Annotated in this window: 40 protein-coding genes, 2 tRNA genes and 3 rRNA genes; 29 read left to right on the plus strand and 16 right to left on the minus strand. The window is 42.0% G+C overall.

The window, feature by feature from the left end:
• Window positions 1–191 precede the first annotated feature (191 nt).
• From rplS to rpsP, 4 genes are read right to left on the minus strand one after another with little or no spacing between them, the layout of a single operon-like run.
• Window positions 192–617, minus strand: a complete 426-nt coding sequence (gene rplS, locus C4S39_RS12255; protein WP_103967268.1) for a 50S ribosomal protein L19 — start codon at window positions 615–617, stop codon at window positions 192–194.
• Between the two features lie 13 nt (window positions 618–630).
• Window positions 631–1,410: a tRNA (guanosine(37)-N1)-methyltransferase TrmD gene (gene trmD / locus C4S39_RS12260; RefSeq protein WP_103967269.1), complete on the minus strand. Its 780-nt coding sequence runs from the start codon at window positions 1,408–1,410 to the stop codon at window positions 631–633.
• A 10-nt stretch (window positions 1,411–1,420) separates the two neighbouring features.
• Window positions 1,421–1,924, minus strand: coding sequence for a ribosome maturation factor RimM (gene rimM / locus C4S39_RS12265; RefSeq protein WP_103967270.1), 504 nt, complete (start codon window positions 1,922–1,924; stop codon window positions 1,421–1,423).
• A gap of 33 nt (window positions 1,925–1,957) precedes the next feature.
• Window positions 1,958–2,224 (minus strand): 30S ribosomal protein S16, encoded by a 267-nt coding sequence (rpsP, locus tag C4S39_RS12270; RefSeq protein ID WP_103967271.1) that lies wholly within the window; start codon window positions 2,222–2,224, stop codon window positions 1,958–1,960.
• A 229-nt stretch (window positions 2,225–2,453) separates the two neighbouring features.
• Here rpsP and C4S39_RS12275 point away from each other — a divergent pair, with 229 nt between their 5' ends.
• The 13 genes from C4S39_RS12275 to C4S39_RS12335 all read left to right on the plus strand — a co-directional run bounded on the left by C4S39_RS12275 (window position 2,454) and on the right by C4S39_RS12335 (window position 14,937).
• Window positions 2,454–3,743 carry a (Fe-S)-binding protein gene (locus C4S39_RS12275; protein ID WP_258039438.1) on the plus strand — a complete coding sequence of 430 codons (1,290 nt, stop codon included), beginning with the start codon at window positions 2,454–2,456 and terminating at the stop codon, window positions 3,741–3,743.
• A gap of 90 nt (window positions 3,744–3,833) precedes the next feature.
• Window positions 3,834–4,460, plus strand: coding sequence for a 2-polyprenyl-3-methyl-6-methoxy-1,4-benzoquinone monooxygenase (gene coq7 / locus C4S39_RS12280; protein ID WP_103967273.1), 627 nt, complete (start codon window positions 3,834–3,836; stop codon window positions 4,458–4,460).
• 74 nt (window positions 4,461–4,534) lie between these two features.
• Entirely contained in the window at window positions 4,535–5,098 is a 564-nt protein-coding gene (locus tag C4S39_RS12285) for a YqgE/AlgH family protein (RefSeq protein WP_103967274.1), read from the plus strand.
• A gap of 12 nt (window positions 5,099–5,110) precedes the next feature.
• Entirely contained in the window at window positions 5,111–5,596 is a 486-nt protein-coding gene (ruvX, locus tag C4S39_RS12290) for a Holliday junction resolvase RuvX (protein ID WP_103967275.1), read from the plus strand.
• Window positions 5,577–6,083: a bifunctional pyr operon transcriptional regulator/uracil phosphoribosyltransferase PyrR gene (pyrR, locus tag C4S39_RS12295; RefSeq protein ID WP_103967276.1), complete on the plus strand. Its 507-nt coding sequence runs from the start codon at window positions 5,577–5,579 to the stop codon at window positions 6,081–6,083. The genes ruvX and pyrR overlap by 20 nt, the downstream gene beginning before the upstream one ends.
• Complete coding sequence (locus C4S39_RS12300) at window positions 6,080–7,033, plus strand: aspartate carbamoyltransferase catalytic subunit (RefSeq protein ID WP_103967277.1); 954 nt, start codon at window positions 6,080–6,082, stop codon at window positions 7,031–7,033. The genes pyrR and C4S39_RS12300 overlap by 4 nt, the downstream gene beginning before the upstream one ends.
• 15 nt (window positions 7,034–7,048) lie before the next feature.
• Window positions 7,049–8,323 (plus strand): dihydroorotase, encoded by a 1,275-nt coding sequence (locus C4S39_RS12305; RefSeq protein WP_103967278.1) that lies wholly within the window; start codon window positions 7,049–7,051, stop codon window positions 8,321–8,323.
• Between the two features lie 67 nt (window positions 8,324–8,390).
• Complete coding sequence (locus C4S39_RS12310; RefSeq protein ID WP_103967279.1) at window positions 8,391–10,484, plus strand: M3 family metallopeptidase; 2,094 nt, start codon at window positions 8,391–8,393, stop codon at window positions 10,482–10,484.
• Between the two features lie 229 nt (window positions 10,485–10,713).
• Window positions 10,714–11,478, plus strand: a complete 765-nt coding sequence (locus tag C4S39_RS12315) for an MlaA family lipoprotein (protein WP_103967280.1) — start codon at window positions 10,714–10,716, stop codon at window positions 11,476–11,478.
• Between the two features lie 369 nt (window positions 11,479–11,847).
• On the plus strand, window positions 11,848–13,002 hold the full coding sequence (locus C4S39_RS12320) for an NAD(P)/FAD-dependent oxidoreductase (protein ID WP_103967281.1): 1,155 nt from the start codon (window positions 11,848–11,850) through the stop codon (window positions 13,000–13,002).
• Window positions 13,003–13,081: 79 nt separating this feature from the next.
• Window positions 13,082–13,684 (plus strand): septation protein A, encoded by a 603-nt coding sequence (locus tag C4S39_RS12325; RefSeq protein WP_103967282.1) that lies wholly within the window; start codon window positions 13,082–13,084, stop codon window positions 13,682–13,684.
• Window positions 13,685–13,686: 2 nt separating this feature from the next.
• Complete coding sequence (locus C4S39_RS12330; RefSeq protein ID WP_103967305.1) at window positions 13,687–13,989, plus strand: YciI family protein; 303 nt, start codon at window positions 13,687–13,689, stop codon at window positions 13,987–13,989.
• A gap of 153 nt (window positions 13,990–14,142) precedes the next feature.
• Complete coding sequence (locus tag C4S39_RS12335; protein WP_103967283.1) at window positions 14,143–14,937, plus strand: peptidylprolyl isomerase; 795 nt, start codon at window positions 14,143–14,145, stop codon at window positions 14,935–14,937.
• Between the two features lie 29 nt (window positions 14,938–14,966).
• On the opposite strand, the gene alr is transcribed toward C4S39_RS12335, so the two are convergent.
• The gene (gene alr / locus C4S39_RS12340) at window positions 14,967–16,049 is read right to left on the minus strand and encodes an alanine racemase (RefSeq protein ID WP_103967284.1); all 1,083 of its coding nucleotides are present in this window, start codon (window positions 16,047–16,049) and stop codon (window positions 14,967–14,969) included.
• Window positions 16,050–16,268: 219 nt separating this feature from the next.
• Here alr and lplT point away from each other — a divergent pair, with 219 nt between their 5' ends.
• The gene (gene lplT / locus C4S39_RS12345) at window positions 16,269–17,543 is read left to right on the plus strand and encodes a lysophospholipid transporter LplT (protein ID WP_103967285.1); all 1,275 of its coding nucleotides are present in this window, start codon (window positions 16,269–16,271) and stop codon (window positions 17,541–17,543) included.
• A 12-nt stretch (window positions 17,544–17,555) separates the two neighbouring features.
• On the opposite strand, the gene C4S39_RS12350 is transcribed toward lplT, so the two are convergent.
• The 6 genes from C4S39_RS12350 to ispD all read right to left on the minus strand — a co-directional run bounded on the left by C4S39_RS12350 (window position 17,556) and on the right by ispD (window position 21,259).
• Window positions 17,556–18,317, minus strand: coding sequence for a uracil-DNA glycosylase (locus tag C4S39_RS12350; protein WP_103967286.1), 762 nt, complete (start codon window positions 18,315–18,317; stop codon window positions 17,556–17,558).
• The gene (gene rimI / locus C4S39_RS12355; RefSeq protein WP_103967287.1) at window positions 18,314–18,784 is read right to left on the minus strand and encodes a ribosomal protein S18-alanine N-acetyltransferase; all 471 of its coding nucleotides are present in this window, start codon (window positions 18,782–18,784) and stop codon (window positions 18,314–18,316) included. Before rimI ends, C4S39_RS12350 begins: the two co-directional genes overlap by 4 nt.
• Complete coding sequence (gene tsaB / locus C4S39_RS12360) at window positions 18,768–19,442, minus strand: tRNA (adenosine(37)-N6)-threonylcarbamoyltransferase complex dimerization subunit type 1 TsaB (protein ID WP_103967288.1); 675 nt, start codon at window positions 19,440–19,442, stop codon at window positions 18,768–18,770. The genes rimI and tsaB overlap by 17 nt, the downstream gene beginning before the upstream one ends.
• A gap of 79 nt (window positions 19,443–19,521) precedes the next feature.
• A complete protein-coding gene (gene thpR, locus C4S39_RS12365; RefSeq protein ID WP_258039433.1) occupies window positions 19,522–20,097 on the minus strand; it encodes an RNA 2',3'-cyclic phosphodiesterase in 576 nt (191 codons plus the stop codon).
• Window positions 20,064–20,549 carry a 2-C-methyl-D-erythritol 2,4-cyclodiphosphate synthase gene (gene ispF / locus C4S39_RS12370; RefSeq protein WP_103967307.1) on the minus strand — a complete coding sequence of 162 codons (486 nt, stop codon included), beginning with the start codon at window positions 20,547–20,549 and terminating at the stop codon, window positions 20,064–20,066. Before ispF ends, thpR begins: the two co-directional genes overlap by 34 nt.
• Window positions 20,550–20,554: 5 nt before the next feature.
• Complete coding sequence (gene ispD, locus C4S39_RS12375; protein WP_103967289.1) at window positions 20,555–21,259, minus strand: 2-C-methyl-D-erythritol 4-phosphate cytidylyltransferase; 705 nt, start codon at window positions 21,257–21,259, stop codon at window positions 20,555–20,557.
• A gap of 215 nt (window positions 21,260–21,474) precedes the next feature.
• Here ispD and prfB point away from each other — a divergent pair.
• The 7 genes from prfB to C4S39_RS12410 all read left to right on the plus strand — a co-directional run bounded on the left by prfB (window position 21,475) and on the right by C4S39_RS12410 (window position 29,344).
• A protein-coding gene (gene prfB, locus C4S39_RS12380) for a peptide chain release factor 2 (protein ID WP_146059770.1) occupies window positions 21,475–22,582 on the plus strand; the annotation gives its coding sequence in 2 pieces (ribosomal slippage) (window positions 21,475–21,555 and window positions 21,557–22,582; 1,107 coding nt in all).
• A gap of 336 nt (window positions 22,583–22,918) precedes the next feature.
• Window positions 22,919–24,456, plus strand: a 16S ribosomal RNA gene (locus tag C4S39_RS12385).
• Window positions 24,457–24,576: 120 nt separating this feature from the next.
• Window positions 24,577–24,653 (plus strand) — tRNA-Ile (locus C4S39_RS12390).
• A 10-nt stretch (window positions 24,654–24,663) separates the two neighbouring features.
• Window positions 24,664–24,739, plus strand: a tRNA-Ala gene (locus tag C4S39_RS12395).
• 239 nt (window positions 24,740–24,978) lie between these two features.
• Window positions 24,979–27,907: ribosomal RNA gene (locus C4S39_RS12400) — 23S ribosomal RNA — on the plus strand.
• A gap of 108 nt (window positions 27,908–28,015) precedes the next feature.
• Window positions 28,016–28,128, plus strand: a 5S ribosomal RNA gene (gene rrf, locus C4S39_RS12405).
• Together the 16S, 23S and 5S rRNA genes with 2 tRNA genes alongside form the textbook arrangement of a ribosomal RNA operon.
• A gap of 271 nt (window positions 28,129–28,399) precedes the next feature.
• Window positions 28,400–29,344 carry a S49 family peptidase gene (locus tag C4S39_RS12410; protein WP_103967291.1) on the plus strand — a complete coding sequence of 315 codons (945 nt, stop codon included), beginning with the start codon at window positions 28,400–28,402 and terminating at the stop codon, window positions 29,342–29,344.
• Between the two features lie 92 nt (window positions 29,345–29,436).
• On the opposite strand, the gene rfbD is transcribed toward C4S39_RS12410, so the two are convergent.
• The 4 genes from rfbD to C4S39_RS12430 all read right to left on the minus strand — a co-directional run bounded on the left by rfbD (window position 29,437) and on the right by C4S39_RS12430 (window position 33,777).
• Entirely contained in the window at window positions 29,437–30,342 is a 906-nt protein-coding gene (gene rfbD, locus C4S39_RS12415; protein WP_103967292.1) for a dTDP-4-dehydrorhamnose reductase, read from the minus strand.
• Window positions 30,342–31,397: a dTDP-glucose 4,6-dehydratase gene (gene rfbB / locus C4S39_RS12420; protein WP_103967293.1), complete on the minus strand. Its 1,056-nt coding sequence runs from the start codon at window positions 31,395–31,397 to the stop codon at window positions 30,342–30,344. The genes rfbD and rfbB overlap by 1 nt, the downstream gene beginning before the upstream one ends.
• 90 nt (window positions 31,398–31,487) lie before the next feature.
• Window positions 31,488–32,840 carry a tRNA lysidine(34) synthetase TilS gene (tilS, locus tag C4S39_RS12425; protein ID WP_103967294.1) on the minus strand — a complete coding sequence of 451 codons (1,353 nt, stop codon included), beginning with the start codon at window positions 32,838–32,840 and terminating at the stop codon, window positions 31,488–31,490.
• On the minus strand, window positions 32,809–33,777 hold the full coding sequence (locus tag C4S39_RS12430) for an acetyl-CoA carboxylase carboxyltransferase subunit alpha (RefSeq protein WP_103967295.1): 969 nt from the start codon (window positions 33,775–33,777) through the stop codon (window positions 32,809–32,811). The genes tilS and C4S39_RS12430 overlap by 32 nt, the downstream gene beginning before the upstream one ends.
• A 281-nt stretch (window positions 33,778–34,058) precedes the next feature.
• Between C4S39_RS12430 and msrB (C4S39_RS12435) the strand changes: the two genes are divergently transcribed.
• The 5 genes from msrB (C4S39_RS12435) to C4S39_RS12455 all read left to right on the plus strand — a co-directional run bounded on the left by msrB (C4S39_RS12435) (window position 34,059) and on the right by C4S39_RS12455 (window position 40,147).
• The gene (gene msrB / locus C4S39_RS12435) at window positions 34,059–34,583 is read left to right on the plus strand and encodes a peptide-methionine (R)-S-oxide reductase MsrB (RefSeq protein WP_103967296.1); all 525 of its coding nucleotides are present in this window, start codon (window positions 34,059–34,061) and stop codon (window positions 34,581–34,583) included.
• Window positions 34,584–34,701: 118 nt separating this feature from the next.
• Window positions 34,702–35,244, plus strand: a complete 543-nt coding sequence (gene msrA / locus C4S39_RS12440; protein ID WP_258039434.1) for a peptide-methionine (S)-S-oxide reductase MsrA — start codon at window positions 34,702–34,704, stop codon at window positions 35,242–35,244.
• On the plus strand, window positions 35,204–36,370 hold the full coding sequence (locus C4S39_RS12445; RefSeq protein WP_258039439.1) for a cupin domain-containing protein: 1,167 nt from the start codon (window positions 35,204–35,206) through the stop codon (window positions 36,368–36,370). Before msrA ends, C4S39_RS12445 begins: the two co-directional genes overlap by 41 nt.
• Window positions 36,371–36,688: 318 nt before the next feature.
• The gene (locus C4S39_RS12450; protein ID WP_103967299.1) at window positions 36,689–38,455 is read left to right on the plus strand and encodes a hypothetical protein; all 1,767 of its coding nucleotides are present in this window, start codon (window positions 36,689–36,691) and stop codon (window positions 38,453–38,455) included.
• Between the two features lie 156 nt (window positions 38,456–38,611).
• Complete coding sequence (locus C4S39_RS12455; RefSeq protein ID WP_103967300.1) at window positions 38,612–40,147, plus strand: M10 family metallopeptidase; 1,536 nt, start codon at window positions 38,612–38,614, stop codon at window positions 40,145–40,147.
• 136 nt (window positions 40,148–40,283) lie between these two features.
• Here C4S39_RS12455 and C4S39_RS12460 read toward each other — a convergent pair whose 3' ends face one another.
• Complete coding sequence (locus tag C4S39_RS12460) at window positions 40,284–41,453, minus strand: class I SAM-dependent RNA methyltransferase (protein WP_258039435.1); 1,170 nt, start codon at window positions 41,451–41,453, stop codon at window positions 40,284–40,286.
• Window positions 41,454–41,483: 30 nt separating this feature from the next.
• Between C4S39_RS12460 and msrB (C4S39_RS12465) the strand changes: the two genes are divergently transcribed.
• The 3 genes from msrB (C4S39_RS12465) (at window position 41,484) to C4S39_RS12475 (ending at window position 43,705) form a co-directional block, all read left to right on the plus strand.
• A complete protein-coding gene (gene msrB, locus C4S39_RS12465) occupies window positions 41,484–41,951 on the plus strand; it encodes a peptide-methionine (R)-S-oxide reductase MsrB (protein WP_103967302.1) in 468 nt (155 codons plus the stop codon).
• An 8-nt stretch (window positions 41,952–41,959) separates the two neighbouring features.
• The gene (nhaC, locus tag C4S39_RS12470; RefSeq protein ID WP_103967303.1) at window positions 41,960–43,375 is read left to right on the plus strand and encodes a Na+/H+ antiporter NhaC; all 1,416 of its coding nucleotides are present in this window, start codon (window positions 41,960–41,962) and stop codon (window positions 43,373–43,375) included.
• A gap of 111 nt (window positions 43,376–43,486) precedes the next feature.
• Window positions 43,487–43,705, plus strand: coding sequence for a hypothetical protein (locus C4S39_RS12475; protein ID WP_103967304.1), 219 nt, complete (start codon window positions 43,487–43,489; stop codon window positions 43,703–43,705).
• Window positions 43,706–43,932 lie beyond the last annotated feature (227 nt).

The raw sequence follows: 43,932 nt of genomic DNA on the forward strand, positions 1-43,932 counted from the left end.
CAGCGCCATTTTAACATCTTCGGTCGCTATGATCACTAACATACAGTGCATTTATAACTAATATCAAATGCTTAAGGGTTTTTCAGAATCGACTAAGTAATAATGCATAATTAAGGCAAGCGAAGGCTTGAATTGCAATTACCGTACACTAATGCAGCACATAATGTACGGATTTTCGATATTATCCGCACTCACTCTGTCGTGATGGCATCCGGTTCTGACTGCGCAGTTTGCTTTAGATTCTTGTTGTTAGCAGTGGCGCGGGCAGGTAGCTTTTCGCGGATACGGGCGGATTTTCCGGCACGATCCCTGAGGTAATAAAGTTTTGCACGGCAAACTGCGCCCCTGCGTTTAATTTCAATACTTGCTATTAGTGGAGAGTAGGTCTGGAAGGTGCGTTCCACGCCCTCTCCGCTTGAAATTTTGCGAACAGTGAATGCTGAATTTAGTCCGCGGTTTCTTTTGGCTATTACGACACCTTCATAGGCCTGTACACGTTTGCGCTCCCCTTCGACAACATTTACGTTGACAATTACGGTATCTCCGGGGGAGAAGTCGGGTACATCTTTGTTCAGGCGCTTCATTTCTTCCGCTTCTAATTGCTCAATCAAGTTCATGTTTTTCTCCTATTTACTGATTCTGCCTGGATTTGCAGGATTGTTTAAATTCTTCTAAAAGTTTTTCTTCTTCTAATGTCATGCCATGGGCAAATTTTAAATTAAATAAATCGGGCCTTTTAAGCCATGTTCTACCAAGTGCTTGCTGAAAACGCCAGCGACGGATTTTTGCATGGTTACCTGACATCAATATTTCGGGTACATGATTGCCTTTGTAAATTTCTGGGCGAGTATAGTGTGGGTAATCTAACAAGCCTTCTGCAAATGAATCCTGATTTGCAGATTCAGGATCACCTAACGTTCCTGGAATTTGCCTGACAATACAATCTATTAGTATCATCGCAGCCAACTCTCCACCAGAAACAACATAATCTCCAACAGAAATTTCTACATCTACCTGACGGTTGATCAAGCGCTCATCAATGCCTTCATAGCGTCCGCAGAGTAATACTAAACCTGGTAGCTTGCTCAGTTGTGTGACCATTTCATGGTCAAGCCGACTCCCTTGAGGTGTTAGGTAGACAACTGTAGGTTTGTCAATACCCAATGCATTTTGTCTTGCTCGCGCCCGAATGATAGCGTCATCTAGGGGCTGGGCCATCATGACCATTCCAGGTCCGCCTCCGTAGGAGCTATCATCCACTGTGCGATAATGGTCGTGAGTAAAGTTCCGCGGATTCCATGTGTTGAGACTGAAAATGCCGTTCCTATTTGCTTTGCCTGTAATGCCATATTGTGTAATGGCATCGAACATTTCTGGAAACAATGTAATGAGATCGAATTCAAATGACATGGTCTGTGCCTTAATAATCCCAATCCCAGTCCACTATGATTTGAGCATTTTTCAAATCTACTTTCACGATATACTGCGAAATGCAAGGTATAAGAATTTCTTTTTTTTCTTGGTCTATCCTTATAATGCGTAAAACATCGTTCGCACCCGTTTCGAATAAACCGACGACCGTACCCAGCTTCTCTCCTTTTAAATTAAGGACCTCAGCATTAATTAAATCAGTCCAGTAATAACCATCAATCCCGTTCTCTGGCAAATCAGGTAACCAATCGCGTGGGATTGCTATTTGTATTCCTTTGAGTTTTGTTGCTTGTGTGCGATCAGAATATTCTTTTAGCTTTACTAATAAAGCGGTACCATAGATATGGCCATTAGCCACATGTACTTTTTGCCACTCAGAATTTTCATTGCCCAACCACCATTGTGAATATTCCATCAATCCATCTAAATGCTCTGTGTAAGGATTGATTTTTATCCAGCCATGAACTCCATATGGGCCGATAATATGACCCATTACTATCATTCGTGCAATTTCGGTTTAGCTACTTTAACCGTTTACTGGAACTTCTTTTTTAGTTGCGAATTGTTTGATCAAGCGGGCTACAGTTGATGATAATTGCGCGCCTTGGGATTGCCAGTAAGCAACTCGTTCCAATTGAACTCGAAGCGCTTCCTCGCCACCCGTCGCTCTTGGATTGTAAAAACCGATACGCTCTATGAATCGACCATCACGCGCATATTGGGAGTTTGCTACAACCATGTTAAAAAAAGGACGCTTCCTTGCACCACCCCGCGCTAACCTGATAATGACCATAATTTTATATCTGCCTTTAAAACTTTAAACTAAAATTGGTTGATAATGTTAATTTTTAAATTAGAAATACATGCCAGCCCAACGGACGAACTAATTAACATTTAATTTTACATGAAATTTAATGAACGTGACAAGAGATAATATAATCATCTTGTTGAAGCCGTTAACTATTAATAGCAATTGGGATAAGCGTGTTAAAACTTAATCTTGTGGAATTAATAAATTGAATTTGCCTTCCAGCCCCTCTTTAAGAGATTTTGTTAACAGTGAATCAAATCAGTGTGTTTCATGCGGCTTGTGTTTGCCGCATTGTCCTACTTATCGCCTGCTGAAATCCGAAGCAGACTCTCCACGTGGACGAATCAATTTGATGAACGGGTTTGTTAATGGGCGAATTCCATTGAATGTACGATTCATTCAACATATGGATCGTTGTTTGACTTGCAGAGCCTGTGAAGTTGTTTGTCCTAATAATGTGGCTTATGGAAATTTGATCGATAGTATGCGTGCATTGATTGCTGATCAACCCAAGTCTGTTGACTCGCCGCGAAAGCTCTTTGTGATAAATTTATTGAAAAAACAATTACTCAATAAACCTGCACGACTGGATCGCTTGCGTGGATTGTTTTATTTTGTGCAGAAAAATAGTTGGTTACGCCGGATAAGAGAATTAAGCAATTTGGGTAATAATAACCTTGTGCGGTTTGTCGCGCAGCTTCCATTGATTAAATTTCCGCACATGGGAGTGATTGGCGAAAAACACGGCAGGAGTAATTTTTGGAAGGAAATCTACCCTGCGATAAACAAAAAGCGTGGCGAGGTTGGGTTGTTTTTAGGCTGTGTGGCACGTTTAACAGATGTGGCGACGTTAAATTCCTGCATTTATGTGTTGAATCACTTGGGATATACAGTATACGTTCCAGCGGATCAAGTGTGTTGCGGTGCTATATACCAGCATGATGGAGCGATCAAAGATGCTTTAGCATTATCGCGGCAGAATAAATCTGCTTTTGCGAGATACGATATTGATGCAATTATTAGTACAGCCTCAGGTTGCGGTGCGCAATTGCTTGAATCCAGAATAACGAATGGTCACACCCGAATTGTGGATATTAGCCAATTTTTGATTGCAAATGGTGAATGGGGAGATGTGAATCTAGCGGCGCTACCGGAAAAAATACTAGTGCATGAACCCTGCAGTCAGCGTAATGTATTGCAGGAACAAGCATATCCTTATAAGTTGATCGAGCTTATCCCGGGTGTGCAAGTAGTGCCATTGCCAGGTAATAATCAATGCTGCGGCGCTGCGGGGACTTATTTCCTGGATCAACCCGATATTGCTAATATGTTATTGAATGAAAAGATATCGGCGCTTGAGGAAAGTGGCGCCAGATATCTGGTTACTTCAAATATTGGTTGTGCTATGCATTTTTCAAATAGAATGTATGAAGATGGGATGCGGGTAGAGGTGTTGCATCCGATTACATTACTGGCAAGACAAATGGGTTTTAAATTGTAATGAAGGCATATTTAATATATAGAATTATAGTTTGCCCAAGAATCTTGATAGTATTTTTATGCTACACACGCTCACTTGAGATGTTAAATAATGATTAATATTGATAAGCTTATTATTGGTTTTGATAGTGCCTTGCGTACTTTGTTAACTTCGGCTCAGACGGCGCGCCCTGTTCCTGGTAGCGAGTTGCCAGAAGCGGCTCTGACCGATATAGAGAAACGATTGTCTTGTGCGTTGATGCGAGTGAATCATGTAGGTGAAGTATGCGCACAGGCTTTGTATCAGGGGCAGGGATTAACGGCACGGAATGAGGCAGTGCAGCAAACATTATTACGAGCTGCTCGTGAAGAAACAGAGCATCTGGCGTGGACAGAACGTCGCATTGTTGAGCTGGGTGGGCGTAAAAGCGTACTTAATCCACTTTGGTATGGCGGATCTTTTGCTATAGGAATGTTCGCGGGAATGCTGGGAGATAAATGGAATCTTGGTTTTCTTGCCGAGACAGAGCAGCAGGTAGGGGCGCATTTATCCGGTCATTTACAGAGATTGCCCGATAATGACGAAAAAAGTCGTGCTATAGTGAAACAAATGGAAATTGATGAAGCTGGTCATGCAACAATGGCATTGTCGCATGGAGGGGTGGAGTTACCTCTGCCAGTGAAGGTTGCTATGAAACTAGGATCAAAAGTAATGACTCAAACTGCATACTGGATTTAAGTGGTAAAATTTTTCAACAATTTTATACAATAAGTGAAAGAATCATAATGTATTGAGTAGATAGAGATTCCGCCATGAAAAATGTTAATTTGACACATCATTTCTTAATTGCGATGCCGGCAATGGTGGATTCAATATTTTCTAAAACACTGACCTATGTTTGCGAGCATAACGAGCATGGAGCATTGGGAATTGTCATAAATCGGCCAACAGATATGACATTGATCAATCTTTTTAGGCAATTGAGTATTTCATCAACGTATTCTCTTGCTGAGTCGGTTCCAGTGTTGTTTGGCGGACCTGTACAATTGGATTGTGGATTTGTTTTACACCGTCCGGTAGGTAGCTGGCAATCAACGTTGAGCGTGAATCAAGAGATTGGTTTGACCACATCGATGGATATCTTAAAAGCTATCGCCAATGCCGAAGGGCCGAGCCAAGCTTTGATTGCGATGGGATATGCCGGCTGGGCAGCAGGTCAAATTGAACATGAATTGGCTCAGAACGCGTGGTTGACTGTGCCAGCTTCAATAGATGTGATATTTGAACTCCCTTCTGAAGAAAGGCTTCCTGCTGCAATGCAGCTATTGGGGATTAACGATTATGCAAATCTATCCAATGAAGTGGGGCATGCTTAAGAATTAGAGCAAATGATAGAGCATTTATCGAAAAAGCAGCAGATAAATCAGCTAACTGAGCAATTTTCTGATGGATCCATTCTAGCCTTTGATTATGGAAAAAAGCGAATAGGAGTGGCTGTTGGCAATACTGCATTAGGTGTGGCGCATCCCCTTACTACAATTGATAGCGAAGTGACAAGTAAGCGTTTTGTAACGATTGCTCAATTAATCGACACGTGGCAACCAGTATTGTTTGTGGTGGGCTTGCCATTGCATAGTGACGGAGCGGCGCATGAATTAACTCAGTTAAGTCAGCGTTTTGCGCGGCGCCTGGTAGGACGTTTTAACATTCAGGTCGTAATGCAAGATGAGCGTTATACTAGTCAAACAGCCAGTGCTGTTTTACGTGAGGCTGGTGTCGTTGGTCGGGAGCAAAAGTCAGTATTGGATCAAATAGCCGCACAACAAATACTTCAATCATTTTTTGACGAACAGCATGCAATTACCAGACGCTGAGAAAGTTTTCAATAGTCTTGCAAGAAAAATACGGACTGATAATAATAAGGATTATGCCCTTGTCGGTATTTGTACAGGCGGAGTGTGGCTAGCGGAGCGTTTGCACCAGGAGTTGGCGATCACAAAGCCGCTCGGTATATTGAGTGTGTCTTTTTATCGAGATGATTTCGATAAGATTGGGTTGCATGCACAAACTAAACCGTCAGAAATTCCTTTTGAAGTGGAAGGAGCGCATATTCTTCTGGTCGATGACGTCCTGAACACGGGACGTACCGTGCGTGCGGCGATCAATGAATTGTTTGATTACGGGCGGCCGGCATCGATTATTCTGGCAGCTTTGATTGATCGTGGTGGCCGGGAATTACCGATTGCAGCGCGATATACTGGCGTTGAACTTGAGCTGCCAGAAGAAAAAATGTTGGAATTGAAGCGGAATGAAAGCGGAAAGCTAAGCTTAAATTTATATAATAAAGATTCTCCGGAATGATCAATAGAAATCCGCAGCTGGATGAAAATGGCGCGTTGCAGCATTTATTGACGACGGAAGGTTTGCCGGTGTCTATACTGCTGCATATTCTGGATACAGCCGAATCTTTTGTGGGGGTTACTGAGCGTGATGTTAAGAAAATACCATTGCTGCGCGGTAAGTCGATATTCAATCTTTTCTTTGAATCAAGTACGCGTACACGAACCACATTTGAAATTGCCGCCAAACGTTTATCAGCTGATGTCATCAATTTAAATATTGCTGTTTCTGCGCAATCCAAAGGTGAAACACTGTTGGATACCGTGAACAATCTTTCTGCGATGAATGCCGATATGTTTGTGGTGCGGCATGCGCAAAGTGGCGCTGCTCACTTGATTGCAAAGCATGTCCGCTCAGATATTCATGTCATCAATGCTGGGGATGGAAGCCATGCGCATCCCACGCAAGCTTTGTTAGATATGTTTACGATACGGCGTTACAAGCATGATTTTCGCAACTTACGTGTTGCCATTATCGGTGACATTTTGCATTCACGAGTAGCGCGATCACAGATTCACGCATTAACGACATTGGGTGTTCCGGAGGTGCGCGTTATTGCACCGAAAACTTTGCTGCCCAAGATGGTGGAACGCCTTGGTGTGCATGTTTATCATGATATGGCAACAGGCCTAAAAGATGTTGATGTATTGATGATGTTGCGTTTGCAGAATGAGCGGATGAAAGGCGCAAACTTACCTAGTGCGGAGGAATATTTTAAATATTATGGACTGACTGTGGACAAGCTGTCGCTTGCTCGGCGCGATGCAATCGTGATGCATCCTGGGCCGATGAATCGTGGCGTAGAGATCGATTCAGCAGTTGCAGATGGTAAACAATCGGTGATTTTGCCTCAAGTGACATTCGGCATTGCAGTGCGTATGGCTGTGATGTCAATCTTAACAGGCAATTAGGTTTAAAGATTGCTCATGAAAATTCATATCAAAAATGGACGCTTCATTGATCCAAAGAATGATATTGATTCTGTGCAGGATGTTTTTGTTGCTAAGGGCAAAGTTGTCGGGATAGGTAAAGCTCCTGCTGAATTTCAGGCGAGTCGTATAATCGATGCTCAAGCGCTAGTGGTATGTCCTGGTCTGGTCGATTTATCCGTGCGTTTGCGTGAGCCAGGATTAGAATATAAAGCGACTCTAGAATCTGAGATGAATGCGGCCGTTGCCGGCGGTGTAACGAGCATTGCGTGTCCCCCAGATACGGATCCACCGCTGGATGAACCAGGTTTGGTGGAAATGTTGAAGCATCGCGCTAAGAATCTGAATCAAGCGCATGTCTATCCCATTGGTGCGCTCACTCAAGGATTGAAAGGTGAGCGATTGACTGAAATGGCGGAATTGAACGATGCCGGGTGTGTGGTTTTTGGTCAGCCGGATGGTTTATTGCCAAACCTCAAGGTGCTCATGCAGGCGATGCGGTATGCCTCTACATTTGATTTTAGCGTGTGGTTGCGTCCTCAAGAAATCAGTTTGACGGGTGATGGTGTGGCGCATGATGGTGAGGTCGCAGCCCGATTAGGGTTACTTGCAATCCCCGTTTGCGCAGAGACAATTGCTATTTCCAACATTATATTATTAACAAAAGAAACGGGAGTCAAAGTACATCTGTGTCGAATTTCCAGTGGTGAAGGGCTGGCGATGATTCGTGCTGCCAAGCAACAGGGTTTGTCGATAACCTGTGATGTGACAATTAACCATCTCCATTTGTCAGATATGGATATTGGTTTCTTTGATTCCAACTGTCATTTAATGCCACCACTGCGTGGTTCTGATGATCGCGATGCGTTGCGGCAGGGTCTGCTGAATGGTACGATTGACGCGGTTTGTTCTGATCATGCGCCGGTAGATGAAGATGCCAAACTGTTGCCATTTGCTCAGTCTGAGATTGGAGCTACGGGCGTAGAGCTATTGCTGCCCTTAACATTAAAATGGGGGACAGAGATGCGTTTGTCTTTGCCAAAGATTTTAGCAAAGATTACTTCGGATCCGGCGGGTATTCTGGGTATTGATGCGGGGCATCTATCCATCGGTAGCGCGGCTGATATTTGTATTTTTGATCCTGATCATTACTGGAAAGTGACGTCTTCGGCCATTCTGAGTCAAGGCAAAAACACACCTTTTATGGGTATGGAATTACCGGGTGGGATTAAATATACTCTGGTGAATGGTCATATTGTTTATGAGCATTGAATCCGCTCGTGCTTTTCTGATTTATTAACGATACACGAAGAAATATTTTTCAATTATCGGGAGAGATATGTCTAATCCATTGCTTGATTTTTCTGGGCTTCCTCGTTTTGCAGAGATAACGAATGAGCATATTGCGCCAGCCATTGAAGCACTGTTGAAAGAAAATCGCGCTTTAATTGAAAAAGTGCGAACTGATGTTCAAGCGCCTACATGGCAGAATTTTGTACAGCCAATGGTAGATGCGAGTGAGCGCTTGTCACGTGCTTGGGGTCAGGTGTCGCATTTAAATGCGGTGATGAATACTCTACAGTTGCGGGAAATATACAATGCCAATTTACCTCTAATCACTCAGTTTTATGCTGAGTTATCTCAGGATGTGGTGCTGTTCGAAAGATTTAAACAATTGCGTAAAAATTCGGAATTCAACCATTTGACTTCGACGCGGAAGAAGATCATTGAGAATGAATTGAGAGATTTTCGTTTAGGTGGCGCGGAATTGCCGTCTGAGAAGAAGCAGAGATTCTTGCAGATTCAGAAAGAGTTATCAAACTTATCATCAAAATTCAATGACAATTTACTGGATGCAACGAATGCATATGAATTATTGATTGAGGATGCCAGAACCGTAGCGGGTATTCCGGATGATGTGCTGCAAGCGGCCAAGGAATTGGCGGCAACGGACTCCAAGGCCGGTTGGAAGTTTACCTTACATATGCCTTCGTATCTTCCTGTAATGCAATATGCTGATGATCGAAGTTTGCGCGAGAAAATGTATCGTGCTAATGCTACGCGAGCCAGTGAATTTGATAGTCCGGCTGGATCGGATAGGGATAATATGCTGCTTATTAACGAAATATTGAAGCTCCGTCAGGAAGAAGCGCAAATGCTGGGTTATGGAAATTACGCTGAAGTTTCTTTGGTGACAAAGATGGCGACCTCTCCGCAACAGGTTCTGGATTTTCTTAGGGAACTGGCGATTAAGGCAAAGCTGTATGCCGAGAGAGATTTGCAAACACTTAAGCAATTTGCAGCTGAGAAGTTAAATCTGCCAAAACTTGAGGCTTGGGATGTGACTTATGCCAGTGAAAAATTGCGAGAAGAACGTTATGATTTTTCAGATCAGGAGGTTAAGCAATATTTTCAGGAAGATAAGGTACTCGCTGGTATGTTTAGGTTGGTGGAGAAACTGTATGGGATTCAGATTTGTCCTGTATTGATTTCGCGTGAAGTTCAGTGCTGGCATCCCGATGTTAAGTTTTTTGATATTCTGGATGCTTCCGGACAATTGATTGGTCAATTTTATTTGGATCTCTATGCACGAGCGACTAAACGGGGCGGTGCTTGGATGGATGAGGCGGTAACGCGGCGCCGAATTGATGATCAGCAAACAGGAAAGCACAGGATACAAGTGCCGGTCGCATATCTTACGTGTAATTTCTCGGCACCTGTGACAATTAACGGTCAGTTACGTCCTGCATTATTCACGCATAATGAGGTAATTGTGTTATTTCATGAATTTGGTCATGGTTTACATCATTTACTGACAAGAGTAGAGGATTTGGGCGTATCGGGCATCAATGGTGTCGAATGGGATGCGGTAGAGTTACCAAGCCAGTTTATGGAGAATTTTTGTTGGGAATGGGATGTGGTGAGTGGAATGACGTGTCACATTGATACAGGGGCGTCCATACCCAGGGTTTTATTCGATAAGATGCTGAAAGCAAAAAACTTTCAGAGCGGGTTGCAAATGTTGCGGCAAATTGAATTTGCCTTATTTGATATGCATGTGCATTTTGATTATAAACCGAATGGCAACAAGACGGTTTTACAGTTAATGGATGAGATTCGGAGTGAGGTGGCAGTGATCATTCCGCCTGATTTTAATCGTTTCCCGAACAGCTTTGCGCATATTTTTGCCGGGGGATATGCTGCCGGTTATTATAGCTATAAATGGGCAGAGGTTCTTTCTGCGGATGCTTACAGTGCGTTTGAAGAGGTTGCATCAACTAGTGTAGTTAATGCGGTGACGGGATCACATTTTCTTGAAGAGATTCTTGCAGTGGGGGGTAGTCGCCCGGCATTGGAATCATTCATAGCTTTTCGGGGACGAGAACCAGAATTAGATGCACTGTTGCGCCACAATGGGATGGGAGTGACATAAGATAAATTAACTTATAGCATTTTTTGAATGAATTTTTAGTTAATTGCTTTGACAATTCCGCCGTATACCTAAAGCTTGCGATCTGGTTCAATAAAATTCTTTTTATATTTAGACAGGTAGTTACTCGTTTATGGCTACTCTGAGCAAATATATCATTTTGGATCAATTCGTATTGAACCTATTCTATAAATGTGGCAAGATCGATAAAATTTTTTACTAAAATAACAAGATGATTAATATTATTCATTCCAAAGTTGTCGCTATTCTATTGACCGGCCTATTTTTAACCGGCTGTGCTTCCACAAAATTGAATAACGAGGATGGTCCTTACGATCCTCTGGAATCAATGAATCGTGCAGTTTTTGATTTTAATGAGATGGTCGATAATAATGTATTCGAGCCAGTTGCTAAAGGTTATAAGAAAATTATGCCTGACCCCCTCGAGTTGATGGTAGGGAATTTTTTTTCAAACCTTAATGATGTAGTGGTACTAACCAACTCTGTACTTCAATTAAATTACGAGAGCGCGCTCGCCAGTAGTGCACGATTACTTATCAATACCACTTTTGGTATTTTTGGTCTGATTGATATTGCAAGCGATATCAGTGCAGCCAGTGACGTTAATCTTAGTAAACGAAATGAAGATTTTGGCCAAACCTTGGGTCGCTATGGAGTCGGTAGCGGACCTTACGTGGTGCTTCCTTTCCTAGGGCCGAGTTCGGCTCGCGATACTTTTGGCATTGCTGTTGACAGCTTTTTTATGGATCCTGTTACACAGGGAGTAACCGGGGTTTTTATCAATAATGTGGACTATATTAATTCTACTGCTTTGCGACTTCCGGTAGCAGCAGCAAGAGTTGTAAATACACGTGCGCAGCTACTGGATATTGAGAAAACCCTGGAAGAGGCCGCGTTGGATAAATATGAATTCATGCGCGATGCATATCTTCAAAGACGCACCAGCTTGGTGAACAACAACAGTGAAGAAAAATAGGAAGGTGAACTTCCAACGGATTAATCGTGTTGGCGTGGCCTTTTTTAAATTTCCGGGAATTAATAAAATAGTATCGGCATCGTTTGATATAGTATTTTAATTAATAAGCAATTTATTGATAATCGACCAGCATACCTAAAAGCACATTGATAAGGAATTTTTCCAGATTCAATGTGCTTTTTTTAATCTTGAGAATGAAAGCAGGGTAAAAAACAATAATATTGTGATTTGCGATTTGATCTAAGGTGCAGCACTGTGGTTACAGTCTAGAGAGCCAGAGTGGATTGGATGGGAAGTTATTTCAAATAGGGACTTATCCAAAGTGCGGAATGATTCAAATGTATTTTGAGATAACGGGGAAGTGAGTCAATGAAAAATTCAGTGGTGATTGTGGGTAGTGGTTTGGCTGGTTACGGCGTGGCGCGCGAAATACGCAAGCTTAATTCAGAGCTGCCGATTGAAATGTTTTCAGCTGATCATGGTGGTTTCTATTCCAAGCCTATGTTATCTAATGCATTATCATCCGGTAAAAATCCTGATTCTATTTTGAATGGAGATGCTGCTAAGATGGCATCACAGTTGAAAATTTCCATTCGTCCCTTTTGCCGGGTTACTCTGATAGATCAAGAGAAGCATACGATAACTTTGTCTGATGGCGAAAAAATAATTTACGGGCAGCTGGTTTTAGCATTGGGTGCAGACCAAGTCCGTTTGCCATTGTCAGGAAATGGTACAGAGGGGATATTAACCGTCAATGATCTTGATGATTATAAGAAATTCCGGGACGCTTTGGTTGGTCGAGCGAGAGTTTGTATCATAGGAGCGGGTCTGATTGGTTGTGAATTTGCGAATGATTTGGTGGCGAGTGGCTATCGAGTCGATGTGATTGATATGGGTGCGCAGCCGCTTGGTCGTTTGCTGCCACCAGAGGGGGGGGCATTTATACAGAAGAAACTAGAGGAAGCTGGCGTATTTTTTCATTTAAGCACAACAACCCAGGCGGTAGATCAAATACAACAGGGAAGGTTTCGTCTGACGTTAGCCAATGGCGAATCAATCGAGTCTGATATTGTATTGTCAGCAGTTGGATTAAATCCGCGCGCGCAACTTGCTGCCGCGGCTGGTATTCAGGTTAATCGTGGTATTGTTGTGAATCGTTTGCTGCGGACTTATTGCGCCGATATTTATGCATTGGGCGATTGCGCTGAAGTTGAAGGAAAAGTGCTACCATTTGTAATGCCCATTATGCATGCCGCGAAAGCTTTAGCTGCAACACTTACGGGTAATCCCACTCAGATTCATTATCCGGCAATGCCGGTAATTGTAAAAACTCCATCATGTCCAACAGTAGTTTCACCGCCGGATTTTAGTATCAAAGGTAAGTGGAATGTTGAAACAGAGGAAGATGGTGTTAAAGCACTTTATCAAAATGACGCAGGAAATATACTTGGATATGCATTATTGGGCGCAGCAATCAAGGAAAAAAATAACTTGACCCCTCAATTACCTGCGGTATTGAATTGATAATGATCAGTATTTGAATTTTAGTAATTCTAAGCGATTAGATGATTGATAATACGATAGATATAACATACCTGACGCAATGAAGTTTTTATTCGATATTTTTCCAGTAATATTATTTTTTCTAACTTTTAAGCTGTACGATATTTTTATAGCAACTGCCGTTGCGATAGTAGCGGCTATTGCACAAATTGGCTGGCTTTGGTTGCGAAAGCAGCAAATAGAAAAGATGATGTGGATAAATCTGGCGATTATCGTGGTTTTGGGCGGAGCTACATTGTTAGCTCAGGATGAGACATTTATTAAATGGAAACCGACAGTTCTATATTGGTTGATCGCATCTGTTTTATTAGTATCGAGTTTGGTGTTTAGAAAAAATTTGATTAAATTAATGCTTGAAAAGCAAATAGTCTTGCCTGTAGCAGTATGGGATAAGCTTAATTTGAGCTGGACAGTTTTCTTTCTATTAATGGGAGCGGTTAATCTCTATGTTGCCTTTAGCTTCTCAGTAGATATCTGGGTTACATTTAAGCTATTCGGTGCTACGGGAATGATGCTTGTGTTTATAATTTTGCAAGTCATGGTATTGGGAAAACACTTGAAACCAATGCCTGAAAGAATTCAGACTGTAAATGAACAAGATAATTTGATTGAAAAAATCGACAATAAGGCTGGAAAGAAATAATGATGTTATATGCGATAAATGCAGAAGATGTACCTAATAGTTTAGAGAAAAGAATATCAGTTCGATCAGAACATTTAACAAGAATCAGGGTATTGCAGGAAGCCGGACGACTAATTTTAGCGGGACCATATCCTGCAATTGATAGTCAAGATCCAGGGCCGCTTGGTTTCTCGGGTAGTTTGATAGTGGCAGAATTTGAATCTCTGGAGGCAGCTCAGGCTTGGGCTAATGAAGATCCCTATGTTAGCGCAGGCGTTTATCAAAGAGTAACAGTTAAACCTTTTAAAAAAGTTTTACCTGAGTAAAAACTTAGGGTGTATTTTTCTCTATAATATCAAGTGATTTCGCTAGAAATGCAGACTATAGAGTTCACGTCTTACATGTAAAGGCGTATACTCCAAGCTGAGACTATATTCTGCTGAATATAAATTTTATCCTAATCGTAAAAAGGAAATTCCATGGATTTAAAGAAATTTTCACAAGTGATGATAGTTAGTGTTTGGGGCTTGATTGCATTCTCGGTTCAAGCTCAGTCATCAGGAGTTGTGGCTAAAGTAAATGGTGTGGCAATTCCACAATCTCGCTTGGAATTAATGGTGAAAGCGAATGTAGCGCAGGGACAGCAAGATGGTCCGGAGATGAGAAAGGCTTTGCGTGAGAATCTGATTGCGGAAGAGATTCTCGCACAAGAATCGACTAAAAAGCGCCTTGATCAAGATCCAGAAGTTATTGCGCAACTTGAGATAGCGCGCCAAGCAGTTTTGGTGAGAGCATTTCAAGCTGATTATATAAAACATAATCAGGTCAGTGATGATACCTTACGCAAGGAATACGATGTCCTAAGAGTGCAGATGGGGGATAAAGAATATAAAGCTCGCCATATTCTTGTAGAAAATGAAAATGAAGCGCGGGATATTATTGCTAGTCTCAAAAAAGGCGGTAATTTTGCCAAAATTGCTGAAGAAAAATCTATCGATGACGGGAGTAAGGAAAATGGCGGAGAATTAAATTGGAGTCCGCCAGCTGCTTATGTCAGACCGTTTTCCGAGGCGCTGGTGAAATTATCGAAAGGTGGAATGACGGAACAACCAGTACAGACTTCATTTGGGTGGCACGTAATTCAACTGATGGATATACGGCCAATGGAAGTCCCTCCGTTTGAAGAAGTAAAACAAAATATACAGCAGCGCGTATTGCAGCGCGAATTTGCTACAGTAGTGCAAGATTTACGCAGTAAAGCAAAAGTAGAATAACTTTCTTTCGATGTCGGGTAGATTGGGAATTAAAACGACTTAAGAAATTTCCTGTCTACCCGAGCAGAGAGTCCGCAGAGTAGCTGATAACTGGAAGTTCCAGCGTATGTGGCTATTTCTTCGACAGGCATGCCTTTACCCCAAAGAACAACGGGGTCTCCTAGTTTGGTATTTTCAGCTTCGGTAAGATCTATAGCCAGCATATCCATGGATATTCGGCCAAGTAATCGACTACGTTGATTATTAATCAATATCGGAGTTCCAGTAGGTGCGTGACGTGGATAGCCATCAGCATAACCGCACGCAACAATCCCAATGCGCATTCGATCATCAGCTTTGAACAGTCCATGGTAACCGACTATATCACCGGGTTCCAAATCATGCATCGCAATAATTTTACTAGATAGTGTCATGACTGGCAGAAGATTAAGATCTGCTGCAGTTTTATCTGGAAAAGGTGAAGCGCCGTATAACATGATTCCAGGGCGAACCCAATCACTGTGCGTTTCAGGATAATTAACGATGGCTGCTGAGTTTGCAAGAGAACAAGGATAGTTATATGTCTCGGTGATTGTTTCGAAACATCGAAGCTGACGAAGAACGCTTGCTTTTTCGGAAGGATCATCAGCGCTAGCAAAATGCGTCATGAGCGTAATATTTTTTACATGTTGATTGTTTTCTAATTCTTTAATGACTTGTGGCAATTGTTTGGGAGATAATCCGAGGCGATTCATGCCGGTATTAACTTTTATGAATATGTCCATTTTATGATTCTTGAGATCAGATAGCATGGATACTTGTTCAGTGTGATGAATGACGGGACTCAATTGATACTGCTCAACTAAAGCTATTTCCTTTGTAGAAAAGAAACCTTCCAAAAGTAAAATTGATTGCTGGTAGCCTGCAGCGCGTAAAGTTATAGCGGCATCCAATTCCAGTAGCGCAAATCCATCGGCATTCTTAAGAGCGTTTGCGGTATGAAGTAATCCATGGCCGTATGCATTCGCTTTGAGAACTGCCAAAATGCGTGCGTTGGGTGCGTATTGACGGACTATTGTCAGATTATGTGCTAAGGCAGAATGATCAAAAATTGCTTGAATAGGGCGCGACATCAAATTTTATGATAAAAATAAATAGGTATTGGCGAGATTCTTTCCAGTGCACTGAATATATTTTCAAGCGTTGGTGATTCGGCAATTTGCATAATATGCTAATCTCATAAACTTCATTGAAGTTATCGGTAAAGAATGAGCTAAAGTTTTTTTATAAATAGGCCTAAAGAAATTTCACCAATTATTACTGGCAAAGAACCAACACTACGGGAAATAAGTTTGAAACGCGGGTTTTATACAATTATGGCAGCGCAATTCTTTTCCTCACTCGCAGATAATGCTCTGCTAGTTGTAGCAATTGCTTTGCTAATCGATTTGCATGCTCCCGCTTACTTAACGCCCTTGTTGAAGTTTGTTTTTGTACTGTTTTATGTCATTCTTGCTCCATTTGTTGGCGCGTTTGCTGATTCTATGCCCAAAGGGCGGGTCATGTTTATTAGCAACACCATCAAAATTACTGGTTGTGGGTTATTATTTGTTGCCATGCATCAGCATTTTGCATTAGCTGCATACGCAGTCGTAGGATTGGGTGCTGCAGCTTACTCACCCGCTAAATATGGCATATTGACAGAATTATTGCCACCTGAAAAATTGGTGATTGCAAACGGATGGATTGAAGGGTTAACAGTAGCATCTATTGTATTAGGAACAGTCTTGGGTGGTGTATTAATCACTCCATCGGTGGCGAATGCCTTGTTGGAATTTGATTTTCCATTTATAGAGACAGGGATAGATAATGCGCTGGAAAGTGGGATCTTTTTAATAGCCATCATCTATGCTATTGCGGCATTGTTTAACTTGTATATTCCTAATACGGGTGTCGATCATCGTATTCCTAAGAGAAATCTTTTTTTTCTGGTGCATGAATTTAGTCACTGCGTCAAATTGCTCTGGTCGGACAAACTTGGGCAAATATCTCTTGCGGTAACTACTTTGTTTTGGGGAGCAGGTGCCACACTCCAGTTTATCGTATTGAAATGGGCCGAAGTGGCAATGGATTATCCCCTCAATCAAGCGGCACAACTGCAAGGTGTGGTGGCCTTAGGTATTGCTGCAGGTGCTATTATGGCAGCTCGTTGGATTTCTTTGCGACAATCGGTAACAGTTATTCCGCTGGGTATTGTAATGGGTATTGTTGTGATGGCTATGATTTTAGTAACGGATTTGTGGATAGCTATTATCTTGTTGATGCTGATTGGTGGGCTGGCAGGTTTTTTTGTGGTACCGATGAATGCTTTATTACAACATCGTGGACATATTCTGATGGGTGCAGGACATTCTATTGCAGTGCAGAATTTTAATGAGAATTTGAGCATTTTAGTGATGCTGTCACTCTATGCTTTATTAATTCTATTCGAAGTGCATATCTATATTGTCATTGCCGTTTTCGGATTATTTGTTTCTGTCATGATGACATTGGTTAGGAAATGGCACCTGTCAAATCAGAGTAAGGAAGATTCATTGTATTTGATCGGCGCAAGAAAAGGGCGTTAATTTACTTCTCAATTAGTTAGGTTTAGGGTGTGAGGTATTATTAAATGGAGATGGATTCTGAATCAATGATTCCATGACTGATTGGGCGAAGCATAAATCTTTCCAGGCTTTGGCTTTTTCTGGAAGAGAACGCAATAAATAGGCAGGATGATAGGTAACAATCAATGGTATTCCAGAATAATCATGTATTTTCCCACGTAAACTGGAAATGCTATTGTCACACTTAAGTAGGTTCTGTGCGGCTACTTTGCCTAATGCAATAATAATCTTGGGTTTGATCAATGCAATTTGTTTGGTCAGGAAAGGCTCGCACTGCGCAGCTTCGTATGTACTAGGATTTCTATTATTTGGGGGGCGGCATTTGACGATATTGGTAATATAAATCAGATGCCGACGGTTTAATTTAATTGCCGACAACATTTGATCAAGTAATTTCCCGGCTTGCCCTACAAATGGTTCACCTGTTTCATCTTCCCTTGCCCCAGGTCCTTCGCCAACAAATAACCAGCTTGCGTTCTTATCGCCAGTGCCAAATACAGTGTGAGTGCGAGTCTTGCTCAAAGGGCAGGCTGTGCAATGCGATACTGCCAGCTTCAATTGATCAATTTCTTTGGATTGCGCTGGGTTCTCTTTGAGCGTAAACGAAGATGTGATATCTTCATTTTTAGGAGATTCCGGAAAGGATGATTGATTAATGCCTGGAGTTTCCGATCTAAAGTACCATGCCGGTAATAGATTTAATTCTTTAAGTATTTGTCTGCGTCGATTATTCATAACTCCAGTTGCATAACAAGAGCATCTTCGCGACCACACATGGCTGGGTAGTAGCCTTTTCGTGTGGCAATTTGATGAAAGCCCATTCGTTTGTAGAGCTGCGCAGCGCCATGATTGGATTCACGTACATCGAGAAATATCGATTTTACTTCTTGTTCTTTGGCATATTCAATGAAATATTGAAGCAATTTTTTACCTAAACCTTTCTTTTGCCAATGTGTGGCAATACCAAGTGTCAGTATATGGGCTTCTTCAGGGCTCATCATCATGATTCCATATCCCATGAGCGTATCATCTTGCTCGAGTACCTGACATATATAGCCTGCTTTAATGGAGTCTGCAAAATTTCCTGGTGACCATGGAAAAAGAAAAATTTCACGTTCGACGAGAATAATGCGATCTATATCCGAATGGCGCATTTTTCTGATGTCAGCAGCTCGCTGTGCTGTGTCATAACTGTCGTTCATTTTCTTTTAGTGCTACTTTGTTTCGTAAGTATATGGGTGTTGCATTAGCTGGATTGATCCCAGGGTGGAGTAGTGCAAGCTGGGCGATTTCTTTAGCGCGCGGATGAAGATTGCAGTGAATTTGTTGAAGATTTTCACAATAGTGTGATGATAATTCTTCGTGATAAACATCGAATCCGCTGCCGCAGCCATGCCAATTAGAATCAGTGTCGGATAAAGTCGGGGCTTGTTGTGGTAAACAAAGAATGGGCGAGCTAATGGTTTTCCATCCATGGTTTGTCATTTTCTGATAGATAGCATGATAAATCTCGCCCATACGAGCATCAAGCGCCACAATAACCTTTTGTTTGTCTATTTTCTGTGCTACGGCTTCCAAGGTACTGATTCCTATAACGGGAATGCCGGTGGCATAAGCTAGACCCTGTGCGACTCCGCATGCGATACGTAAGCCAGTAAAAGATCCCGGACCAGCGCCAAAGGCAATGCTGTCAATCTGCTGCAATGTCAATTTTGCTTTCCACAGCATTTCATGAATCATAGATAAAAGAATTTCTGAGTGGCGTTGTCCTGCATGAACTTCTTTCTCTATTATTACCCCTTCCAGTTGAAGCGCAACGGAACAAAATTCGGTAGAAGTCTCAAGAGCGAGAATTTTCATGGTGATTGTAATGTTGAAGTATCCGAGGAAATTGATTTGATTATGAGAAAATATCAAGGGATTTTTATTTATGAGATCTTTATTTTAAATGCCAATGATTGAGCGGAATATATTCTACCCCGTTGTGTGTTGGTTGCGATTGTATGAGGAACCATTGATTGACATACCATTGAATAGGTTTAATCATATTAGCGTTAATATGACAAATGGTTTTGCGGATTATAGTAATGTGCGGCTTGTAGGCACGATTGTCAAATACGAAACCACTTTCTGATAGCGCAATCTTTAACGAATCAGTAAGAGAAAAGAGTGCTGCAGGAAATTCTTTTGCCCGAATGTAAACGATATGATTGTGCTTCCAATAACCGATTATGTCTAATTTAAGCGCAAATTTTTTTGCTGATATAGTTTGTGCGATTTCTCGTAGTGTTTGAATCTGGTGGATGCTGATATTTCCCAGGAATAGCAATGTCATATGAAGATGCTGCATTTTAATTTTATGACCACCGTAAATGGATTCAAGCATTTCGCTATGTTGTATCAATTGCTTTTGTACCTGTTTGTTAGGGAAAATCGCAAAAAATACTCGAATTGATTTTCTTTCTATTTTATTACTCTTGATCAAAATTTCTTTCCCATATGACCAATTAAGCATACAACTTCGGCCGCAATACCTTCTTCACGGCCAATTGCGCCCAAACGTTCAGCAGTTTTCGCCTTAATATTGATATTACCGGCTTGAGTTTTTAGATCCTGTGCAATATTGCTAATCATGGCCGGGATATGCGGTGCCATTTTAGGAGTTTGAGCAATAATAGTTGCATCAATATTAATGATCTTATACTGAGAATTTTCCAATAAGCGATGTACATTGCGTAATAACAATCGGCTATCGATATTTTTATACTGAGGATCGGAATCAGAAAAATGTTTTCCAATATCTCCCAATGCTGCGGCCCCAAGAAGGGCATCGCAAATAGCATGTAGTAATACATCTGCATCAGAGTGACCCAATAATCCCTTATCGTGAGGGATTGTGACGCCACCAATAATCAAATGACGGCCTTCGACCAGTTGGTGTACATCAAAACCTTGACCTATTCTCATCGTATTCACGGATTGTTCCTTTGATGAATAATTAATTCTGCTAATGCCAAGTCCTTAGGATAAGTGACTTTAAAATTGTAAGTATCACTCAGTATAAGTTTGGGATGGAGTCCTAGCGCTTCGATTGCACTTGCATCATCAGTAATGTGGAGTTTCTTAGCATTCTGTAGTGCTTTGGTAAGTAATTCATAGCGAAACATCTGCGGTGTTTGTGCTTGCCATAAATTTTCTCTGGGTTCGGTGCGCATCACGAGATTATCGATATTGCTACGTTTTAAGGTATCAGAGACGGGTACTGCTAATAACCCACCTACTTCATCGTGAGTTAATTCACTAATTAATTTGTCCAGTTGAACCACGGTTAAGCATGGTCTGGCAGCATCGTGCACTAGAATCCAATCATTGTTATCAATCAAGTTTCTTTGCTTTGCTATAGCGAGCCCATTTAGTACACTTTCAGCTCGTGTTGCACCGCCACAGTTAAGTACGATTAATTTATCAGAAAACTCTGACCAATCATGTTTGATCCAGTTGCAATCGTCGGGGGCAAGCACGACAAATATGCTTGTAATAAGCTTATTATGATAAAGTGTATTTATTGAATGATAAATCATAGGCTTATCGTTCAAGAATAAATATTGCTTGGGGAGTTCGCTATCCATGCGAGATCCTGAACCTGCAGCTGGAATTAAAGTAAAAAACCTTGTCATTATGATTCTTGTTAGAGAACTGGTTGGTGAAGCAAGCTAGATAAAATTATTGCAGTAATTATAATTTCTTGTGTGTTTTTTGTCTGAGATTATTGATGTTTGTATTTATTTATTCAGTATGAATACTTATTGTGGTGTGTTTGAGTTCACGAAGGTGAGTGAGCTTTTTGTTCAGTAGTGGTTATAATTACTAAATTTAATTCTAGGCGGAGCTTATGGAAGCTGAACAAATTAATGCAATTTCAAATCGCATTCAGGATCTTGATAATCGAGCCAGCGAGTTACGGAGGTTTCTTTGACTTTGATTCCAAAAAAACTCGACTGGATGAATTGACACGATTACTTGAGGACTCAACCGTTTGGAGCGACAGCAAACGTACTCAAGAAATAGGTCGTGAAAAAAAATTACTGGAAGATACCGTCGTTACATTGGTATCTATGGAGAAGCAGCTTGGCGATGCTAAGGAGTTATTTCAAATAGCTAAGGATGAGGCGGATGAGGCAGCGCTTGCCAGTATTTCGATTGATGCCGAAAATATTGAAAAAGCTATAGCAAACTTGGAATTCCGGCGTATGTTTTCTGGCTCGATGGATCCAAATAATTGTTTCATGGATATACAATCAGGTTCTGGAGGAACCGAAGCACAAGACTGGGCTGCCATGCTTCAGCGTATGTATCTGCGTTATTGTGAAAGGCAAGGTTTTGATGTGGAAATTTTGGAGGAGTCACCAGGTGATATTGCCGGTATCAAGAGCGCTACTTTAAAAGTTTCTGGTGAATATGCATATGGTTTTTTGCGGACAGAAACTGGTGTACATAGACTGGTTAGAAAATCTCCATTTGATTCTGGTAATCGTCGCCATACTTCATTTTCCAGTGTCTTCGTTTATCCAGAAGTTGATGATAGTATAGAAATTGAAATCAATCCGGCAGATTTAAGGATTGATACGTTTCGAGCGTCTGGAGCTGGTGGGCAGCACATAAATAAAACAGATTCCGCCATTCGTATTACACATAATCCTACCGGAATAGTTGTGCAATGCCAAAGTGGCCGATCGCAACATCGAAATAAGGCGGATGCGCTTGCAATGTTGAAGTCTAGGTTATTTGAGGCGGAGTTACGCAAGCGCAATGAGGAGAAACAGGCTATAGAGGAGAACAAAACGGATATTGGTTGGGGCCATCAGATTCGATCGTATGTATTAGATCAGTCGAGAATAAAGGATTTACGTACAAATGTTGAAGTTGGAAATACGCAAAATGTATTAGATGGGGATTTGGACAATTTTATCGAGGCGAGTCTCAAACAAGGAGTTAAGTAAGTTGAATTTGCCATCGGTAACTGAGTGATTGTATTTTCGGAAGTTTTTTAATATGGTTGGGGTGTTCGGATATTCATTGCAAAAATAAGATTAGAAATATCTTGACCCATGTTATAGAGTCTGTATAATTCCGCTTCTCTGCTGCTTGGCAAGTATTAATAAATAAAGTGGCAACGCTCTTTAAAAAATTACAATCGATAGGTGTGGATACTTAATAAAGTGAAGAGGATTAAAATCCTCAAAAAATAAAATAGTATTCGCAAGAAATAATAGGTGTTGATAAATTAAGATATTTTATCAATTATCAAAACGTCAAGCGAAAGAGTTAATAGAGTCAAACTTAAGAGTTTGATCCTGGCTCAGATTGAACGCTGGCGGCATGCTTTACACATGCAAGTCGAACGGCAGCACGGATGCTTGCATCTGGTGGCGAGTGGCGGACGGGTGAGTAATACATCGGAACGTGTCCTTAAGTGGGGGATAACGCATCGAAAGATGTGCTAATACCGCATAATATCTAAGGAAGAAAGTGGGGGATCGAAAGACCTCATGCTTTTGGAGCGGCCGATGTCTGATTAGCTAGTTGGTGGGGTAATGGCCTACCAAGGCAACGATCAGTAGTTGGTCTGAGAGGACGACCAGCCACACTGGGACTGAGACACGGCCCAGACTCCTACGGGAGGCAGCAGTGGGGAATTTTGGACAATGGGCGCAAGCCTGATCCAGCAATGCCGCGTGAGTGAAGAAGGCCCTCGGGTTGTAAAGCTCTTTCAGTTGAGAAGAAAAAATTCTGGCTAATATCCGGAATTCATGACGGTATCAACAGAAGAAGCACCGGCTAACTACGTGCCAGCAGCCGCGGTAATACGTAGGGTGCGAGCGTTAATCGGAATTACTGGGCGTAAAGGGTGCGCAGGTGGTCTTGTAAGTCAGATGTGAAATCCCCGGGCTTAACCTGGGAATTGCGTTTGAAACTACAAAACTAGAGTGTGGCAGAGGGGGGTGGAATTCCATGTGTAGCAGTGAAATGCGTAGAGATATGGAAGAACATCGATGGCGAAGGCAGCCCCCTGGGTTAACACTGACACTCAGGCACGAAAGCGTGGGGAGCAAACAGGATTAGATACCCTGGTAGTCCACGCCCTAAACTATGTCAACTAGTTGTTGGGTCTTATTAGACTTGGTAACGAAGCTAACGCGTGAAGTTGACCGCCTGGGGAGTACGGTCGCAAGATTAAAACTCAAAGGAATTGACGGGGACCCGCACAAGCGGTGGATTATGTGGATTAATTCGATGCAACGCGAAAAACCTTACCTACCCTTGACATGTCAGAAAATATTCAGAGATGAATTTGTGCTCGAAAGAGAATCTGAACACAGGTGCTGCATGGCTGTCGTCAGCTCGTGTCGTGAGATGTTGGGTTAAGTCCCGCAACGAGCGCAACCCTTGTCATTAATTGCCAGCATTAAGTTGGGCACTTTAATGAGACTGCCGGTGATAAACCGGAGGAAGGTGGGGATGACGTCAAGTCCTCATGGCCCTTATGGGTAGGGCTTCACACGTAATACAATGGCGCGTACAGAGGGTTGCCAACTCGCGAGGGGGAGCCAATCTCAAAAAGCGCGTCGTAGTCCGGATCGGAGTCTGCAACTCGACTCCGTGAAGTCGGAATCGCTAGTAATCGCGGATCAGCATGTCGCGGTGAATACGTTCCCGGGTCTTGTACACACCGCCCGTCACACCATGGGAGTGGGTTTCACCAGAAGCAGGTAGTCTAACCGTAAGGAGGGCGCTTGCCACGGTGAGGTTCATGACTGGGGTGAAGTCGTAACAAGGTAGCCGTAGGGGAACCTGCGGCTGGATCACCTCCTTTCAAGAGAGCTTTATTTAAGTGTCCACACTTATCGATTGTCTTAATAAGCAGAACTAAGATCTGGGAAGCTTTTGTGAGATAAGTTTGTCCGGGATATGGATGATGCTTAGACTCGCTTTGGGGTCTGTAGCTCAGTTGGTTAGAGCACACGCTTGATAAGCGTGGGGTCGGTGGTTCAAGTCCACCCAGACCCACCAACAAAATGAAGGGGGTGTAGCTCAGCTGGGAGAGCACCTGCTTTGCAAGCAGGGGGTCATCGGTTCGATCCCGTTCACCTCCACCATATCTAAGGCTAATGATTAGGTGGGCTTTTGGTTAGAGATTAGATCTGCTGTAAGGTATATGTAATTTTGTTCTTTAAAAAAATGGAAAAGTAAAGTATTTTGCTTGCACTAAAGAAGTATTCTTTATTGTAAGTGAAATATAGGGTTGGATTGTATCTTATAAGTTTATTGTATTATCGATATGAATTTAGATTCATGTCGATAAAATTCTTATGACAATAAGTTATTAAAGTTATAGGATCAAGTGAATAAGTGCATGTGGTGGATGCCTTGGCGATTACAGGCGATGAAGGACGTGGAAGCCTGCGAAAAGCTTCGGGGAGTTGGCAAACAAACTTTGATCCGAAGATGTCCGAATGGGGAAACCCGATTTTTGTTTAATAGGCTTTTGAGTTTTTTGTATGAAAGCAAATTAAGCAAGAATCAACTTTAACTGAATATATAGGTTAAGTGTGGCAAACCTGGTGAACTGAAACATCTAAGTAACCAGAGGAAAAGAAATCAACCGAGATTCCCAAAGTAGTGGCGAGCGAAATGGGATCAGCCTTCAATATTTAGCATCTTAAATTAATCGAATTTTCTGGAAAGTTAAGCCATAGCAGGTGATAGCCCTGTAGGTGAAAATTTGGATGTGGAACTAGGATTGAAATAAGTAGAGCGGGACACGTGAAATCCTGTTTGAAGATGGGGGGACCATCCTCCAAGGCTAAATACTCGTAATCGACCGATAGTGAACCAGTACCGTGAGGGAAAGGCGAAAAGAACCCCGGAAGGGGAGTGAAATAGATCCTGAAACCGCATGCATACAAACAGTAGGAGCTCGAAAGAGTGACTGCGTACCTTTTGTATAATGGGTCAGCGACTTACATTCAGTAGCAAGCTTAACCAAATAGGGGAAGCGTAGCGAAAGCGAGTCTTAATAGGGCGATTAGTTGCTGGGTGTAGACCCGAAACCAGATGATCTACTCATGGCCAGGATGAAGCGAAGGTAACACTTCGTGGAGGTCCGAACCCACTAATGTTGAAAAATTAGGGGATGAGCTGTGGGTAGGGGTGAAAGGCTAAACAAATCTGGAAATAGCTGGTTCTCTCCGAAAACTATTTAGGTAGTGCCTCATGTATCACCTTTGGGGGTAGAGCACTGTTATGGCTAGGGGGTCATTGAGACTTACCAAACCATTGCAAACTCCGAATACCAAAGAGTGTAAGCATGGGAGACAGACATCGGGTGCTAACGTCCGGTGTCGAAAGGGAAACAACCCAGACCCTCAGCTAAGGTCCCAAAGACACAGTTAAGTGGGAAACGAAGTGGGAAGGCATAAACAGTCAGGAGGTTGGCTTAGAAGCAGCCATCCTTTAAAGAAAGCGTAATAGCTCACTGATCGAGTCGTCCTGCGCGGAAGATGTAACGGGGCTCAAACTGTGCACCGAAGCTAGGGATTTACATTTATGTAAATGGTAGGAGAGCGTTCCGTAGGCCTGTGAAGGCGACTTGTAAAGGTCGTTGGAGGTATCGGAAGTGCGAATGCTGACATGAGTAGCGATAAAGGGAGTGAAAGACTCCCTCGCCGAAAACCCAAGGTTTCCTGTGCAACGTTAATCGACGCAGGGTAAGTCGGCCCCTAAGGCGAGGCAGAAATGCGTAGCTGATGGGAAACTGGTTAATATTCCAGTACCTTTGTTCAATGCGATGTGGGGACGGAGAAGGTTAGCTCGGCCGGGTGTTGGATGTCCCGGTTCAAGCGTGTAGATATATTGCTCTGGCAAATCCGGGCGATTTAATTGAGACGTGATAACGAAACACTCTTAGGAGTGCCAAGTGAGTGATACCATGCTTCCAGGAAAAGCCGCTAAGCTTCAGTTGAATGAAGACCGTACCGCAAACCGACACAGGTGGGTGGGATGAGAATTCTAAGGCGCTTGAGAGAACTCAGGAGAAGGAACTCGGCAAAATGACACCGTAACTTCGGGAGAAGGTGTGCCTTTAGTATGTGTAATGCTTCGCGCATGAAGCAGAATAAGGTTGCAATAAACTGGTGGCTGCGACTGTTTAATAAAAACATAGCACTCTGCAAACACGAAAGTGGACGTATAGAGTGTGACGCCTGCCCGGTGCCGGAAGGTTAAATGATGGGGTGAAAGCTCTTGATTGAAGCCCCGGTAAACGGCGGCCGTAACTATAACGGTCCTAAGGTAGCGAAATTCCTTGTCGGGTAAGTTCCGACCTGCACGAATGGCGTAACGATGGCCACACTGTCTCCTCCTGAGACTCAGCGAAGTTGAAATGTTTGTGAAGATGCAATCTCCCCGCGGCTAGACGGAAAGACCCCGTGCACCTTTACTGTAGCTTTACATTGGATTTTGATAACATTTGTGTAGGATAGGTGGGAGACTTTGAAGTGAATTCGCTAGAATTCATGGAGTCAACGTTGAAATACCACCCTGATGTTGTTGAGATTCTAACCTAGATCCATTATCTGGATTGGGGACCGTGTATGGTAGGCAATTTGACTGGGGCGGTCTCCTCCCAAATTGTAACGGAGGAGTACGAAGGTACGCTAAGTACGGTCGGAAATCGTGCTGATAGTGCAATGGCAAAAGCGTGCTTGACTGCGAGACTGACAAGTCGAGCAGGTGCGAAAGCAGGTCATAGTGATCCGGTGGTTCTGTATGGAAGGGCCATCGCTCAACGGATAAAAGGTACGCCGGGGATAACAGGCTGATTCCTCCCAAGAGTTCATATCGACGGGGGAGTTTGGCACCTCGATGTCGGCTCATCACATCCTGGGGCTGTAGCCGGTCCCAAGGGTATGGCTGTTCGCCATTTAAAGTGGTACGTGAGCTGGGTTTAAAACGTCGTGAGACAGTTTGGTCCCTATCTGCCGTGGGCGCTGGAAATTTGAGAGGACCTGCTCCTAGTACGAGAGGACCGGAGTGGACGCACCTCTGGTGTACCGGTTATGACGCCAGTCGTATCGCCGGGTAGCTATGTGCGGAAGAGATAACCGCTGAAAGCATCTAAGCGGGAAACTCTCCTCAAGATAAGATTTCCCGAGGATTTAATCCTCCTAAAGGTTCGTCGAAGACTACGACGTTGATAGGTCGGGTGTGTAAGCATAGTGATATGTTAAGCTAACCGATACTAATTGACCGTGTGGCTTGATCCTATAACTATAATAATTTAATAGTTAAAATAAAGTCTTATGGATTACTCTAATCTTATTTACTTTTCCGAAAATTAAATGATAAAATTATCGTTTAATTAACAAGTTACGCTTGGCGGCCATAGCGCTTTGGACCCACTTCTTCCCATCTCGAACAGAACTGTGAAACGAAGCTGCGCCGATGATAGTGTGTATTCGCATGTGAAAGTAGGTTACCGCCAGGCACTCATTAACAAGACCCATCACTTTAATTTGTGATGGGTTTTTTTATTTTAGCGATAATACGAAAAGATAGCCCCCTTCGCTGCGAACGACGAGAAACCGAATTTGAAATAAGAAAAGTTAGATTATTCCGATTTCTTTTATTCACGAATACTAATAATTTACCTTATTTCGATTGAGATCATATCAAATATATATCGCGTATGATTATCAGTTCTCTTTATCGTTGCTTGGTTTAAGTTTTTAATTTCTGTTTTTATGGGTAAAATGATTATGAAAGAATCCGATCTTAAGGAAGATGGCTGGGAAAGAAATTTACTCGAAAATCTTGCTTTAGCTTCTTTAAATGAGCAGAAACGCGCGCGTAGATGGGGAATATTTTTTAAGCTAGTTACTTTCTTCTATCTTTTTATTCTATTATTTTTTGCATTAGGCTGGATTGACGATGGGAAAGTTAGACTGACAGACAAACATACTGCATTGATAGATTTAAGAGGAACAATTACCGCTGATAATATGAACAGCGCTGATAAGATAAATAGCAGCCTACGATCAGCATTTCAAGATAAAAATACGAAAGGTGTTATTTTACGAATAAACAGTCCCGGAGGAAGTCCAGTTCAAGCAGGATATATTAACGATGAAATACGCCGTTTACGTGCTAAATATCCAGATATCCCTCTTTACGCGGTTGTCGTGGATATATGTGCGTCAGGGGGGTACTATATAGCGGTTGCTGCAGATGAAATATATGTAGATAAAGCAAGTTTGATCGGATCCATTGGTGTATTGATGGATAGCTTTGGTTTTACAGGGGCTTTGGAGAAACTTGGTATTGAAAGACGTTTGTTAACCGCCGGTGAAAATAAAAGCTTTTTAGATCCTTTTTCGCCATTGGATCCAATTCAAATAGATCATGCTACAAAATTATTACGTGAAGTACATGAGCAGTTTATTCAGGTTGTTAAGCAAGGAAGAGGAGAACGCCTGAAGAATGATTCAGATATATTCAGTGGGATTATCTGGACCGGTCAGAAAAGTATTGATTTGGGACTTACTGATGCAATAGGTAGTGCGGAGTATGTTGCTCGTGAAATTATTAAAGCTGAAACGCTTACTGATTTCACGCCTCGTGAGGGACTTTCAGATGTATTTTCCAAGCGCTTTAGTCAAATTATTTCAAATATTATATTTGACTCTGGGTGGACTATTAGGTAAAACATGACCCTTAAGAAATTAAATCTCAATCGCCATTGCGTTTCCTAGGATGATCTGGTATGAATTATTCATAACGGATTGTTTATATTAATTTAAAGTTTTTTATTGTACAATATTTCTGTTAATATACGGGACACGCCGACTTGCCAAGCTGGCAAACTTATTTGAAATGTGTTTCCCAATTTGTTCGTATTCAAGCGTGAATTAAGGGGCCGTTTGGCTGGTAGGGGAAACTCAACGCTTGAAGTTGAATCTATGTCACTCGAGTGAATTTTAAGTGGAAGATTTCTTTCCTCAACATATTCCAGAATAAATTTAGCGAACTCGTACCAGGATATATATCCTTTTGCCGTTAGGTTAAACAAGCCGGAAATCTCTGGTTTATGCTTTACTGTAAACAACGCATAAGCTGTGATATCAGCGATTAATTCTGCGCTTGTTGGCGAACCTATCTGATCATTCACAATAGTTAACTTATCCCGATTCTGTGCTAAGTAAAGAATCGTTTTGATGAAATTGTTTCCAAAAGTTGAATAAATCCAGCTAGTACGGAATATCAAGTGTGAGCAACCTGATGTCAGTATATTCTCGTCACCTTCCAGTTTTGTTTTGCCATAATGATTTAGAGGATCAGCGGTATCAGTTTCAACATAAGGTTGACTGCCACTGCCGTTATAAACATAATCTGTTGAATAATGAATTAACCTCGCATTCTGTTCTTTTGCCCCTTGCGCCAATATCTTAGGCGCTTCTGCGTTAAGGATTTGTGCTAATTCTGGTTCATTTTCTGCTTTATCGACAGCGGTATAAGCTGCGGCATTAACAATGACATTGGGCTCAGTCTTTTGAATTGTTTGTTTGATACCCTTAAGATTAGAAAGATCACCGCACAATTCCCTGCTTGCTGAATCTAAAGAAATGAGTTCCCCTAAAGGTGCTAGACTTCGCTGTAGCTCCCATCCTAGTTGTCCATTTTTGCCTAAAAGTAAGATTCTCATTATTTTAACTCGGTATAATTTTTTTTAATCCACTCGCGATATGCTCCGGTCTGGATATCTGCTACCCATTCTTGATTATTAAGATACCAATGAACGGTTTTACGAATTCCTGTTTCAAAGGTTTCTGCCGGTTTCCAACTTAATTCTTTTTCGATCTTAATAGCATTAATAGCATAGCGCCGATCATGGCCAGGACGATCTTTGACGTAAGTAATCAAATTATGAAATCCTACACTCGGATAAATTTCTTCAAGTATCGTACATATCGTTTTTACGATTTCAATATTTGGCTTTTCATTCCAGCCTCCGATATTGTAAGTTTCTCCTGGAATGCCTCCTTCTAGGATACGACGAATGGCACTGCAATGATCCGAAACAAAAAGCCAATCACGAATTTGTAAACCATCCCCATAAATAGGTAAGGGTTTTTGTGCAAGAGCATTAACAATGACTAGTGGTATCAATTTTTCCGGAAATTGAAAAGGGCCATAATTGTTTGAACAATTTGTGGTAAGTACGGGTAAACCATAGGTATGATGGAACGCGCGCACTAAATGATCGCTGGAAGCTTTGCTGGCTGAATAGGGACTATTGGGTTGATATCTATGATTTTCTGTGAATGCAGGCTCGTTGGACGCTAACGAACCATAAACTTCATCGGTTGAAACATGGAGAAAGCGGAAATTCTGTTTTGCTGCGGTTGAAAGATTATTCCAATAAGCTCGAATGGATTCTAACAAACGAAATGTTCCTAAGATATTGGTTTGAATAAAATCTTCGGGCCCATGAATTGAGCGGTCGACGTGGCTTTCTGCAGCTAAGTTGATAATTGCGCGTGGCTGATACTGCGTTAATATTTGATCGATCAGTTGTGTATCAGCAATGTCTCCTTGTATAAAGATATGTCGGGGATCTTTAGCTACTGACAGTAAATTTTTTAGATTTCCGGCATAAGTCAATTTATCAAGATTTACAACTTCTTCGTCAGATTGCGTTAACCAATCTAAAACGAAATTACTTCCAATAAATCCTGCGCCTCCGGTGACAAAAATCATTTTGCTTTCCTATAAAAATAAGTGATCCGGAACGACAATTCTTGTGATATAGGAACTCGTAATTCAAAACACATAATTTCTTGTTGTTTGTTACATAGGGTGCCATATAGGCAAGATTCCGAACTCATCCGATTTTACTTGAAATTCGCAATCAATGCCGATATCAGGAGCCCATATCAGTTTTTCTCCATAAAATATTAAAGGTATTGTGTTACGCTCCCATGGTGGAATTGATGCTTCTTGCAGCAAATTTTTCAAGCTTCTTCGTGGACGATTGCAAGCCGGCATAAAACGTTCACCACCTTTACGTGAGCGGATGGTAATCAATTCAGTCAATATTTTCTTTCGACTAATGCCCTGGCTTTTTACGTCTGTAAAGCAGATAGTGCCGTTAAAATGATCCAGTACTAAATGGCTTTCTCCATTCCATATATAATGTGCAGAACCTGAAGGAGAAATTTTACTGGATAAGATATAAATTGAGCCTTTGTGACAGCGAATTTCAGTATTCCCGAAACTGATGCAAGGTTGACTATCTGGTCCTGCCGACAAAATCTGGTGCAGAATGGTTTCTAATTTTACTGTGCTAGGAAGTGTTATATCCCGTTGTGCCAGATTGTAACGTAGCAGATTTTTAGCGCGAGCAAAGCTAAGCATGTGTATGTTGCTAATTTGGATTTTTCCTGAAACCGTACAATATTCATTATCCATGGCGGCTAACTCATCCAGCAGCAATGAAGCTTCGGAAAAATGGCGGCTGGTGCGTAGCAATGTTTTGGAATAATTAGGATATCGTTTTTTTAATGTCGGTAAAATTTCATGGCGGAGAAAATTTCTATTGAAAATAATACTGTCATTACTTTCGTCCTTGATCCAGTTTAATTTGTTTAATCGCCCATAACTTTCTATTTCATCGCGAGAAATTTCTAATAAGGGACGCAGTATTTGTGGTATTGCTGTAGACGATAGCCTTCTGACTGAAGGCATGCCACATAACCCTTTTATGCCAGCGCCACGAAATAATTGTAATAACAATGTTTCTGCTTGGTCATCTAAATGTTGCGCTAATACCACATAATTTGCTTGTATTTGACTAAATACGCGATATCGTTCTTCTCGAGCTTTTGCTTCAAGGCTTTCACCAGTCTCTTTCTTGATTTTTAAATAAGCAATATAAATAGAAATACCGTAAGAATGGCATAGTTGACAACAAAATTTACTCCAAAGGGTTGCATTGCTGCTTATACCGTGATTGATGTGTACCGCGGATAGCGTTAGAGGAATTTCTCTAGAAAGAGTGGCGAGTGTATGCAGCAAAACAACTGAATCAACACCACCACTCAGAGCGACAACTAAGTGGTCACCCGGCTTGATGTGAGCGAGTAATGCATCCCGAACATTATGCAGGAAATTAATCGACTTTAACTTCCTTGAATGAACCATATGCCATAAGCCGTTCCAGACGTTTTTCTAAGAGTGTTTCGATAGAGTGGTCTTGGAGTTTACGCAGAGACTCCTGTAAAACATTTTTTACCGCCTGCATAGTTGCCGGATAGTCACGATGAGCGCCGCCCACAGGCTCAGTAATTACACTATCCACTAAATTAAACGATTTTAGTCGATCAGCTGTGATGCCCATAATTTCAGCTGCTTCTGGTGCTTTGTCCGCACTTTTCCATAAAATTGAGGCACAACCCTCTGGAGATATCACTGAGTAAGTGGAATATTGCAACATATGAATTACATCACCTACCGCTACCGCCAAGGCTCCCCCTGAACCGCCTTCCCCAATAATTACGCAAATAATGGGAATTTTGAGTTGTGCCATGACATAGAGATTCTTGCCAATGGCTTCTGATTGCCCTCGTTCTTCCGCATCGATTCCTGGATATGCTCCGGGAGTATCGATAAAAGTAATTAACGGGATAGAAAATTTCTCTGCCAAGTACATTAAACGCAGGGCTTTACGATACCCCTCCGGTTTGGGCATGCCAAAATTCCGGTAAATTTTTTCCCTCGTGTCGCGTCCTTTTTGATGTCCGATTACCATGATAGTCTGCCCGTTAAAACGAGCCAGACCGGCCACAATTGCATGATCATCAGAAAAATTACGATCACCGTGTAATTCTTCGAAATCAGTAAATAGGTGCTCGACATAATCCAGTGTATACGGACGTTGCGGGTGCCGAGCAACTTGTGATATTTGCCAGGGAGTCAGTTTTGCATAAACATTTTTTGTGAGAGACTGGCTTTTAGCTTGTAAACGCGCGATTTCTGCTGAAATATCCAGTGCAGAATCATCTTGCGCAAAACGTAATTCCTCAATTTTTGATTCAAATTCAGCAATACTTTGCTCAAATTCCAGAAAAGTTATTTTCATGTAGGCTGAGATATAATCTTAAAACCGTGATGATACAGGATTTGTAGAGGAATCTGCAGAGTGCGGAGTATGCCTGAAACTTAGTGTCAGCCAATAGATCAAATTTCAGTAAAGCAAATAAGCTGATGAGAATCTGCTGAATTATTAACAGGCTTACGATTTGCTGGAAGTGATTAAAGCGGCAATGGCGCTAAGATTGAATTAATAAATTGCATTCTCAGGGTGTCGTTATTGCTTGATAGTCTGTTATGTATCGATGTCAATGTTGCGAGGGATTTCTTATGAAGCGGCGTACCTTTCTGCAGGGAATGAGTTTAGCCAGTGCATTACCTGTAACGATGCTTTTTATTCCTGATCAGTCGCTTGCCATAACCGTTAATGGCGCACCGATTGAGCGGTTGAAGAAATCTCCTAAAGAGTGGCGTAGTCTAGTGTCTCCAGAAGCTTTCCGGGTATTATTTCACGAGCACACCGAGGATCCGGGCAGCAGCGAATTGAGTCACGAACATCGAGAAGGAACTTTCATATGTGCTGCATGCTATCTGCCTTTGTTTGAAAGTCAATATAAGTATGAGAGCGGAAGCGGATGGCCAAGTTTTACACAACCTATTTCTGGACACATTAGTACTAAGCGTGATTTTAAATTGATTATTCTGCGGATAGAGTATCACTGTACACGTTGTGGAGGGCATCAGGGTCATGTTTTTAAGGATGGCCCACCACCCAGAAATGAACGATGGTGCAATAATGGAGTTGCGCTGAAATTTATCCAGAAAGCGGATCAACTACCAGCGCTTAGGGGGTAATTTTATGTGGGAGCGAGTTTTGCATCTATGGTATTTTTTTAATGTGATTTTGTTATCTATATTCGTGAGTGGGTGTCAACAAATTGATTCAATGATTGCTGAATCGGAATCTGTTTATTTGACGAATGAGAACTTAGATACCGCAATTTTTGCCGGCGGCTGTTTTTGGTGTACCGAGTCTGATTTTGACAAGATGCAGGGCGTGATATCGACGATATCCGGCTATATTGGAGGTACAGTTGCAAATCCAACCTATGAGCAAGTAGTTGCCGGAAAAACGGGGCATGTTGAGGCAGTCATGGTTTATTTTGATAAAACAAAAACCAGCTATTCCAAGCTACTGAATGCCTATTGGCTTACCATTGATCCGTTAACCCCTGATCGGCAGTTTTGTGATACTGGCGCGCAATATCGTAGTGCAATTTTTTATCGCGATTCTGAGCAAAAGGAACAGGCTGAGATTTCGAAAAAGATGCTGGATCAATCAGGAAGATTTACTAAGCCCGTAGTCACTGAAATCTTACTCGCGACAGAGTTTTATCGAGCTGAAGAGTACCATCAGGATTATTATCAGAAAAATCCGTTGCGATATAAATATTACCGGAACAATTGTGGACGGGATAAACGCTTGGAAGAATTGTGGGGAACTCGGCATCAATAATATTAAGACAATTTCATTGGGAGGAATTACCCCCAAAGATTTTCTAAGGGATTACTGGCAGAAACGTCCGTTGCTGATCAGAAATGCATTGCCTGGGTTTAGCGGTTTGTTAACGTGCGATGAGCTGATAAAGCATGCATGTACTGAAGATGTGCAATCTCGTCTAGTTATCCATAAAAAAGGAAAATGGCATCTCCAACATGGTCCCTTAAACGAGTATGATTTTACCAAGCTGCCTAAAAAGCAATGGACTTTACTGGTACAGGAAGTAAATCATTTTCTCCCTTCCGCTCGTGATTTGTTGAAAAAATTTTGCTTTATTCCACATACTCGCCTGGATGATTTGATGGTGAGTTATGCGCCTAAAGGCGGTGGGATCGGACCGCATTTCGATTCTTATGATGTGTTTCTGTTGCAGGGTATGGGCTCCAGGCGCTGGCAAATATCTTCTCAACAGGATGATCAATTTATTGCCGATGCTCCGCTTAGGATATTGAAAGATTTTTTGCCGGAACAGGAATGGGTGCTTAATGCCGGAGATATGCTTTATTTGCCTCCCAAATATGCTCATAACGGTATCGCTGAAACTGATTGTATGACTTATTCCATTGGGTTTCGCGCACTTAGCCATTATGAGCTAATGATGCAATTTCTAGTTTATTTACAAGATAACTTAGCCGTGGAGGGTAGGTATTCGGATCCTGATTTGCGATTGCAAGCTCATCCGTCAGAAATCAACGCGGCAATGCTGTTTCAAGTAAATTCGATTCTGAAAAAGATTAGATGGAATCGCATCGATATTCAAAACTTTCTTGGTATTTATCTTTCAGAACCGAAACCGCATGTTTTTTTTGAGCAACCGATAAATCCCATGAGTTCGGATTTATTTCTACGGCAAATTATGAAAAATGGCGTACAACTTAACTTAAAAAGTAGAATGTTAAGTGGAGTCAATAAGTTATTTATGAATGGTGAAATTTTTGAAGTTGACGATGATGCATATCATTTGTTGATTAGGTTGGCTAATGATCAAGAAATATTGCCACCCCTATATATGGATGAAGAATCTGAGGAAGTGCTTTATCAGTGGTATATCAATGGATATGTAGAAGTGATCAAAGATTAATTGGTCATTTATTAAACATAATTTATCGATTCTGTATGAAGTGACAATTGCGCAGACCTGACAAAGCTTATATTCGCAATAATTTTTTGCGAGCAGTAAGTAACAAATTTTGGAAAACAAGCTAGGAATTTATTGTGAAAGCGCCCGAGAGATTTGTTTTGCTTAGCCAAACTGAGGTGTACTTATCAAGCAAGAAGGCTCTCGCCAAGATAGCTGGAAATTCCGCCAATGCGATTGAGCGATTTAAGTTTCCGGCCATTATATGCTTGAATTAGTTGCGCAGTGCGATCTGATAAACCAGATCGCAAAGGAGAGAATATGGCTACCAATATTGCTTATACACCGGATACCGCTATCACTAAAGCCATGTTTAACTTTGATGCATTCGGTTTGTCCAATTACAAACTCGGCGGCATCATCCGCGTTTCCGTTTCGGATGACTTTAGCCAGAACGATTATCTGAATTCAAATTATTCCAATTTCAATCCAATACTTTATACGAGCGGCACAAACGAGGTTACATGGACCACTCGCATGGAGAGTAATATTCAAGCTATTCTGCAGACCTACTCGCAATTTGCAAATATTACTTTTCAGTGGATAGGAGACTATGACAGCTTAACAAACAGCATCGATACTACGCCAAATCCTGAAGATGTCGGCAGGGCCGATGCTTCCGATATCAACATTAATTGGGTTTATCGTTCGGACGTGAATTTTGCCGGAATTTCGGGCGGGAATACCGATAGTTTTCTGTTGAACTATACAGGAGGGGCAAGTGATATTTTTCTTAACGCTTATACACCAAAATTCAACGGCGATTTAACATTGGATTTAAATACACGGGCCCGGCAAACTCTGATGCATGAATTGGGGCACTCGCTAGGTCTTTCTCATCCTCATAGTACATATAACGTCAGCACTGGTAAACCTACCATTACCACAGATTACGCTGCTACCAAAGATCTTGGATTTGCTCAGCTTGGCTTTCGTATAAACAGCGCAGAAGATATGTACAAGGAATATTTTACGATCATGTCGTATGATAATCAGCATTCCTTGCTGCCTGGCTCAAGCGTTATTTTTCAGGCTTATACACCGATGATTCTGGATGTGATCGCATTGCAACAGGCTTACGGTGAAGGTGTCGGAACGAGTGGATCAAGCAATGATACGATCACAGCAGGTGTGGCGGGGTATCGAACCTACTTCGATACGGACGGCATAGATACGGTCGATCTATCAGAGTATGTCGGTGGCGCTTACTTAAATATGGGGGTTAACATCACGGGTGCTACGCATTTAGTCGGAGTATCCGTGAGTACCTTTGATGTGCAAAATACCATTTCCTTGGGCAAGGATCCTGCCAATTTGCGTTGGTTCTATGGAGAATATGAGAAAGCTTTCGGTTCAGCAGCGGCCGACCAGATTATTGGCAATTCACTTGATAATGTGATTGATGGTGAAGGTGGCGATGACATTCTCATGGGAGGAGGAGGCAACGATAGCTTAAACGGTAGCGGCGGGGATGATAATCTCAATGGGCAAGAAGGCATTGATGTAGCTATCTATACGAGCAACCACAACACCTTTACCCTCACCCGTGACACCAATCGCGGCGTTATCATTCACGATAACACAAGCATAGAAGGAACTGACACGCTGAACGAGATTGAACGGATCAGTTTTAGTGACGAATATCTCGCATTGGATATTGATGGTAATGCCGGTATTACTGCCAAAACGCTTGGCGCAGTATTTGGTGCAGGTTCGGTTGCAAACAAAGAATATGTGGGAATCGGATTGGAATTTCTGGATAGTGGATGGAGTTATGGCAGCTTGATGGAATTAGCCTTGAGTATCAAACTGGGAGCGAATGCAAACCCTAATAATATCGTTAACTTGCTGTATACCAATGTCGTAGGTACTGCGCCATCGCTCAACGACTTGAATTATTATGTTGAGCTACTCCAGAAGGGCATTTACACGGAATCCGGTTTGGGTATGCTGGCGGCTGATTCAGCAATAAACGCCGGCAATATCGATCTCATCGGATTAGCGGCGACAGGACTGGAATTTGTATAATAACAATTTGATTAACAGAGAAGGAGGAGTACGACTTGTTTATTTTTTTGTTGAACGAATGGAACATTAGATGGAATTCACCTCAACAATTAAATCCAGATCCTGCATTGAATAGCTTCTTTCCCTGATATTTAATTCGTTATTCGAGATTCATTAATGCCATCGCCTTTTATTTCCAGTGAGATTACTCACGTTGATCCAGCCAATGATACGATTGACTCACTATTGAGCATTTCTCGTTGGGCAAGCACAACGATTTCATATAGTTTTCCAATTAGCAATAATCCATTATTTTGGTCGTCGCTTGCGGGAGGATATGGTTTTCAATTTGGTGATGGTGAGCCATGGAATAGCGCTTTCGTCCCGCTCACCACAGCAGATCAAACCAATTTTGTAAGAGCGTTACAGCAATGGGCCAACGTTGCTAATCTGAATTTTGTACAAGTGGCGGAAACAGCCAGTGAAGTGGGGGATATACGTGCAGCCTATACTGAAGATCCGGATGAATCAACCCTTGCTTGGACTTATCTTCCCAGTCCCAGTACGCCAGCAGGTGATATTTGGATTAACACGAAAGGCCTTCTTCGTTTTCAGGATTGGAATCCAGGTAGCATTTCTTTTGAAACCATCTTACATGAGCTTGGCCATGCTTTGGGTCTCGAACATCCATTTGCGGATCCCAATAATCCATCAAAAGTTGCATTGCCGAGAGAACTGGATAACACCCGACATACCATCATGAGCTATACCTACTCAAATTTGGAGGGTGATGAAGGTACGGAATTTTCCTTTCATCCCACCACGCCGATGGTACTTGATATTTCTGCCATACAATTTCTGTATGGCTCTAACAATTTTTATCATACTGCTAATGATATTTACACTTATGATGACGCAAGCGCCTACCACGAAACCATCTGGGATGCAGGCGGTTCCTCCGATACCATTCGGTATGCAGGTGCAATCCCGAGTTTGATTGATTTGAATCCGGTGAGTGCATCGCAGATAGGTCAGCCGGTATATGTGCAATCCAATGGCGTAAATATCGGTTCGCCAATTCATAATATATGGATTGCTGATAATGTGACGATCGAGAATGCTATTGGTGGTCAAGGAAATGATATATTCATAGGTAACAGCGCCAGCAATAGCCTGGATGGAGGAGAAGGGACAGATACCGTGGTGATCGGATTCCCGCGCCATCAATTTACTTTCGGTAAATCTTCCGGCAATTACTTTATCGCGGCTAACGTCAATCCCGCTAATCAAGACATACTATTGAATATTGAGCGCGTAGAATTCGACGACATTGGACTGGCACTTGATCTAGATGGTCATGCAGGCGAGGTTGCAAAGCTGCTTGGTGCAGTATTTGGCGCTTCTAGCGTTGCCAATCAGGAATATGCCGGTATCGGCCTGACCAAAGCTGATGAAGGTTTGAGCTACGAACAGTTAGGTGAATTTGCTATCAATGCTGCAAACCTTACTCAGCACGATGAAATTGTAACCCTGTTATGGCAAAATCTTTTCGGAATCATTCCAGCACAAAGCGATAAATCGCCCTACATCAATATGCTCGATAATGGTGAAATATCAGTCGGTTCTTTAGCCATGCTGGCCGCAGACAGTGAAGTGAATGCGCAAAACATTCATTTAACTGAACTCATGCAAACAGGTCTTGCATACATTTAACCCGGTTGATTTGCAGTTGTCTTGTTATAAGCTGCCTTAACGGTGGCCTGGGTAGCGGCATCGCGCCGATTGATTCTGATTATCGAGCGCCAAACTGGAATAAACTGCGGCGAGTTTTGCGAAGCGCCAACGGAGCTCAAGTATTCGATCGCTCGGGACGATTAAATACAGCCAATATTTCAATGTGATGTGTGTGGGGAAACAAATCAATCAATTGAATTTCATCGATCAAAAAACCGTTTTGATTAAAAAACCAGGCATCGCGCGCAAAAGTTTCCGGGTTACACGAGAAATAGATAATCGTTCTTAAGGCCCTAAATCCATTAAAGAATCCGTTGTGCTTTTTTAATCCCGCACGTGGTGGATCGAGTATCAGCATTTTTGCATCATTGATTCGCTGCTGCAGTTTTTTCCAGACTAATGGATCAAACAGATCGTATTTCTGAGGCATTACCTTATCGAAATTCTTTGTTTTAAGTTGTTGAATTGCATTATCGTCAGATTCCAATGCAATTATCGAGGTGCAATTTGATTCGGCTATGATTTGAGTAAGATTGCCTGAGCCGCAGAATAATTCTACCACCTTGCCAGAACAGGGATTATTGGCCAGTTTTTCTTTTAACCAGGACTGCATCCATGCATTCTGTGAGGTATTACCTTGTTTGAAAGAGCGTTTCTGATTAATGAGAATTTCATTAGTTTGCATATCATCATCCAGTTCGATGAAATTCCAATTTTGATCGTCATTAATTTGCCAGTTCGTGTTGGGTAATTGCTGGATAGCTGTTTTTAATAAATTTCTGCAGGAATCATTGAGTACGATGCAATCTTTGATCGGTACGATTTGATATGAGTTTTCAGACACAAAACCCAGTTGCACGCCATCGGTTTTTACTTGGCAGCGATTGCGATAACCATAGGATTGTGGAGCAGGGTGAACAGGGTTGATAGTAAGTTGCGTGGTATCAAATCCGACTCTTTTCATCGCATATATGAAGCGATTTCTTTTTTGCTCAAGTTGACTTGTATAATCGGCAATCATCCAAGGACAACCGGTGCAGGCATTTTTTTCCTGATTCAGGTGCGGGCATATGGGTATTTGTCTGTGTACTGAGGGTTTCAGCAGATGCAGCAGTTTTGCGTAGGCGAATTTTTTATTACCGAGGGGCTTGTTAATGACTGCAAATTCGCCGCTATCGCCCGGCCAGGTGCCATAAACAAAGTAGGACATGTTATTCTGAGCATTCTTGACAACGCCGAGACCTTTTTGCGATAAGTGGGTAACTGTGCCAATAAATTTCATCATCAATAGGTGAGCAGAAAAGGAAAAACCACAATGGCTAATCCGTATGAAAATTTTAAAAAAGACCCAGAATTACTGAAAGATGACTTAACGTCACTTCAGTATCAGGTCACGCAACACGCTGGTACCGAACCACCATTTCAGAATGAATTCTGGAATCACATGACCGAAGGTATCTATGTGGATATTGTATCGGGTGAACCGTTGTTTGCGTCGATTCATAAATTTGATTCGGGCACCGGTTGGCCGAGTTTTTATCAACCGATAAGTGAACAGTATATCCAATTCAAAACCGATCATGAGCTTTGGACGCCGCGCACTGAAGTTCGCAGTCGATATGCGGATAGTCATTTAGGCCATGTTTTTGAGGACGGTCCAGCACCGACTGGCCGGCGATATTGTATAAATTCCGCAGCGCTCAAATTCATTAAAAAGGAGGATTTGCAGGCGAAGGGGTATGGTAACTGGGTGGCATTATTCGAAGATGAAACATTGAAATGAAGTAGCCGATGACTGAACAAGATGTGTCGATAGACGAGTTATCAATTGCCTGTCGGTTGCCGTCATTTTTCCATGCAGTATTTTGCTTTGCTGGGGTATTGCTGCTGATTTCACTTGGGTTGTTTGTTTGGCAAGCCAGCTTGCACGCGCTCATTTTTCTGGCATTAATCTGGGTCAGCATACAAGCGCGCGGGCTGGGCTATTCGTTTGTTGCTATCCGCCACATGATGGATGCGGGTGTTACCAAAGCGTTGCCGGCAATTTATATTTTTCTGTTGATAGGCATGGTGATTGCCAGTTTTATGCAAAGCGGCACTATTGCCAGTTTGTTATATTACGGACTGGATTGGCTTAATCCCAGCATATTCCTGGTAGCGGGATTTGTTTTGTGTAGTTTAATGTCGATTGCTACTGGCACTTCATGGGGAACTGTCGGAACTGTCGGCATAGTGTTAATTGGTATCGGTGATGCAATGAGTATTCCGTTACCCTTGGTAGCGGGGGCAATCGTTTCCGGCGCGACCTTCGGTGATAAATTGTCACCCATTTCCGATACCACTAATCTTGCTGCCATGAGTGCGGGTACCAATCTTTATCGCCATATCGGTTCGATGCTTTATACCACCGTACCAACGTTTATCATCGTTCTGATCATTTTTACTGTATGGGGCATGCAATATGGCGGAAATGCTTTGCCCGGAAATTATGTCAATGAAATTCGTGGCGCATTGGCAAGTGTTTATCAGTTGGATTTGTGGGTGACATTATTGCCTTTGTTGCTGATGCTTGGATTGAGTATTCAGCGTTATACTGCGGAAGTTAGTATGTCGTGCAGTATTCTGCTGGCGATGTTGGTCGCTGTGGTGTATCAGGGCAGAGATGGCGTCGATGTAATCAATGCACTGTGGATAAATTCGCCGGAAACTACCGGTATTGAAAGCATCGATGCCTTGCTTGGGAGCGGTGGTATATACAGCATGGCTTGGACGTTGTTATTGTCTATCATGGCGCTGGCGCTGGGTGGCATCATGCATCATGCGGGCTTTCTCCGTGTGCTATTGCTACAAATCATTTCACGCATCCAGCGCATTAGTGCATTAATCTTTGCCACAATCGCAGCGGGATTTTTCGGCAATATGGCTATGGGTGAAGCGTATATATCGATAATTCTTAATTGTCAGTTATTTAAAGGCGCATATCAGGAGAAAGAATTAGATCATGCCGTATTGTCTCGCTCGGTGGAAGAAGGTTCTACTTTGACGACCGGATTAATTCCTTGGACCACGGCAGGTACTTTTTATGCGGTCACACTGGGAGTTCCGACGTTGGATTACGCAGGGTATGCTTTATTGAATTTGCTGAATCCTCTTGTTTCCATTGTTATGGCGACTTTGGGGATTGGGTTGCTACAGAAAGAGCGTTAGTATCAATACGAATAGCGCCTGTCTTGTGTCGCATTAACGGTATGCTTATTCTGAAAATAAGCCCAATTCCCTAATTTACTGATTCTTTATTTCTGATGGATGTTATGAAAAATGAATGAGAAAAAAGTTAACGAAAAACCTGCCGTTTCGGTCGGATTGAATATTGCAATTATTGTGGGTACTATAATTTTTCCTATTGTGGGGATAGCGATGGGATATGCCTATTATAGAAGGGATCATCCGGATATGAAGACAGCAGGCAAGAATTGGCTAATACTCGGAATAATTATATTTTTAGTAAATATCTTATTAGTTTATGTCATGAGATAAATTTATCAAGGATTCCAATATTCATTGGATGAAAATATTTCTGCTGATATTGGAGTAATGATGCTTATCCCTTTAGTTATTGTGAGTAAAGGGGAAAGGGGGAGAAGGAGGGAAAGGAACCATGGATTATGAAAGGTAATTTTATGACAAATGACTTGACTTTGAACCCCAAGGTCGACTAGCCTGAGAGGTGTAGCTAAAAGCTGGGTAGAATAATATAAGTTTTA

This window comes from Nitrosomonas ureae, assembly GCF_900108305.1.
In the GTDB taxonomy this organism is placed as follows: domain Bacteria; phylum Pseudomonadota; class Gammaproteobacteria; order Burkholderiales; family Nitrosomonadaceae; genus Nitrosomonas; species Nitrosomonas ureae_B.

Excerpts from the sequence above, each read along its gene's own strand:
- C4S39_RS12320 (WP_103967281.1), top strand. The coding sequence starts at position 11,848 with ATGAAAAATTCAGTGGTGATTGTGGGTAGTGGTTTGGCTGGTTACGGC.
- C4S39_RS12315 (WP_103967280.1), top strand. The coding sequence starts at position 10,714 with ATGATTAATATTATTCATTCCAAAGTTGTCGCTATTCTATTGACCGGC.
- tilS (WP_103967294.1), bottom strand. The coding sequence starts at position 32,840 with ATGGTTCATTCAAGGAAGTTAAAGTCGATTAATTTCCTGCATAATGTT.
- rpsP (WP_103967271.1), bottom strand. The coding sequence starts at position 2,224 with ATGGTCATTATCAGGTTAGCGCGGGGTGGTGCAAGGAAGCGTCCTTTT.
- alr (WP_103967284.1), bottom strand. The coding sequence starts at position 16,049 with ATGTCGCGCCCTATTCAAGCAATTTTTGATCATTCTGCCTTAGCACAT.
- C4S39_RS12460 (WP_258039435.1), bottom strand. The coding sequence starts at position 41,453 with ATGATGAAATTTATTGGCACAGTTACCCACTTATCGCAAAAAGGTCTC.
- C4S39_RS12335 (WP_103967283.1), top strand. The coding sequence starts at position 14,143 with ATGGATTTAAAGAAATTTTCACAAGTGATGATAGTTAGTGTTTGGGGC.
- C4S39_RS12455 (WP_103967300.1), top strand. The coding sequence starts at position 38,612 with ATGCCATCGCCTTTTATTTCCAGTGAGATTACTCACGTTGATCCAGCC.
- C4S39_RS12300 (WP_103967277.1), top strand. The coding sequence starts at position 6,080 with ATGATCAATAGAAATCCGCAGCTGGATGAAAATGGCGCGTTGCAGCAT.
- C4S39_RS12285 (WP_103967274.1), top strand. The coding sequence starts at position 4,535 with ATGAAAAATGTTAATTTGACACATCATTTCTTAATTGCGATGCCGGCA.
- C4S39_RS12410 (WP_103967291.1), top strand. The coding sequence starts at position 28,400 with ATGAAAGAATCCGATCTTAAGGAAGATGGCTGGGAAAGAAATTTACTC.
- rimI (WP_103967287.1), bottom strand. The coding sequence starts at position 18,784 with ATGAACGACAGTTATGACACAGCACAGCGAGCTGCTGACATCAGAAAA.
- C4S39_RS12475 (WP_103967304.1), top strand. The coding sequence starts at position 43,487 with ATGAATGAGAAAAAAGTTAACGAAAAACCTGCCGTTTCGGTCGGATTG.
- C4S39_RS12310 (WP_103967279.1), top strand. The coding sequence starts at position 8,391 with ATGTCTAATCCATTGCTTGATTTTTCTGGGCTTCCTCGTTTTGCAGAG.
- tsaB (WP_103967288.1), bottom strand. The coding sequence starts at position 19,442 with ATGAAAATTCTCGCTCTTGAGACTTCTACCGAATTTTGTTCCGTTGCG.
- C4S39_RS12350 (WP_103967286.1), bottom strand. The coding sequence starts at position 18,317 with ATGAATAATCGACGCAGACAAATACTTAAAGAATTAAATCTATTACCG.
- rfbD (WP_103967292.1), bottom strand. The coding sequence starts at position 30,342 with ATGAGAATCTTACTTTTAGGCAAAAATGGACAACTAGGATGGGAGCTA.
- C4S39_RS12450 (WP_103967299.1), top strand. The coding sequence starts at position 36,689 with ATGGCTACCAATATTGCTTATACACCGGATACCGCTATCACTAAAGCC.
- rplS (WP_103967268.1), bottom strand. The coding sequence starts at position 617 with ATGAACTTGATTGAGCAATTAGAAGCGGAAGAAATGAAGCGCCTGAAC.
- C4S39_RS12305 (WP_103967278.1), top strand. The coding sequence starts at position 7,049 with ATGAAAATTCATATCAAAAATGGACGCTTCATTGATCCAAAGAATGAT.
- C4S39_RS12430 (WP_103967295.1), bottom strand. The coding sequence starts at position 33,777 with ATGAAAATAACTTTTCTGGAATTTGAGCAAAGTATTGCTGAATTTGAA.
- C4S39_RS12325 (WP_103967282.1), top strand. The coding sequence starts at position 13,082 with ATGAAGTTTTTATTCGATATTTTTCCAGTAATATTATTTTTTCTAACT.
- rimM (WP_103967270.1), bottom strand. The coding sequence starts at position 1,924 with ATGGGTCATATTATCGGCCCATATGGAGTTCATGGCTGGATAAAAATC.
- C4S39_RS12330 (WP_103967305.1), top strand. The coding sequence starts at position 13,687 with ATGTTATATGCGATAAATGCAGAAGATGTACCTAATAGTTTAGAGAAA.
- msrB (WP_103967302.1), top strand. The coding sequence starts at position 41,484 with ATGGCTAATCCGTATGAAAATTTTAAAAAAGACCCAGAATTACTGAAA.
- ispF (WP_103967307.1), bottom strand. The coding sequence starts at position 20,549 with ATGAGAATAGGTCAAGGTTTTGATGTACACCAACTGGTCGAAGGCCGT.
- msrB (WP_103967296.1), top strand. The coding sequence starts at position 34,059 with ATGAAGCGGCGTACCTTTCTGCAGGGAATGAGTTTAGCCAGTGCATTA.
- coq7 (WP_103967273.1), top strand. The coding sequence starts at position 3,834 with ATGATTAATATTGATAAGCTTATTATTGGTTTTGATAGTGCCTTGCGT.
- nhaC (WP_103967303.1), top strand. The coding sequence starts at position 41,960 with ATGACTGAACAAGATGTGTCGATAGACGAGTTATCAATTGCCTGTCGG.
- trmD (WP_103967269.1), bottom strand. The coding sequence starts at position 1,410 with ATGTCATTTGAATTCGATCTCATTACATTGTTTCCAGAAATGTTCGAT.
- pyrR (WP_103967276.1), top strand. The coding sequence starts at position 5,577 with ATGCAATTACCAGACGCTGAGAAAGTTTTCAATAGTCTTGCAAGAAAA.
- ispD (WP_103967289.1), bottom strand. The coding sequence starts at position 21,259 with ATGACAAGGTTTTTTACTTTAATTCCAGCTGCAGGTTCAGGATCTCGC.
- ruvX (WP_103967275.1), top strand. The coding sequence starts at position 5,111 with ATGATAGAGCATTTATCGAAAAAGCAGCAGATAAATCAGCTAACTGAG.
- rfbB (WP_103967293.1), bottom strand. The coding sequence starts at position 31,397 with ATGATTTTTGTCACCGGAGGCGCAGGATTTATTGGAAGTAATTTCGTT.
- thpR (WP_258039433.1), bottom strand. The coding sequence starts at position 20,097 with ATGCTTAATTGGTCATATGGGAAAGAAATTTTGATCAAGAGTAATAAA.